At 41.1% G+C, this 57,671-nt stretch carries 55 protein-coding genes and 2 tRNA genes (1 of these 57 running past the window's edge); 38 read left to right on the plus strand and 19 right to left on the minus strand.

Annotated elements, in window-relative coordinates:
* Positions 1 to 211: 211 nt before the first annotated feature.
* Positions 212 to 433, minus strand: coding sequence for a YdeI/OmpD-associated family protein (locus Q0R88_RS12805; protein WP_295716645.1), 222 nt, complete (start codon positions 431 to 433; stop codon positions 212 to 214).
* 425 nt (positions 434 to 858) lie between these two features.
* Here Q0R88_RS12805 and Q0R88_RS12810 point away from each other — a divergent pair, with 425 nt between their 5' ends.
* Entirely contained in the window at positions 859 to 2,265 is a 1,407-nt protein-coding gene (locus Q0R88_RS12810) for a hypothetical protein (RefSeq protein ID WP_295716647.1), read from the plus strand.
* A gap of 199 nt (positions 2,266 to 2,464) precedes the next feature.
* On the opposite strand, the gene Q0R88_RS12815 is transcribed toward Q0R88_RS12810, so the two are convergent.
* From Q0R88_RS12815 to Q0R88_RS12825, 3 genes are all read right to left on the minus strand, one after another.
* Entirely contained in the window at positions 2,465 to 2,773 is a 309-nt protein-coding gene (locus tag Q0R88_RS12815) for a 2Fe-2S iron-sulfur cluster-binding protein (protein WP_295716648.1), read from the minus strand.
* 2 nt (positions 2,774 to 2,775) lie between these two features.
* On the minus strand, positions 2,776 to 3,807 hold the full coding sequence (locus Q0R88_RS12820; RefSeq protein WP_295716649.1) for an NAD(P)/FAD-dependent oxidoreductase: 1,032 nt from the start codon (positions 3,805 to 3,807) through the stop codon (positions 2,776 to 2,778).
* Between the two features lie 71 nt (positions 3,808 to 3,878).
* Complete coding sequence (locus tag Q0R88_RS12825; protein ID WP_295716651.1) at positions 3,879 to 4,778, minus strand: LysR substrate-binding domain-containing protein; 900 nt, start codon at positions 4,776 to 4,778, stop codon at positions 3,879 to 3,881.
* Positions 4,779 to 5,249: 471 nt separating this feature from the next.
* Here Q0R88_RS12825 and Q0R88_RS12830 point away from each other — a divergent pair, with 471 nt between their 5' ends.
* From Q0R88_RS12830 to Q0R88_RS12840, 3 genes are all read left to right on the plus strand, one after another.
* A complete protein-coding gene (locus tag Q0R88_RS12830) occupies positions 5,250 to 5,789 on the plus strand; it encodes an acyl-CoA thioesterase (protein WP_295716653.1) in 540 nt (179 codons plus the stop codon).
* 59 nt (positions 5,790 to 5,848) lie between these two features.
* Positions 5,849 to 6,049, plus strand: a complete 201-nt coding sequence (locus tag Q0R88_RS12835) for a YqaE/Pmp3 family membrane protein (RefSeq protein ID WP_295716654.1) — start codon at positions 5,849 to 5,851, stop codon at positions 6,047 to 6,049.
* A gap of 102 nt (positions 6,050 to 6,151) precedes the next feature.
* Positions 6,152 to 7,498: a sigma-54 dependent transcriptional regulator gene (locus Q0R88_RS12840; protein WP_295716655.1), complete on the plus strand. Its 1,347-nt coding sequence runs from the start codon at positions 6,152 to 6,154 to the stop codon at positions 7,496 to 7,498.
* A gap of 20 nt (positions 7,499 to 7,518) precedes the next feature.
* Here Q0R88_RS12840 and Q0R88_RS12845 read toward each other — a convergent pair whose 3' ends face one another.
* Together Q0R88_RS12845 and Q0R88_RS12850 are read right to left on the minus strand one after the other, a co-directional pair.
* Entirely contained in the window at positions 7,519 to 8,043 is a 525-nt protein-coding gene (locus tag Q0R88_RS12845) for a hypothetical protein (protein ID WP_295716657.1), read from the minus strand.
* A 103-nt stretch (positions 8,044 to 8,146) separates the two neighbouring features.
* Positions 8,147 to 8,617 carry a hypothetical protein gene (locus tag Q0R88_RS12850; RefSeq protein ID WP_295716659.1) on the minus strand — a complete coding sequence of 157 codons (471 nt, stop codon included), beginning with the start codon at positions 8,615 to 8,617 and terminating at the stop codon, positions 8,147 to 8,149.
* Between the two features lie 17 nt (positions 8,618 to 8,634).
* On the opposite strand from Q0R88_RS12850, the gene Q0R88_RS12855 reads away from it, so the two are divergent.
* The 14 genes from Q0R88_RS12855 (at position 8,635) to Q0R88_RS12915 (ending at position 21,833) form a co-directional block, all read left to right on the plus strand.
* Positions 8,635 to 9,714 (plus strand): DUF262 domain-containing protein, encoded by a 1,080-nt coding sequence (locus tag Q0R88_RS12855; protein WP_295716662.1) that lies wholly within the window; start codon positions 8,635 to 8,637, stop codon positions 9,712 to 9,714.
* A gap of 9 nt (positions 9,715 to 9,723) precedes the next feature.
* Positions 9,724 to 10,659 carry a HEPN domain-containing protein gene (locus Q0R88_RS12860; protein WP_295716664.1) on the plus strand — a complete coding sequence of 312 codons (936 nt, stop codon included), beginning with the start codon at positions 9,724 to 9,726 and terminating at the stop codon, positions 10,657 to 10,659.
* A gap of 224 nt (positions 10,660 to 10,883) precedes the next feature.
* Positions 10,884 to 11,117: a hypothetical protein gene (locus Q0R88_RS12865; protein WP_295716665.1), complete on the plus strand. Its 234-nt coding sequence runs from the start codon at positions 10,884 to 10,886 to the stop codon at positions 11,115 to 11,117.
* A 792-nt stretch (positions 11,118 to 11,909) separates the two neighbouring features.
* The gene (kdpF, locus tag Q0R88_RS27205; protein ID WP_169611101.1) at positions 11,910 to 11,987 is read left to right on the plus strand and encodes a K(+)-transporting ATPase subunit F; all 78 of its coding nucleotides are present in this window, start codon (positions 11,910 to 11,912) and stop codon (positions 11,985 to 11,987) included.
* Between the two features lie 12 nt (positions 11,988 to 11,999).
* A complete protein-coding gene (gene kdpA / locus Q0R88_RS12870) occupies positions 12,000 to 13,715 on the plus strand; it encodes a potassium-transporting ATPase subunit KdpA (protein ID WP_295716667.1) in 1,716 nt (571 codons plus the stop codon).
* 116 nt (positions 13,716 to 13,831) lie between these two features.
* A complete protein-coding gene (kdpB, locus tag Q0R88_RS12875) occupies positions 13,832 to 15,859 on the plus strand; it encodes a potassium-transporting ATPase subunit KdpB (RefSeq protein WP_295716669.1) in 2,028 nt (675 codons plus the stop codon).
* A 108-nt stretch (positions 15,860 to 15,967) separates the two neighbouring features.
* Complete coding sequence (locus Q0R88_RS12880; protein ID WP_295716671.1) at positions 15,968 to 16,534, plus strand: K(+)-transporting ATPase subunit C; 567 nt, start codon at positions 15,968 to 15,970, stop codon at positions 16,532 to 16,534.
* 170 nt (positions 16,535 to 16,704) lie between these two features.
* On the plus strand, positions 16,705 to 17,832 hold the full coding sequence (locus Q0R88_RS12885) for a sensor protein KdpD (RefSeq protein WP_295716672.1): 1,128 nt from the start codon (positions 16,705 to 16,707) through the stop codon (positions 17,830 to 17,832).
* Position 17,833: 1 nt separating this feature from the next.
* Positions 17,834 to 19,543, plus strand: coding sequence for an ATP-binding protein (locus Q0R88_RS12890; RefSeq protein WP_295716673.1), 1,710 nt, complete (start codon positions 17,834 to 17,836; stop codon positions 19,541 to 19,543).
* A 493-nt stretch (positions 19,544 to 20,036) separates the two neighbouring features.
* Positions 20,037 to 20,600: a DUF6428 family protein gene (locus tag Q0R88_RS12895; protein WP_295716674.1), complete on the plus strand. Its 564-nt coding sequence runs from the start codon at positions 20,037 to 20,039 to the stop codon at positions 20,598 to 20,600.
* An 11-nt stretch (positions 20,601 to 20,611) separates the two neighbouring features.
* Positions 20,612 to 20,830, plus strand: coding sequence for a hypothetical protein (locus tag Q0R88_RS12900; RefSeq protein ID WP_295716675.1), 219 nt, complete (start codon positions 20,612 to 20,614; stop codon positions 20,828 to 20,830).
* A complete protein-coding gene (locus Q0R88_RS12905) occupies positions 20,794 to 21,042 on the plus strand; it encodes a hypothetical protein (RefSeq protein ID WP_295716676.1) in 249 nt (82 codons plus the stop codon). Before Q0R88_RS12900 ends, Q0R88_RS12905 begins: the two co-directional genes overlap by 37 nt.
* Positions 21,043 to 21,044: 2 nt before the next feature.
* A complete protein-coding gene (locus tag Q0R88_RS12910) occupies positions 21,045 to 21,458 on the plus strand; it encodes an arsenate reductase ArsC (RefSeq protein ID WP_295716678.1) in 414 nt (137 codons plus the stop codon).
* A 45-nt stretch (positions 21,459 to 21,503) separates the two neighbouring features.
* Positions 21,504 to 21,833 (plus strand): metalloregulator ArsR/SmtB family transcription factor, encoded by a 330-nt coding sequence (locus Q0R88_RS12915; protein WP_295716680.1) that lies wholly within the window; start codon positions 21,504 to 21,506, stop codon positions 21,831 to 21,833.
* A 287-nt stretch (positions 21,834 to 22,120) separates the two neighbouring features.
* Here the strand turns inward: Q0R88_RS12915 and Q0R88_RS12920 are convergent, their stop codons facing one another.
* Entirely contained in the window at positions 22,121 to 24,205 is a 2,085-nt protein-coding gene (locus Q0R88_RS12920; RefSeq protein WP_295716681.1) for a beta-galactosidase, read from the minus strand.
* Between the two features lie 236 nt (positions 24,206 to 24,441).
* Here Q0R88_RS12920 and Q0R88_RS12925 point away from each other — a divergent pair, with 236 nt between their 5' ends.
* The 3 genes from Q0R88_RS12925 to Q0R88_RS12935 all read left to right on the plus strand — a co-directional run bounded on the left by Q0R88_RS12925 (position 24,442) and on the right by Q0R88_RS12935 (position 27,773).
* Positions 24,442 to 26,199, plus strand: a complete 1,758-nt coding sequence (locus Q0R88_RS12925; RefSeq protein WP_295716683.1) for a family 43 glycosylhydrolase — start codon at positions 24,442 to 24,444, stop codon at positions 26,197 to 26,199.
* Between the two features lie 68 nt (positions 26,200 to 26,267).
* Positions 26,268 to 26,768 carry a hypothetical protein gene (locus Q0R88_RS12930; RefSeq protein ID WP_295716684.1) on the plus strand — a complete coding sequence of 167 codons (501 nt, stop codon included), beginning with the start codon at positions 26,268 to 26,270 and terminating at the stop codon, positions 26,766 to 26,768.
* 48 nt (positions 26,769 to 26,816) lie between these two features.
* Positions 26,817 to 27,773 carry an acetyl-CoA carboxylase carboxyltransferase subunit alpha gene (locus tag Q0R88_RS12935; RefSeq protein WP_295716685.1) on the plus strand — a complete coding sequence of 319 codons (957 nt, stop codon included), beginning with the start codon at positions 26,817 to 26,819 and terminating at the stop codon, positions 27,771 to 27,773.
* A gap of 479 nt (positions 27,774 to 28,252) precedes the next feature.
* On the opposite strand, the gene Q0R88_RS12940 is transcribed toward Q0R88_RS12935, so the two are convergent.
* Positions 28,253 to 31,387 carry a DUF2723 domain-containing protein gene (locus Q0R88_RS12940; RefSeq protein WP_295716687.1) on the minus strand — a complete coding sequence of 1,045 codons (3,135 nt, stop codon included), beginning with the start codon at positions 31,385 to 31,387 and terminating at the stop codon, positions 28,253 to 28,255.
* 215 nt (positions 31,388 to 31,602) lie between these two features.
* Between Q0R88_RS12940 and Q0R88_RS12945 the strand changes: the two genes are divergently transcribed.
* The 8 genes from Q0R88_RS12945 (at position 31,603) to Q0R88_RS12980 (ending at position 39,773) form a co-directional block, all read left to right on the plus strand.
* Positions 31,603 to 31,673 (plus strand) — tRNA-Gln (locus tag Q0R88_RS12945).
* Positions 31,674 to 31,849: 176 nt separating this feature from the next.
* Complete coding sequence (locus tag Q0R88_RS12950; protein ID WP_295716689.1) at positions 31,850 to 32,794, plus strand: ribose-phosphate pyrophosphokinase; 945 nt, start codon at positions 31,850 to 31,852, stop codon at positions 32,792 to 32,794.
* A 116-nt stretch (positions 32,795 to 32,910) separates the two neighbouring features.
* The gene (locus tag Q0R88_RS12955) at positions 32,911 to 33,495 is read left to right on the plus strand and encodes a 50S ribosomal protein L25/general stress protein Ctc (protein ID WP_295716690.1); all 585 of its coding nucleotides are present in this window, start codon (positions 32,911 to 32,913) and stop codon (positions 33,493 to 33,495) included.
* 138 nt (positions 33,496 to 33,633) lie between these two features.
* On the plus strand, positions 33,634 to 33,987 hold the full coding sequence (locus tag Q0R88_RS12960) for a four helix bundle protein (protein ID WP_295716692.1): 354 nt from the start codon (positions 33,634 to 33,636) through the stop codon (positions 33,985 to 33,987).
* 118 nt (positions 33,988 to 34,105) lie between these two features.
* Positions 34,106 to 34,666, plus strand: a complete 561-nt coding sequence (gene pth / locus Q0R88_RS12965; protein ID WP_295716694.1) for an aminoacyl-tRNA hydrolase — start codon at positions 34,106 to 34,108, stop codon at positions 34,664 to 34,666.
* A 107-nt stretch (positions 34,667 to 34,773) separates the two neighbouring features.
* Positions 34,774 to 37,236: a TonB-dependent receptor gene (locus Q0R88_RS12970; protein WP_295716695.1), complete on the plus strand. Its 2,463-nt coding sequence runs from the start codon at positions 34,774 to 34,776 to the stop codon at positions 37,234 to 37,236.
* A 9-nt stretch (positions 37,237 to 37,245) separates the two neighbouring features.
* Entirely contained in the window at positions 37,246 to 37,596 is a 351-nt protein-coding gene (locus tag Q0R88_RS12975; protein ID WP_295716696.1) for a Spx/MgsR family RNA polymerase-binding regulatory protein, read from the plus strand.
* Between the two features lie 173 nt (positions 37,597 to 37,769).
* Positions 37,770 to 39,773: a M1 family metallopeptidase gene (locus Q0R88_RS12980; protein WP_295716698.1), complete on the plus strand. Its 2,004-nt coding sequence runs from the start codon at positions 37,770 to 37,772 to the stop codon at positions 39,771 to 39,773.
* 301 nt (positions 39,774 to 40,074) lie between these two features.
* On the opposite strand, the gene bshC is transcribed toward Q0R88_RS12980, so the two are convergent.
* From bshC to rpmB, 6 genes are all read right to left on the minus strand, one after another.
* Positions 40,075 to 41,667, minus strand: coding sequence for a bacillithiol biosynthesis cysteine-adding enzyme BshC (gene bshC, locus Q0R88_RS12985; RefSeq protein WP_295716699.1), 1,593 nt, complete (start codon positions 41,665 to 41,667; stop codon positions 40,075 to 40,077).
* 46 nt (positions 41,668 to 41,713) lie between these two features.
* Positions 41,714 to 43,051, minus strand: a complete 1,338-nt coding sequence (rimO, locus tag Q0R88_RS12990) for a 30S ribosomal protein S12 methylthiotransferase RimO (RefSeq protein ID WP_295716700.1) — start codon at positions 43,049 to 43,051, stop codon at positions 41,714 to 41,716.
* Positions 43,052 to 43,173: 122 nt separating this feature from the next.
* Positions 43,174 to 44,139, minus strand: coding sequence for a signal recognition particle-docking protein FtsY (gene ftsY / locus Q0R88_RS12995; protein ID WP_295716701.1), 966 nt, complete (start codon positions 44,137 to 44,139; stop codon positions 43,174 to 43,176).
* A gap of 213 nt (positions 44,140 to 44,352) precedes the next feature.
* Entirely contained in the window at positions 44,353 to 44,517 is a 165-nt protein-coding gene (locus tag Q0R88_RS13000; protein WP_295716702.1) for a DUF4295 domain-containing protein, read from the minus strand.
* Positions 44,518 to 44,610: 93 nt separating this feature from the next.
* Positions 44,611 to 44,793: a 50S ribosomal protein L33 gene (gene rpmG / locus Q0R88_RS13005; protein WP_067063463.1), complete on the minus strand. Its 183-nt coding sequence runs from the start codon at positions 44,791 to 44,793 to the stop codon at positions 44,611 to 44,613.
* 105 nt (positions 44,794 to 44,898) lie between these two features.
* On the minus strand, positions 44,899 to 45,132 hold the full coding sequence (rpmB, locus tag Q0R88_RS13010) for a 50S ribosomal protein L28 (RefSeq protein ID WP_022830076.1): 234 nt from the start codon (positions 45,130 to 45,132) through the stop codon (positions 44,899 to 44,901).
* A gap of 240 nt (positions 45,133 to 45,372) precedes the next feature.
* Here rpmB and acs point away from each other — a divergent pair, with 240 nt between their 5' ends.
* From acs to lpxB, 6 genes are all read left to right on the plus strand, one after another.
* Positions 45,373 to 47,274 carry an acetate--CoA ligase gene (gene acs, locus Q0R88_RS13015; RefSeq protein WP_295716704.1) on the plus strand — a complete coding sequence of 634 codons (1,902 nt, stop codon included), beginning with the start codon at positions 45,373 to 45,375 and terminating at the stop codon, positions 47,272 to 47,274.
* 287 nt (positions 47,275 to 47,561) lie between these two features.
* Positions 47,562 to 47,921 carry a hypothetical protein gene (locus Q0R88_RS13020; RefSeq protein WP_295716707.1) on the plus strand — a complete coding sequence of 120 codons (360 nt, stop codon included), beginning with the start codon at positions 47,562 to 47,564 and terminating at the stop codon, positions 47,919 to 47,921.
* A gap of 162 nt (positions 47,922 to 48,083) precedes the next feature.
* Complete coding sequence (locus tag Q0R88_RS13025; protein ID WP_090641334.1) at positions 48,084 to 48,269, plus strand: CsbD family protein; 186 nt, start codon at positions 48,084 to 48,086, stop codon at positions 48,267 to 48,269.
* A 135-nt stretch (positions 48,270 to 48,404) separates the two neighbouring features.
* On the plus strand, positions 48,405 to 49,178 hold the full coding sequence (surE, locus tag Q0R88_RS13030) for a 5'/3'-nucleotidase SurE (RefSeq protein ID WP_295716710.1): 774 nt from the start codon (positions 48,405 to 48,407) through the stop codon (positions 49,176 to 49,178).
* Between the two features lies 1 nt (position 49,179).
* On the plus strand, positions 49,180 to 49,464 hold the full coding sequence (locus Q0R88_RS13035; RefSeq protein ID WP_295716712.1) for a stationary phase survival protein SurE: 285 nt from the start codon (positions 49,180 to 49,182) through the stop codon (positions 49,462 to 49,464).
* Positions 49,461 to 50,573, plus strand: coding sequence for a lipid-A-disaccharide synthase (gene lpxB / locus Q0R88_RS13040; RefSeq protein ID WP_295716713.1), 1,113 nt, complete (start codon positions 49,461 to 49,463; stop codon positions 50,571 to 50,573). The genes Q0R88_RS13035 and lpxB overlap by 4 nt, the downstream gene beginning before the upstream one ends.
* An 81-nt stretch (positions 50,574 to 50,654) precedes the next feature.
* Here the strand turns inward: lpxB and Q0R88_RS13045 are convergent, their stop codons facing one another.
* The 5 genes from Q0R88_RS13045 to Q0R88_RS13065 form a co-directional block, all read right to left on the minus strand.
* Positions 50,655 to 50,822 carry a hypothetical protein gene (locus tag Q0R88_RS13045; protein ID WP_295716714.1) on the minus strand — a complete coding sequence of 56 codons (168 nt, stop codon included), beginning with the start codon at positions 50,820 to 50,822 and terminating at the stop codon, positions 50,655 to 50,657.
* 36 nt (positions 50,823 to 50,858) lie between these two features.
* The gene (locus tag Q0R88_RS13050; protein WP_295716716.1) at positions 50,859 to 50,990 is read right to left on the minus strand and encodes a hypothetical protein; all 132 of its coding nucleotides are present in this window, start codon (positions 50,988 to 50,990) and stop codon (positions 50,859 to 50,861) included.
* A 19-nt stretch (positions 50,991 to 51,009) separates the two neighbouring features.
* A complete protein-coding gene (locus Q0R88_RS13055) occupies positions 51,010 to 51,198 on the minus strand; it encodes a hypothetical protein (RefSeq protein ID WP_295716718.1) in 189 nt (62 codons plus the stop codon).
* 215 nt (positions 51,199 to 51,413) lie between these two features.
* On the minus strand, positions 51,414 to 52,610 hold the full coding sequence (locus Q0R88_RS13060) for an MFS transporter (RefSeq protein WP_295716720.1): 1,197 nt from the start codon (positions 52,608 to 52,610) through the stop codon (positions 51,414 to 51,416).
* Between the two features lie 749 nt (positions 52,611 to 53,359).
* A complete protein-coding gene (locus tag Q0R88_RS13065) occupies positions 53,360 to 53,899 on the minus strand; it encodes a TetR/AcrR family transcriptional regulator (RefSeq protein ID WP_295716723.1) in 540 nt (179 codons plus the stop codon).
* Between the two features lie 288 nt (positions 53,900 to 54,187).
* Here Q0R88_RS13065 and Q0R88_RS13070 point away from each other — a divergent pair.
* The 3 genes from Q0R88_RS13070 to Q0R88_RS13080 form a co-directional block, all read left to right on the plus strand.
* Positions 54,188 to 54,261 (plus strand) — tRNA-Ala (locus tag Q0R88_RS13070).
* 993 nt (positions 54,262 to 55,254) lie between these two features.
* On the plus strand, positions 55,255 to 56,835 hold the full coding sequence (locus tag Q0R88_RS13075) for a vitamin K epoxide reductase family protein (RefSeq protein WP_295716725.1): 1,581 nt from the start codon (positions 55,255 to 55,257) through the stop codon (positions 56,833 to 56,835).
* A 20-nt stretch (positions 56,836 to 56,855) separates the two neighbouring features.
* A protein-coding gene (locus tag Q0R88_RS13080) for a TonB-dependent receptor plug domain-containing protein (RefSeq protein ID WP_295716726.1) crosses the window boundary here: on the plus strand, positions 56,856 to 57,671 show its start. It continues 1,650 nt past the right edge of the window; only the first 816 of its 2,466 coding nucleotides appear in the window; the start codon lies at positions 56,856 to 56,858; the stop codon falls past the right edge of the window.

The following is a 57,671-nucleotide window of genomic DNA, read 5'->3' on the forward strand; positions in this document are numbered from 1 at the left end:
TTTGTAGCAAAAAAACAAAAATGAAACTCCGTGCCAGAGGTACGGAACCTTAGGTAGCGTACCTCTGGCACGCAAAAGACAATTTATTTATGTTTTTCTACAAAGCTTTTGCTCCTCTGGAGCAACCCATCACTCTCCTAAATTAATAACATTGGAGAGACCCTGAGGGGACGAACCGGCTAAGCACATCAAAGATTAGATAAATCTGTGCCTATGTTTTAAGCGTTTTTTGCTTATTGCGCAGCATGATCATGGCCTTATCAGCCCTTACTTTGCGGGTATCTTCCTGCTTTGCCGAACCTACCCAATCGCAATAGCCCTGTTTGTATGATTTTGACAGGCTTTCAAAAAATTCCATCGCCTCTGGTTCCTGGTCAAGTAATACCTGTAGTTCGGCTGGGGTGCCTTCAATGTGTTCGCCTTTTTTTAGCATCTGTTATTTTAGGTTTTTAGTTTAGTAATAAATGGTATTGATAGCCAGTGTTTTAGATTTATGCTTTTGACATTCGGCCTTTAGCTTAAATATGAGCCTATTTTTCTTCCTTTACAAATTCCTGCGGGGCAAGATCGGCAATTTGTTCATAGGCCATAAAACCTTGTTATTTGGGCGAGGGGGTATATATTAACTAAAAGGAAATTCTCTTCAATAATAAGCTAATTAAAAGTATTTTACGGGGGTGTTTATACTGCTGTTATACAGGTAAAAATACCTGTTTTTCATTCATGTGTAGGACGGTTATTTTTTTAACTATACATTTATCTATAATTGTAAAACATCTGCCTGATACTAAAACCAAACCCTGAATTTATCACGCATCTGAACTTAATAATACCATTTTACCTAAATTTTAAACACACATGAAAAAAGCATTAACTTTTTCTGCTACGCTAACTTTACTGGTTATAGTAGCTTTTATTGGCTACAGTTGCGCCGGCAACAACAAATCTAAAGACGGTGTGGCAACAACCGCTTTAACAGATACCACCAAGCAAAGCGGCGCGTTCTTAAACCACCGCGACTCGGTACCCTCGCCACAGCAATACAGCGATTCGCTTTTTACGCTTAGTCATGATTATCCTACAACGTTTAAACCGGTTGTTGATCCTTCGTGGCAAAAGGCATTGAACGGGCAACCCATATCCGATAAAAATTATATCGCTTACATGGATTCATTGAAAAGCTATGTGGCACCTAATGTATTGCCCTTTTTTAAGGATAATAAAAACTGGACATCGGCAAAGTATGGCTGGTTTAATGAACCTTGGGTTGGTTCACAACGGGAAGCTATTTTGGGCACTTACTTAGGTAACGGAAACCCGGCCAATATGTTTAAAACCCTTAAGGAGGACGAAGCCGGATATGCCCTGGTTTTATATGATTCTGTAGCGGCCTATACGGTAGGACAAATTTGGGGTAAAACCGGTCAAAAAGTTAACCTTGCCAATGATGCCGCTCAATTTAAAGAAGGCAGTGTTATTGTAAAGTTTGCTTTTTCTAACGTTAACTACCCGCAATGGCCGGTAATGAAGGGCGCGCAAACCTTTAGCGTTTATGATACCATACCCACCAAAGAAAACCCTAAAAGAGGCTACCAGGTAAGAAAAGTTAGCTTTTTTCAAATGGATGTTATTGTAAAGGATAGTAAAACATCGCCCAAAACAGGTTGGGTTTACTCTACCTTTGTATATGATATGGATGCCCCTGGATCTGGCTGGGATAAAATGGTACCGCTGGGTGCCATGTGGGGCGATGACCCGGGTGTAAATAGCCCGCTTACGCCACCTTACCCTAAACTATCCGAAACCGTAGTTAACCCTAAGGCACCGGCTTATAGCACAGAAACCTTAGGGTGGGGCGGCCGGTTGAGCGGCCCTAATGATGGTGCCGTTGCACAGGTGGCCTATAATATTAACACTGGCCAAAAGTATACCAACCTTGCACTGTCATCATGTATGAGTTGCCATAGCCCGGCGCAGGATTCATTTAACTCGTTCCTGTTGCCTGGTCCGTTCCCTACCTCAGATAGTTTGAAGGTTTATACACCCGGTAGCCCCGACTGGAATTTATGGTTTCAGGATAGGGCTGGCAATGTGCCTTTTGATAAAGGCCAGGTAGCCATGGATTACGATATGGTGATGGCATTTAAATCGGTATTGGCTTACCAGGCCGCGCACCCAACCGGAGCAACCAAGCTGCTGCTAACCAAAAAGGCAGCTGTTGACAGGTTTAGAAGACATAATACCAACAGCCGGTTCTGGCATTAATAAATTACCTGGTTACCATAACATAAAGCCGCCCCGATATCAATTGGAGGCGGCTTTTTTATTTGCCTGTTTACAAGAGATCCCGGTGGAGTATATAAGTCAACAGGAGTGCATCGCGCTCCCAGGGTAGTCTCGTCCTTGCTCCTTTATCTTCCCGTCCTTACTCCATCGAAGCTGTCTGAATACTAACTACTTGATACTATTTTAAACGTACTACCAAACCATCCATTTCTTCGGTAACCCGCATCTGGCAGGCTAAACGGCTGTGTTCATCTGCATTAGGCAGGGTATCCAGCATATCAAGTTCATTGTCGGTAGCGTGGAAATATTGTTCGGGACCTTCCAGTACTTGTATATGGCAGGTGGCACAAAGGGCCATGCCGCCGCAGGTAGCCAGTACATCATATTCGGATGCTTTTAAAACCTCCATCAGGCTCAGGTTTATACCTTCGGGAATTTCAACCGGCTGGCGAATGCCCTCGCGGTCTTCAATAATTAAGTTGATCATGATTAAAAGGCGGTTACGCCGTAAACGGTGGTGTATTTAAAACTCAGTTTTTGTTCGGGATAAACATATTTAAAGGCGCTTTGGGCCATCAGCGCGGCTTCATGAAAACCACACAGGATCAGCTTTAATTTGCCCGGATAGGTGTTGATATCACCTATGGCATAAATACGTTCAACGTTGGTGCTGTAGTCAACGGTGTTTACCACAATGGCAGATCGGTCTATATTTAAACCCCAGTCGGCAATTGGTCCAAGCTTTGGGCTGAGACCAAACAGCGGAATCAGGTGATCGGCAGCAATGTGACTTACCTCGTTGTGTCTATCTAACAAAGTAACCTCCTGCAAATGCCCTTCGCCGGTTAAGGCTACCACGTTTGATTTGAGGATGAGGTCTATCTTGCCTTCCTTAGCGAGTTCAAAAACCTTTTCGGCAGAGTCTGGAACTCCGCGGAAGGTATCGCCCCGGTGAACCAGTGTAACTCTTTCAGCAACATTAGCCAGGAAAATAGCCCAGTCTAAGGCAGAATCTCCGCCACCGGCCAAAACCACTTTACGGTTACGGAACAGTTCGGGATTTTTAACCATATAGGCAACGCCCCGGCCTTCAAAGTCGGTAAGGCGGTCAATCTCTGGTTTGCGCGGTTCAAAGCAGCCAAGCCCCCCGGCAATTACTACCACCTGGCAATGTACCGTAGTGTTATCGTTGGTTTGGATAATGTATGATCCATCGTTATTGCGGGTGAGGTTTTCTACCCTTTCGCCCAGGCTAAAAGTAGGGTGGAAGGGGGCAATCTGCTCCATCAGTCTATCCACCAGTTGCTGGGCGGTAACCTCGGGATATCCTGGAATATCATAGATGGGTTTATGCGGATAGATCTCAGAAAGCTGGCCGCCGACCTGGGACAGCACGTCAATAAGGTGGCAGCGCATTTTTAAAAGCCCTGCCTCAAAAACTGCAAATAAACCAACCGGGCCTGCACCAATAATGCAAATATCCGTGTTAATATCGTTCGTAATTGTACTTTTATCGCTCATGATTGTGTTTTATCGTACACAAATCTGTCGGTAAAAAAGGTGGGGAACAAATGATATAAAGTAATACTTGATTACTTTAAGTTATAATTGGCAAGGCAAAAGCGTTTAAAAAGCTCGATTAGTTTACTGTTTTTGCCATGCAATTGTATGAATTGAAACGTGCGGAAAATCTCCAGTCCTTTTATATCTATAATACAAAGTTCATTATATTTTAATTCGCTCACTACCGATTGGATGGATAGAAAAGTGGCTGTATCTGAGTATAAAAGGTACTGTTTTATGGCGATGCTGCTCTCCAGCTGAATCTCGATGTTGAGATCTTTCGGGCTGATCTGTACACCCGCCAGTGCATCATAAATCACATCAAGCGTACCTGAGCCGGCTTCGCGCAGCACCAATGGGATATCCAATAGCTGTTTCGGACTGATCTCTGCTTTTTTTGATAACTTATTGTTTGCCTTGGTCACCAGCACAATTTCGTCCTTTGCAAAGGGCGAATAGGCGAGTTGGGGCGAGTGAGATGAACCTTCGATGATGGCTATATCGAGTTTTTCATCAAGGATCATTTGCGAGATATGATCAGTATTAGCCTGGATAAAATTGAAGGTAACCTCGGGATATGTTTTCTTAAACAGGGCCAATATTTTGGGCAAAATGGTTTGCGCTACTGTGGTGCTTGCGCCAATATGCAGTGTGCCAGCCTCCAGGTTATTTAATTGGGCCAGTTCGGTTTCAAGGGCGGTATAGGTCTGGAAGATCTTATCAGCATATTGTAACAGTATCTTGCCTGCTGTAGTAAGGGCTATGTTGTTGCCATTGCGTTTAAATAGCTGTACATTAAGTTGTTGTTCCAGTTCCTTAATGTGTTTGGTAACGGCCGGCTGGGTGATAAACAACTCGTTAGCCGCCTTGGTAAAGCTTAGCCGTTGCGCAACCGTATAAAATACCTTTAACCTGAAATCGAATATCATCGGGTTAAATTTAAGGGTTTAAATTCATAGATTAATAAAATCCTCTACTTGGAGCTACTGTGTGTACACATCTTTTTCACTCGGTTGGTATAATAAATTAACAAGCATTTGTGGTAAAATGCTGATTATTTAAACTAAAGCCATGCTTGTATATGCTTTCCATCCCGTTGGTTGAAACCAACGGCAATGAAGAATTGAAGATAAACAATGCTTTAATTCATTGCCGTCCCATTTATGGGGCGGATAAATAAAGAGTACGGTAGGCTTTAGCCAAATCAGAGCCATGCTAACAAACTTGCGTACACACGGTAGCCCGTTGGGAGGGAACTGAAAAGTTTTCCGAACACTTATGTAGACAACTCCAACACAGCCCTGACCGGAAGTTTTGATAACCAACTTAAGTCTTAATTCCTGACTCTTGATTCTTGACTCTTCTCCCCCTAACTTGCTGATTCTTGCTATATTTGCAGTATGACAGGAAAATCGCCCAAAGAATCATATACCATCATGAATGAACTGGTATTGCCCAACGATACCAATACATTAAACAACCTGATGGGTGGGCGCCTGCTGCACTGGATGGATATTGCCGCCGCTATATCGGCACAAAAACATAGCAATCGTATTGTGGTTACAGCTTCTGTGGATAACGTATCATTTCAATCGCCTATAAAACTGGGCGATGTGATTAGCATTGAAGCAAAGGTTACCCGTGCGTTTACCACCTCGGTTGAGGTAAGGATGGATGTATGGGCGCAAAATATCCCATCGGGTACCAAAGTAAAAAGCAACGAGGCCTATTACACCTTTGTGGCATTGGATGGCGATGGACAAAAAACCCGGGTGCCTGAATTACTGCCCCAAACGGATGATGAGATAGCATTATATGAAGGTGCCCTGCGCCGCCGACAGCTACGTTTGATACTGGGCGGAAAAATGCACCCTAACGATGCTACTGAACTTAAAGCTCTTTTTTTTGGCGAGCAACTGCCCTTAAACCTCAAAGATTAATTTCGTAACAAAAGGTAATGGGTATGGTCTAAATAATAATTAGTTTAAAAATCATAGCCATGAGATACTTTTTATGTTTTTTTATGCCACCTCTGGCCATATTAACCACCGGCAGAATAGGGGCATTTATCCTCAATATATTTTTGACGTTATTTTTCTGGATCCCCGGAGTTATTCATTCCATATTGGTAACCAGCGATTATTATGAGGCCAGGAGGCACAGGCAACTGATACGTGCAACGCGCCGGGCAAGGTGGTAAAAGCTGATTTGAAAATTTGCCGATTAACTTCGTTGAGGGCTTTGCCGTTTGAAGATTTGAAAATGATATGTTTGCAAAAGCAAATCAACAAATACATCAACAGTGCAAAAAGGTAAGCTATTAATTATTGATGATGAAGAGCGGCTGCGTAATCTCATGGCCCGCATTCTACAATTGGAAGGACACGAGGTAATTACCGCGGCAACTGCTAAAGAAGGTTTGCGTAAACTGCAACAGGAACTGATACACGTTGTACTAAGCGATGTTAAGCTGCCCGATATTGATGGCATTACCCTCACCGAAACCATAAAAAAAACATATCCCGCAACAGAAATTATTGTGCTTACCGCCTATGGCACTATTAACGATGGTGTTAAGGCCATCAAAGCGGGGGCCTTTGATTACATAACCAAAGGTGATGATAACGAAAAAATCATCCCGCTGGTAAGCAAGGCCATGGATAAGGCCCTGTTGCAGCAAACTGTTATTGAGCTGCAAAGTAAGCTGAATGATAAATTTGGTTTCGACAGGCTGATAGGCAGATCCACCGCTATTGGCGATGTAATTAAACTGGCTCAAAAGGTAGCACTAACCGATACTACCGTTCTTTTACTAGGTGAAACAGGTACCGGTAAAGAAATATTTGCCGAAGCCATTCACCAGGCAAGTAACCGCAATACAAAATCATTTGTGGCGGTAAATTGCAGTGCTTTTACAAAAGAATTATTAGAGAGTGAACTTTTTGGCCATAAAGCCGGTTCATTTACAGGGGCATTAAAAGATAAAAAAGGTCTTTTTGAAGAGGCCAACGGCGGCACCATATTTTTAGATGAAATAGGTGAGCTGGACCACGACCTGCAGGCCAAACTGCTCCGTGTGCTGGAATCGCAGCAGTTTTTAAAAATAGGTGATACCAAACCAACCCAAGTTAACGTACGCATATTAGCAGCCACCAATCGTAACCTGCAAACAGAAATTACCGAAGGTAATTTCCGGTCGGATTTGTTTTACCGTTTATCTGTTTTTCAGATCACTTTACCTCCCTTGCGCGAGCGCAAAAAGGATATCAAGTTGCTGGCAGAATACTTTATGCAGTACTTTGGTCTTAAAGTAAAAAAACAGATTAACGTGTTAAGCGATGAGTTTGTAAGCAAACTGGAAGCCTACAACTGGCCCGGTAACATCCGCGAGCTGAAAAACATAATTGAAAGGGCGGTAATACTTACCGATAACAATACCCTTGATGAAAGCCTGCTGCCTTATGAAGTTCAACAAAACCAGGTAAAGGCAGGTAGTCCCATATCAGCGTTTGATCTTTCTTCCGTAGAGAAACTGCATATACAGCGGGTACTTAACCACACGCACGGTAACCGTGCCGAAGCGGCTAATCTGTTGAATATTGGGGTGGCTACTTTGTATAGGAAGTTGAAGGAATACGGGTTGGAGTAAAGGTACTACCCACTGTAATTTCATACCGGCTTAACATCCAAAAGTATCAATCTTTTATGGACGATGTACTCGCTATTGCTTATTAAAAATAATGGGCGAAGGAACGCAATCAGCATTAAACGCACAGGTGAAGTAAAGTAAAAGTTTATTTTTCTGCGCGTTGAGTGATATGGTATAACCAACTCTTTTGGAGCCATCAATGGGCAAAGTTCACTTGCCGGACCAAAAGTATGTTTTGAGTTTGAATAATTTGCAAGATCAAACATGATTAATGAATCCTTTTTTATACTGTATTTTCCTTTAGTTCTAAAGCGGTATCCTATTATTTTTTTGGTAACCGAATCTGTTGCAAGAGCATTGTATTCAACGGTATAGTCGTTTTTAAACTCATATTGGTCAATCCCCTGGAATCCTGTTTTCGCCCATTTTCCGGTAATATCAACGGTTCCGCTTGAAACATCCTTTTTACACGCAGAAAAAGCAAATACTAAAATAGTAGCTAAAAAGCTAAAAAAGATTCTGGTAAGGGTTAGTGTTGTTTTCATATTGATCATTACGCATAAATGAATGGTGCTGATACAATTGCGATGGTTTTTTTACTGTCTCGTCCTAAAAAAAGTTGACCGTACGGCAATCGCCAACTATGCTTTACGTTTGTTTAGTAAACGAAAATATGTTGTAACCGACAGCATCGGCCCGCTCAATCGCCGCGGGAGGGCTGTTACTTTTGAAGCCCCAAAAGTAACCAAAATGGCTGTCAGCAGAAATGCTTCTTTGCGCACAAGGCCTCTGCCCTGCAAAACGCGCAAAACCTGGGCTGGAATTATTTTGCCCCGACACGCTTAGCCCACCCCACCTGCAAAAACTTCCTATGCCCTGCAGCCGCACAATCCCTGCATTGTTTTGCCCGTTTTCGCCCGAAGCTGTTCTGCTGACGGGAAGGGAAGATATTCCGTAAAGCGAGACAAGCGCAAGTCTTCCCGGTTCTGAGCTCTTTACAAGACCTTGCGCCAAAAAGGGGGGAAGAGTATTTTGCTCATAGGAAAGATAGCTATCTCGGAAAGTCACTGATAATACAGTTATTACAATGGCTTTATTTATATTTACCAAAACAACCATAAACCAGTAGCTTATTCATGACAAATCCGACGTCTCAAATCATAGATAAATTTCTTGAATCGCAAAATAGATTAGTGACACAATCATCAGATTTATCTTTAGAATCGATTGCAAGTATGGTTGAAAATGAGGCTATTGACGTATCTCCAGGATACCAGAGAAGGGAACGTTGGAGCAATATTAAAGAATCTGCCTTAATTGAGTCATTCCTGTTGAATATACCTGTCCCTCCTATTTATTTGGCTGAAGATGAATATGGACGATACACGGTCATCGACGGGAAACAACGTGTAAGTGCAATTCATAAATTCTTAAAAAGAAACCTTAAGTTGAAAAACCTACAACGTTTTTTCGAGTTGGAGAATTATAGTTTTGATGAGCTTCCACCGCAACTTAAAAATGCAATATCAATTAGACCTTATTTGCGCGTTGTTACTCTTCTTAATCAATCAGATCCCAATTTGAAATACGAAGTCTTTACGAGATTAAATACTGGAGGAGATAATTTACTGCCCCAAGAGGTGAGAAATGTTGCATTTAGGGGGCCATTAAATGATTTAATATATCATTTATCAGAAAATGACTTTTTGAGAAGGCAACTTAAGATAATCAACAAAAGCGAGAAACCATATAAACAAATGGTGGATGCTGAATATGTATTGCGATTTTTTACTTTGAGAGACTTGTGGTATAATTTCCCAGGAAATATGAATGTTGCAATGAATCTATACATGGATCGAAATAGAATCATAGATGAAACTGAAATAACTAGATTAAATAATATATTTCTTACAACAATCAATTATTGCAAAGACATTTGGGGTGATAATGCATTTATGAGATTCGATGGAGATCAACACCGCAAATTAATCCTTCAAGGATTTTATGACGTGCAAATGGTACCAATATCATTAATTGTAGACAAAGGGATAATACTTACTAATGATCAAAAACAAGCTATTAGGAACGCATTTGTTTTAAAATATGAAACAGATGCAAGTTTTCAAGATTCAATTCGACAGTTTACATCGAATTCCGAAAGAGTAAAATATCGTATAGGTACGATGAATGCATTGATTTATAAAATTGTAAATTGAATCTCTAGTATGATCTCTGCTGCAAAAGATTCGTTTATCGAACGAATTAGGATTTATAATCATGCTTTACAACATTCAATTTTAATTGACAGTTTATTAACAAATATCGACCACAATGAAAGAGCCAGATTTCTAAGAAATGGTCTCGCTATAACGGGGTTTAATATTCTCGAAGATTTTATTAAAAATCGTATTGGAGAAGTTTTGGCTCTTATTTCTACATCAGGCATAGACTTTTCGAGGTTACCCGAACGCATTCAAGAAATAACTCTTTTTCATTCCTTAAAAGGAATTCATGTTTTAAGTCAGAGAAAAAAGGATAATAGCGAAGACTGGAAGCTTTTTATTCAACAGGAAACGGAAAAAATTTCAAGCACCCAAAATACAACTTACCAATTATCTCCATATTCCATTGGTTGGGATAAATCAAATTTAGGAAAATCAGATATTGAAAGTTTTTTAGGACATTTTAAAGTAGGCAATGTTTGGGTGAATATAAACGAAATATCAAGAGCAATCGGTCAAACCATCCCTTTTCCGGACCAGTTTTTTCAAAGTGCCGGGTCGCGTAGGCACTCTGCTGCTCACAATCCCAATGCTTTAGTGTCATATATTGATTTAGAGGCTTACGGGCTGTCAGTGAAGTCTTTTGCTTTTGCGTTGGATGCTTTATTATCGCAATCTGCGCGATTCATTATTGATAATGATGTTTCTTATTTGACGACGTCAAAAAAAATCGTTCACTCCGACATACAGATAAGATACATCAAAATGGTCAATACGTCATATAAGGAAATGTCAGCTAATAATACAACAGTTATTGGTAGTTTCCCAACATTAGCAGCGGCAGTTTCGTCTTTGCGCGGTAGACGAAATTATCAAAATGAGTTTATTGTAGTTTCAGATAGCGCTAACAACTTGTTATTTTGGCATACAGGCTTTTAATACAGCTGGTTTAATCTTCCGACTTCAAACTAATATATCAGGTATTCTCTAGACTACTTGTGCCGTTGCTATATATGCGGGTTTTGCAAACTGCAGCATAATTCGTTCGAAGTTAGAGACATTCGGACGGCGGTTAGACTTCAGGCAGGAGGGGGTACGCAATATAAATTAGGAAAATCGGTCTCAGATTTACTTAAAGAAGGATATATTAAAAAGGCTCAATAATGGATAGAAAACAGTTAGAAGCTCTTCTAAAAAGCAAAAACATCAGACCAGATGCTTATTCACTTTATGGTGGCTTGCCTAATGAAGCATATTGCATTGACGGAAAAAATGGTGTTTGGAAAGTTTACTATAGTGAGCGTGGTACGGCCGGATCAACGATGAGATTTGATACGGAGGCCGGAGCATGTGATTACTTTTACAATTGGATTATGTCTGATGGTAGTGGTAAATAGCTATAGTTATTATTCCCGCCGCTGCTGCACACGTGCCGCGTGTATCCCACATGCAAATCACGATACTATTGTAAATCAAAAAGCTCAAATTTACAGCATATCCTTGCGTTAACGATTGCAGCGGATACCTGCCATGCGCCTAAGGCCCGTGCAGTATGAGCGGAAAGCGTGGGCCGCAGGCAACGCCGAGATTAGTGTCAAGTATCAAGATTGTATTTTAGGCGGGGAAATAAAAAAGGGCTGGGAAGATGCCGGTTATTTTTAATTGCATCTTTTTGACCCGAAGGCGGAATTCGGCTCTATGATCTCTTGCTCTTTTTCGTCTGCTGTTGTGGTTTTGTTGCGTTTTCGATTTTATGACAATTATTAAAGTGTTGATTTTCATGTAAATAGTATTTTTTACTGTTTCACCTGTTGCGCAACAGAATACCCAAGAGCTCATGATGGCGAAGGTCTGAATTAACTTAAAAAGGGAGTTTCCCTGGAGTTAAAGGGTAAGACCAGAGTAATTAAATTCTCCATTCACTATTATCTCCCACATTGATAATCACCTATCAAAATGATAGCCGTTTTTTAAGCTATCAACCTGTCATAAAAACACTGGCTTCTATTAAATTGCTGTAATTCAATTGTTTGTACTGCTTTGGCATTTATTGGCATCCGCTTGGTAAAGGCTTCTGCAAAAACTAATAATATGGATGTTTTACAGATTGTTATTTACGTGGTGACTTTCATAGCCATCTTCTGGATCTTCTTCAAATCAGTTAATTACTTCGAAAAAATTTAATCACCATGATCGCATTATTCATTGTGGCCATTGCCGTGTTTATATACATGGTGTACGTGCTGCTTAAACCCGAAAAATTTTAATTATTTAAAACCATGAACACTGAAATTTCAGGTGTAGTATTTACCTACCTGCTCACGCTTGCCATCGCCATTCCACTGGGCCGTTACATCGCCCGTATTTTTAAAGGCGAAAAAACATGGCTTGATTTTATGGCCCCTGTTGAACGCTTCATTTTCCGTTTCAGCGGTATTGATACCAAAAGGGAAATGAACTGGAAACAGCATTTATTTGCCCTGCTTACTATCAACAGCGTTTGGCTTATTTATGCATTTGTTTGTTTAATGGCCCAGGGGCATCTTCCACTTAACCCCGACGGTAACCCCGGTCAATCGCCGGATACTGCTTTTAATACAGCCATCAGCTTCTTAGTGAACTGTAACCTGCAGCATTACTCGGGCGAAAGTGGCGCTACCTACTTTACACAACATTTTGTGTTTATGTTTCTGCACTTTGTATCAGCCGCCACAGGTATTGCCGCGCTGATTGTATTATTCAGGGCATTAAAAGATAAGGTGACAGATAAGCTGGGTAACTTTTGGGATTATTTTGTAAAATCCATTACCCGTATATTATTGCCTATATCATTTGTTATAGCTGTTATTTTTGCCTTTAACGGCATGACCACCAGCTATGCCGGTAAGGATACCTTTATAAGCATGCAAGGCGATACCGTACATGTATCGCGCGGACCAGTTGCTGCCCTGGTAGCTATAAAACACCTGGGTACAAATGGTGGCGGTTGGTTTGGTGCCAACTCTGCCCATCCTATTGAAAACCCTAACTATTTAACCAATACTACCGAGCTGGTAGCACAATGTATAATTCCCATCGCTTTGGTATTTGCCTTAGGTTTTTATCTCAATAAGAAAAAATTCTCGTACGTAATTTTTGGTGTGATGACCCTCGGGATGCTATTACTGCTTATCCCAACCATGAATGCAGAACTGAATGGTAACCCGGCTATTGCACATATGGGCGTTAGTCAGCCAACCGGTGCCATGGAGGGTAAAGAAGTAAGGTTTGGTCCGGCTAACTCTGCTTACTGGAGCATCATGACCACCATTATATCAACAGGTTCTGTAAACTCCATGCACGATAGTGCCATGCCGGTATCAGGTGTAATGATGATGATGGGCATGATGGTGAACTGTTTTTATGGTGGTTGTGGTGTAGGAATTTTAAACTTTTACATCTTCATCATCATCGCCGTATTTATTTCGGGCTTGATGGTGGGGCGAACACCGGAGTTTTTGGGCCGAAAGATAGAGGCCCGCGAAATGAAGATCGCTTCATTAATCGCGTTATTACACCCGTTCATTATACTTGTTGGCCTGGCCATATCATCCTACGTAATTGTTCACATGCCCGGCGCAGATTGGGCTGTAAAACCATCCGCCTGGTTAAACAACCCGGGTAACCATGGTTTTTCTGAAATGTTGTACGAGTACACATCTTCGGCAGCCAACAATGGTTCTGGCTTTGAGGGTTTGGGCGACGGTAACATTTTTTGGAACGTTACCACTGGTATAGTAATGGTGCTGGGCAGGTTTTTGCCAATCATCGGTCCGCTGGCCATTGCAGGGTTGTTAGCCAACAAGAAATTCATACCGGAATCTGCCGGAACGCTTAAGAGTGATACTTCAACTTTTGGTGTGATGATCTTCGCGGTAATTATAATTATCGCTGCACTATCATTCTTCCCTTCACTTGCTTTAGGCCCAATTGCCGAACACTTTTCACTAAAATAGAAACAACAACCACCCCACCTAAATCCTCCCTGAAGGGGAGGGCTTTAAAAAAAGATGCAAATCAAAAGCCTAACCCTTTAGGGGGAGATTTAGAGGGGGCTACAATTTAAATAATCATGAAAACCTCAAATACATTATTCCAGGGCGATCAAATGAAAGAAGCTTTTAAGCAATCTTTCATCAAACTGGATCCACGCATCCTGTTCCGCAACCCGGTGATGTTCACCGTGGAGATAGGTACAATGGTGATGCTCATCGTTACTATATTTTCCTTTGCTAATAAAGGTCAGGGTAGTTTTGCCTATAACTTTACTGTATTTATAGTACTGTTATTAACTGTATTGTTTGCCAACTTTGCCGAGGCTATTGCCGAAGCACGCGGCAAGGCTCAGGCCGAAAGCCTGCGCAAAACCCGCGAAGAAACACCTGCCCGCCTACTTGTTAATGGTAAGGAAGAACGGGTAATGTCAAGCCAGTTAAAAAAAGGCGATGTGTTTATCTGCGAAACAGGCGATAACATCCCTACCGATGGCGAGATCATTGAAGGTATTGCTACCATTGATGAATCGGCTATTACCGGTGAATCGGCCCCGGTGATTCGCGAATCGGGCGGAGATAAATCCTCTGTAACAGGTGGTACCAAAGTATTATCCGACAGGATTAAGGTAATGGTAACTACTCAGCCCGGAGAAAGCTTTTTAGATAAGATGATCGCTTTGGTTGAAGGTGCATCACGCCAGAAAACGCCAAACGAAATCGCCTTAACCATATTATTGGCCGGTTTTACGCTCATCTTCGTTATAGTGTGCGTTACACTGAAACCTTTTGGCGATTATTCAAATACCCCTATAACCATTGCTGCTTTTATTTCGCTTTTTGTTTGTTTAATCCCTACTACTATCGGGGGGCTGTTATCGGCCATCGGTATTGCCGGGATGGACAGGGCTCTGCGTGCCAATGTGATCACCAAATCGGGTAAGGCTGTTGAAACTGCCGGCGATTTGGATACCTTACTGTTAGATAAAACAGGTACCATCACCATTGGTAACCGTAAGGCCACCAACTTTTACCCTGCCAATGGCATAAAACCTGCAGATTTTGTTACAGCCTGTGTGCTTAGTTCGCTCGCTGATGAAACTCCCGAAGGTAAATCAATTGTTGAACTGGCCAGCCAGGATAAAACAGTACCATCGGTAAATGCGCCTAAAAACTCGGTGTTCATCAAATTTACTGCCGAAACCCGCTCAAGCGGATTGGATACGCCAGAGGGCTTACGCATCCGTAAAGGCGCCTTTGATTCTATCCGTAACATAGCGCTTAAAGCCGGTCATCAATTCCCGGTTGAGGTGGAGGATAATGTTAAAAAGATCTCCTCAAACGGTGGTACCCCGCTGGTAGTATCACAAAACGAGCAGATAATGGGTGTAATTGAATTGCAGGACATTATAAAACCAGGCATTGCCGAACGTTTTGACCGCTTACGTAAGATGGGTGTTAAAACGGTGATGGTTACAGGTGATAACCCACTTACAGCCAAATTTATTGCCGAAAAAGCTGGTGTAGATGATTTTATTGCTGAGGCTAAGCCTGAGGATAAAATGAACTATATCAAGAAAGAGCAGCAAGGCGGTAAGCTGGTAGCCATGATGGGCGATGGTACAAATGATGCCCCTGCTTTGGCCCAGGCCGATGTTGGTGTGGCCATGAACAGCGGTACCCAGGCAGCTAAAGAAGCCGGTAATATGGTTGATTTAGATAACGACCCAACCAAGCTGATTGAAATTGTGGAGATAGGCAAGCAATTGCTGATGACCCGCGGTACGCTTACCACCTTCTCTATCGCTAATGATGTGGCTAAGTACTTTGCTATTGTTCCCGCTTTGTTTATGGTATCTATACCGGCATTAAAAGCATTGAACATCATGGATCTGCATAGCCCGGAATCAGCTATCTTGTCGGCGGTGATCTTTAACGCCATCATCATCCCCTTGCTGATACCATTGGCTTTAAGAGGCGTTGAGTATAAACCGATAGGCGCCAGCGCTTTATTGCGCCGTAACTTATTAATCTACGGGCTTGGTGGTGTACTGATACCTTTTATCGGTATAAAACTGATTGACCTTGCAGTAGGAATTTTTATTTAGATGTAAGATTTGAGATATGGGATTTTGAGACAAAGAGAAGGTCGGCAATTTCATATTTCCAATTAACAATCTCATATCTAAAATCTCATATCAAAAAAAGAAAATAAAATGAAAACATATTTGTTGCCATCCATCAAGTTAACTATCATACTGATAGTAATTACAGCCGGAATATATCCATTAGCGATAGCAGGCATAGGCAAATTTACTCCCGGTCATGGCGATGGGGAGACCATAACATATAAAGGCCGTGTAGTTGGTTATGCTGGCATCGGCCAAAAATTTACTAAGGACGAATATTTCTGGAGTCGCCCATCGGCAGTTGATTATAACGCAGCTGGTTCTGGTGGTTCAAACAAAGGTCCTTCAAATCCTGATTATCTGAAACAGGTAGAGGGCAGGATTGCCGATTTCCTGAAACATAACCCGGGCGTAACCCGCGCCCAAATTCCTGCCGAGCTGGTTACCGCATCAGGTAGTGGGTTAGATCCTGATCTTTCACCTGCAGGTGCACAGGTACAGGTAGCACGTATAGCAAAAATACGTGGTTTATCTGCCGATGCATTAACCAAATTGGTTGATGCCCATACAGAAAAACCAATGTGGGGCGTGTTTGGTCCGGCTAAAGTAAATGTGCTTAAACTAAATGTTGCTCTTGACGAGCTGAAGAAATAGTATGGATTGTTTATAATTAATTTTGGTTGTTAATTATAAGTTTGGTTTGATGAACATTCATACGCTAAAAGGGGATTCTTCGGAATTTCCTTTTATTAGGTTGAAAAGAAATGGAAAAACTACTTCATGTATAGTTTGTAAACAGCAAGATGAGTTAGTTAAGAATCACAATGGAAGAAAGTAAAGAACAATCGGTTGAGCATTTCCTGGAGCTTATTAAACGATCCCGTCGTGGTAAGTTCAAGGTTTATATAGGCATGAGTGCGGGCGTGGGTAAAACTTACCGCATGCTACAGGAAGCCCAGGCTTTGTTGCGCAACGGCATTGATGTTAAAATAGGTTATGTTGAAACTCATAATCGGAAGGAAACGGTAGCCCTGCTGGAGGGTTTGCCGATAATTCCGCGTCGTAAGCTTTTTTACAAAGGCAAGGAATTGGAAGAGATGGACTTGAAAGCCATTATCAGTCTTAGGCCAGAAGTGGTTTTGGTTGATGAACTGGCGCATACCAATATTGAAGGCAGCAGCAACGAAAAACGCTGGCAGGATGTGATGGAGATATTGAACGCCGGTATCAACGTTATCAGCGCGGTAAATATCCAACATATGGAAAGCCTTAATGAAGAGGTAGAGCGAATAACCGGCACGGCCATTAATGAGCGCATCCCTGATAAAGTTTTGCAGATGGCCGATGAAGTGGTGAACATTGACCTTACAGCCGACGAACTCATAGATAGATTAAAAGACGGTAAAATATACGATGAAAAAAAGGTGCCAACAGCGCTTAATAACTTTTTCCAGGCCGATAGGATTCTTCAGCTGCGTGAACTGGCGCTACGTGAAGTAGCCCACCAGGTTGAGCGGAAAATTGATATTGAAATACCTAAAACCATAAAATTGCGGTCCGAGCTTTTTTTGGCCTGCATCAGTACAAATGACGCATCTGCAAAAATAATAATACGTAAAACCGCAAGGCTATCATCTTACTATCGTTCCAAATGGTTTGTTTTGTATGTGCAGACTTCAAAAGAAAGTAGTGATAAGATAAACCTGGCCTCGCAAAGGCATCTTATTAATAATATGAAGCTGGCTACCCAGTTGGGTGCAGAAGTGCTTAAAGTAAAAAGCGACCGCATAGCCCAAACCATTTGGGAAACAGCCGAAAAATATGACATTACTACCATTTGTATAGGTAAACCACGGTTTAAGTTTTACCAGCTGATCATGAAAACAGCGGTATTTACCCAGCTATTGAATAAAATGTCAAAAACTGATATTGACCTTGTAATACTTTCATAACATGACTATTAAAAATAAACTCCGTACCGGCATTGGCTTTTTGTTTATACTGGCTCTTATCTGCTGCGGATTATCGGTATATTTCCTTAACCGCCTCTCGGCCGATGCCGGGCTAATCCTGAAGGATAATTATAAAACGCTGCAATACACTCAAAATATACTGGATGAGATAGATGCCAATGATGGCCCCCTCTCGGCTAAGCAAATTGCAGTGATGGATGATAACCTTAACAATCAAATGCATAATGTTACTGAGAAAGGCGAACGTGAATTAACCGATTCTTTAAGTGTTGCTTATCAGGATATTAAACTACACCAAAATACAGCCACACAAGCCCAGGTGCGTGCGCAGATTCGGCGACTCATATATGGCATCATGCATTTAAATATGGATGCCATTGCCCATAAAAATGATGTGGCGGCCGGTACTGCTAAAAGAGCAAATATACTGGTTGCCTTTTGCGCGGTGCTTTTATTCACCATCGCATTTACTTTTGCGGTCAATTTCCCCGGGTATATAGCTAACCCATTAAAAGAATTAACGGAGAAAATAAAAGAGATATCGAATCGAAATTATCATCAGCAGATAGATTTTCGGTCGGATGATGAATTTGGTGAGCTGGGGCAGGCCTTTAACAATATGACCAAAAAGCTGGATGAGTATGAGAATAGCAACCTGGCCAGTATTTTATTCGAGAAGAAGCGGATCGAGACCATCATCAATACCATGCAGGATGCCATTGTGGGTTTGGATGAAAAGATGATCATCATATTTGCCAATGAGATAGCGTGCTCATTAATAGGCATGAGTGCGGAACAACTTACCGGTCGTTATGCGCCCGATGTAGCTTTGGAAAATGACCTGTTAAGAAATCTTTTGGTTAACGAACAGCCCAAACTAAAAATATTTGCCGATAACCGGGAAAGCTTTTACTCGCGCGAATCACTGTCAGTAAGTAGTAAAGGCAAGGTAATTGGTAAGGTGATCATCCTTAAAAATATTACCGAGTACCAGCAACTGGATGAAGCTAAAACTAACTTTATAGCTACCATATCGCATGAGTTAAAAACGCCGATATCATCCATAAAAATGAGCTTAAAATTGCTGGAGGATGATCGTATTGGTAATGTGAATACCGAACAAAGGCAGCTGTTGGAAAACATTGACGATGACGCCCGTCGCCTGCTGCAAATAACCGGCGAACTATTGGATATGGCACAGGTAGAAACAGGTAAATTGCAGCTTAATTTTGGTAGTACCCATCCTAAAAATATTGTGGATTATGCGGTTAAGGCTATCAAATTCACAGCCGATCAAAGGCAGGTAACCATAAAAGTTAAATGCGATGACTCCCTTCCCGAAGTACATGCCGATTTGGATAAAACTACCTGGGTACTTATCAACCTGTTATCAAACGCTATAAAATACAGCCATGAAAAATCGGTAGTAGAGCTGGTTGTTAAAAAACATAAGAACGATGAGATAGAATTTTCTGTAACGGATCATGGTAAAGGCATAGAGGCTCAATATTTATCGCGCCTTTTTGAACGCTATTTTAAGGTGCCAAATGCCACCGCCGATCAAACCGGAACCGGCCTCGGGCTTGCCATAGCTAAGGATTTTATAGAAGCACAATCTGGCCACATCGGGGTTGATAGCGAGATAGGAGCAGGCAGCAGGTTCGCGTTTACGTTGAAAAGGGCGGTGTAGCTCGTGGAAAAAACAGTAATGACATAAAAAAACCGCGTCATTGCGAGTTTTAAAATCCGTTTGGCCTCTGAAGGAGAAAATGACGTGACAAAAATGGCTATCATCCTGAGCCTGTCAAAGGATAGTGGGCAAAGGCCTTTCCGCGCGAGTCTTCGACAGGCTCAGACTGACAGGCCCACACGCCTCAAAATCCAATAAGTCATTGCTGTAAGGTACGAAGCAATCCCAAACCATACAGAGTGTATTTGTATAGCTACTCTGTAGGTCGGGGATTGCTTTGTACCTTATAATGACGATTTATAGGACTACGTGAAAAAAACAACACTGATAATCAATGGCTTAAAGCCGTGTTATCGGCGTGACAATCTTTTGTAACGTAATTTTCCCTCCCCAGGATCCCCGGATTTTCCAATTTACAATTAAATTTTTTTAATTGATTCGTCTTTTAAACTATTAATCGTAATATTGCAATATATAATTCAATGCTTGTATTATGAAAAATCAGGAAGCTATAAATTGGATGGAATTTAAGGAGCAATTGCTTGCTCATCCGCAACTGGATCTGCAATTTCAGTATGCAGAAAATAAATGGGTAGATGCTTCATACCACATCACCGAAATTAAACAGGCACCCATCACATCGGTTGATTGTGGAGGCAAAATGAACAGCTGGACAGAGATCATCGTTCAACTGTGGGAGCCTGTTGGGCAACAACAGGAAAGGGCAATGCAGGTTGAAAAGGCTTTATCTATCATCGGGCTTGTTGAAAAAACATTACCTTTAAATCCATTGGCAACGGTTAAAATTGAGTTTGGTAATTCGGACTTTGATACCCGCCAAATGTATCCTAACCAGGTAATAGCCGAAGGGAATAATCTGATTGTTGATCTTAGGCCAGATACCGTGCAATGCAAAGCCATTGAACGTGGCGGCAGTTGTGGTACTACTGATACCGGCGAAGAGTGCTGCGCACCGGCTACAGTAAAGCCCAAAATTGAATTAAAGAATCTTGCTGTTGCTACTGAATGCTGTACCCCAGGTGGGGGATGCTGTTAAAATAAAAAAGTATGTTAATAGAAAAAGCTGAAAACTACAGGGATAGCATTGTTCAACTGCTGAAGGCTGCAAAGCTACCGGTTGAAGATCTGCCATTATCGCTGGATGAATTTTCTATTGCATTAAATGATAACAACGATGTAATAGGCGTAGTTGGGCTGGAAATTTATGGCGATTATGCTTTGCTCCTTCATTGGCTGTTGAGCCCGGGTATCGCGGCCAGGGGATAGCAAACAAATTGCTTGGCATTGCCGAGGGATCTGCATTGTTAAAAAGCGTAAAGGCAATTTACCTTATCACAGAAACAGCATCGGTGTATTTTGGCCGAAAAGGATATATGACTGTTCCACGTATTGAGGTGCCTGATGAAATAAAGGTTTCTTCGGAGTTTAGTTATGTGTGCCCTGCGTCGGCCATTGTAATGAAAAAAGAACTGAATTAATAATGAAAAAAATATTAGTGTTATGTACCGGCAATAGTTGCCGCAGCCAGATAGCCCACGGCTATTTACAACATTTTGCCGGTGATAAAGCCGAAATTTATAGTGCCGGCGTCGAGATTCATGGCGTAAACCCTAAGGCGATTAAAATAATGGCCGAAGATCATATCGATATCTCGCATCATACATCAAATAATGTTGATGAGTATATGGAGATCCCTTTTGACTACATTATTACAGTTTGTGATAATGCTAAAGAAAACTGCCCATACTTTCCATCCAAAGCTGAGCGTTTTCACCAAAACTTTCCCGACCCAGCTAAAGCTACCGGAACAGAAGATGAGGTGATTAATGAGTTTAGGCGGGTGAGGGAAATGATCAAAATATTCTCGGCCAGTTTTATACAGCAGCACGTTTAAAACCGTAGTTTGATTATTAATCACTTTATTGTAATATTGCTTGTAATGGGTTTAACTAAAACAGAAAACTTTACCGAGGCTCAAAACGAGCTGGCCAAAATGCTTAAGGCATTGGCGCATCCCGCGCGCATTGCTATTATTGAGCATTTGATAAAGGCCAATGCCTGCATCGGGAACGATTTGGTTGATATATTGGGTTTGGCCCAGCCCACCACCTCGCAGCACCTGCGCGAACTTAAAGACGCCGGAATAATTAAAGGCACCATCGAAGGCACATCCATGAACTATTGTATTGACCAGGTGAAATGGAAACAATACGCTGATAAGTTGAACGCCTTTTTTGTTACAGTGAATGTTTCTGACGGTTGCTGTTGATCTTTTTTGATCGAATTGTTTTATCGCAATAAAATTTTACGGCCTGCATCCAAAAAAAATCTCTTTGTCATCCTTGAGCGTAGCGAAGGATTTATTATTCGCCATGCTTTTTCGCTCTGTAAGTCTGCGAATAGAACCTTCACTACGCTTCTTATGACGTGGTTGGTATTTATTAACGTATCTACGGCCTAAAAAGGCCTGTCACCCTGAGCTTGTCGAAGGGTCGCGCGCAGAGGCCTTTGCCCACATGCTTCGACAGGCTCAGCAGGACAGCCCTTTTTAAAACGTCAATTCACCTCCACAATCTTAATCCCCCAGGGTTCCAGCTGCATAGCCGAATTGGCGTTTACGCCTGCACCCGATAACAACTCTTTTCCATTGCTGTAAGGATAAGTAAAACTGCTTTCCTTGTCCGAATAGTTGAAATAATAATGCACTGTTTTACCTTTTTGATTAGTGCCATACTTGGTAATTATTGGGAAGGCCAACTGTTGATCAGCACCCCATAAGCCAACTTTTTTCACCGCATCGGCCAGTATTTTATCGGTTACAGCATTACTGGTTAGGCAACCTATATAGGTTGCCAGGCCTTTACCGTAAGCGTTTTCGGTGATGGCTGCATATTTACCCCAAACCGGGTGATCATAATAGGCCAGCACTTTAGCTGTTGTTGGAGTGATAAGCTCCATCCAGGTATTGAGTTTTTTATCTTCGGGCTTAAGGTTGAAATCATCGCCTTTTAAACCAACATTTTCGGGTACTGTAAATTGGCTGTAGTAAATTCCACAGGCCTCGTTGATTATTCCTGGCTGATGGGTTGTTCTCACTTTTACATTTTCATCACTAAATCCACTTTTTACTGTGTAAATAATATGGCCGCCATTTTTTACGTAACGGTTTAAACGCTGCAATAAACTATCAGGTGCTGCATACAAAACGGGTACTATCAGCAGTTTATAATTTTCGATGTTCTGGCTGGTAGGGTCAACAAAATCGCAGCCTACATTCATGTGGTATAAACCATCATACAGTTGGCGTAATATATCATTGTAGCTGGTTCGTACACCCCACCCAAATCCAAAAGCCTTAAATCCGGTAAGGGCCTCATTGCTGAACAATATGGCTACATCGTTTTTCTTTTTCAGGTTTATGAGATTAGCGCTAAGCCTGTCAAAATCTTTACCTATGGTTTTTGCTTCGTTGTAAACCGGGTTTGGCTCAAAATCATGACTTAACAAGCCTTTCCAATAAGTTTCTGCAGAGTTATGGATAGAATGCCAGGGCCAGTAACCCACCATGTTGGCGCCCGATGCCAGGTGACTAAAGGCCTGTAACCTTAACTGCCCCGGATAAGGTGTCCATTGCGCGAAACCCTGAGCTTCGGTTTCTATTGTCAAATAATTTTTACCGCCCTTCATTGATCGGGTTACATCGCCGCCAAATGAAATTTCGGAGCCTGTGAGGTTATCCTGGCTGGGGTGGTAAATATCAATGCCCGCAATATCCATTGATTTGGCTGCCGCAAAGTGGTCAACATCCGGTTGGATCCCGAATGAATAGCCTCGCCATTCCAAATCGAAATTTTGAGTAATGAACTGGTCTGGTCGTTTGTATTCGCGCACAATAGCGGCCTGCCAGCCTAAATACTGGGTAACCTGCTGCCTTTGAAATTTGGCAAATTCAGAGGATAAACTGGCGTTGATGGTGCCATTCATCGAAGGAAAATCATCCCAGTTATTGATGCGGTTGCTCCAGTAATCCAGGCCAAAAATGTGGTTAATATTATCAAGCGTGTGGTATTTTGCCTGCATGTATTTTACAAACAAGGCCTGTACATTTGGTCCGGATGTGCCGTAAGCTTTGGTCTCATTATCTACCTGGTAGCCAATTACAGCAGGATTATCCTTCACATGTTCCATTATTTTCCTGATCACCCGCTCGGCATAAGTCCTGAAATCCGTATTGGTAATATCCATATTTTGCCTTGCCCCATATTGGTTTTGGCCCGATGGAGTTATAGCTAATATTTCGGGATGTTTTTTAGCCATCCAGGTAGGTATAGCGTAAGTAGGGGTACCAACAATCACTTTTATTCCACCTTTTTGCATGGCGGCTAATACCCGGTCGATATGGGTAAAATCAAATACGCCATCTTGCGGCTCAACGGTGCTCCAGGTTGATTCGGCAATGCGTACCACGTTAATGCCACAATCTTTCATCATCTGCACATCCTTATACAGCCTTTCATAAGGCATGTATTCATCGTAATAAGCAACACCGTAAAGCAGTTTATCCATTTTAGGATATTGTGCAAAAACAGATAAACTCAACAACAATTGCAGGGCTAAAAGCAGCAGGTATTTCTTCTTCATAAAAATGAAATTTAGGATGATTGGGTTATGAGGATGAAAGTACAAATTAATTGTGTCTTTAACACACATTAATAAAATATTGGAGAGTAAAATTGAATGAGGTAACCGGTTTTTGGTATGCACAAAGCTTAGGTGAATGCTTTTGAGCAGTAAATGTAGTAGTATATGTGGTTTTTGTTAATGTTTTAAAACAGATATTAGCTTTCTGTTATTTACTACATAAGCCTATATAATTTATGAAATTAACTGCCCGTATTTTACCAATACTGCTGTTTTGTTTTTGTTTACAAGAGTTAAGCGCACAAACCAAAAAGCTTACTTACTGTAACCCGCTTAACCTTGATTATGGTTACACGCCCTTTGCCGATTTTTCCAGCTGGGGCAGGCACCGTGCCACCGCCGACCCTACCATGACTCTTTTTAAGGGGAAATATTACCTTTTTAGCACCAACCAGTTTGGCTATTGGTGGAGCAATGATATGCTTAACTGGAACTTTGTTTACCGCAAATTTGTACGGCCTTACAACCAAAATCCCGGCGATGAACTTTGCGCCCCTGCTACCCTGGTTTTGGGCGATACGCTGTTGGTAATAGGTTCAACCTATAATAAAGACTTTACACTGTGGATGAGCACCAATCCCACCAAAGATGACTGGAAGGCGGCCAAAGATTATTTTAAGGTAGGCGCCTGGGATCCGGGTATGTTTGCCGACGATGACGGGAGAGTATACATCTACCATGGTTCCAGCAATACGCTGCCGCTTTACGGGCAGGAGATAGACCGGAAAACATTTGAACCCATAGGCCCCAAGAAAGAAATGGTAAAACTCGACCCGGAAAAGCATGGATGGGAGCGTTTTGGCGAGCATAATGATAATGTGTTCCTGCTGCCATTTATTGAAGGCTCATGGATGAATAAGCATAACGGGAAATACTACCTGCAATTTGGTGCACCCGGCACCAAGCAAAGCGGCTACGGCGATGGCGTTTTTGTAGGCGATAAGCCATTGGGGCCTTTTACTTATCAAAAGCATAATCCATTCTCCTACAAACCCGGAGGCTTTGCAAAAGGGGCGGGGCATGGCGCTACCTGGGCAGATAAGTATGGCAATTTTTGGCATATCAGCACCATGGGCATTGCGGTAAAAAACAACTTTGAGCGTCGTATCGGCTTCTGGCCTGCCGGCTTTGATCAGGACGGTACGTTGTACTGTAATACAGCATATGGCGATTATCCGCAATATTTAGCTGCCGGGCCCGAAGATCACCTGAAGAGTAATTTTACAGGCTGGATGATCCTGAATTATAACAAACCGGTTGAGGTATCATCAACCCTGGGGGCCTATGGCGCAAACAATGCCGTTGATGAGGATATTAAAACCTATTGGAGCGCCAAAACGGCCAGCAAAGGGGAGTGGTTTAAAACAGATCTGGGCGAGATAAGCATTATAAACGCAATTCAGATCAACTATGCCGATCAGGATGCGGAGTTACTGGGCAAATCGTTGGGGGTTTTTCATCAGTACATGGTTTATTCATCGTTGGATGGAAAGGCGTGGAAGCCTTTGATTGACAAAAGCAAAAACAAAACCGATGTTCCGCATGACTATATCGAACTAAAAAGCCCTGCAAAGGCTCGTTATCTTAAAATGGTTAACCTGCATATGCCAACCGGTAAGTTCGCATTATCTGGCTTCAGGGTGTTTGGTAAAGGTGCAGGCGCCCGGCCCGATACTGTGCAAAATCTGATTGCGTTACGTGGTGATAGTGAGCGCCGTAATTCCTGGCTTAAATGGAAACCAAATGATCAGGCTACCGGTTACACTATTTACTTTGGCATAGCGCCCGATAAACTGTACAATAACATGATGGTGTATGGCAAAAATGAATTTTATTTTAGTGGAATGGACAGGGACTTGCCGTATTATTTCCAGATAGAGGCCTTTAATGAAAATGGGATTTCGCAACGCACAAAAATAATTAAGGTTGATTGAGGTATCGGGGACAGTATTTATTAATGCAAATGGCCCAATAGTTGCGGTTTTTTTGTAAACTGCAATCTATGCTGAAAACAATACCCTTATTTATGATGCTTCTGTTTTTTTATGGTGAAACTAAAGCACAAACTATTGATAGCACTTTAAAAAAATCGCCGGTTAAAACCTTAAGTGATGCGCAGTATAATGCATTATTAAAGGGCGATGATATTTTTAACATGCCCCCTGTTGCTGTTGTAAATCATTACCCGATGCCCGATAAGGCCATTGCATTTAAAAAAGAGGAGGGGCTTAGTCCGGTACAAATAACCCAAATTACAGTAATTGCCAACGAGCTGAAGCGTAAAAAGATGGAGATGGGTAAGTTCATCATCACCAATGAACAGGCATTGGATAATTTATTGCGGAGGGGCACCGATGAAGGGAGTATTATTTTTTATGGTAACAGATCGGGATTATACTACGGTGAGCTCAGAAATGCCATATTATTGGCATGTTATAACACCTGGAAATTACTGGCGCCGGCTCAAATTAAAAAGCTGGAAACTTTGCAAAATCATAATTGATAAATTTGCCGTTTGATTTGCTTAATTTAGCGGCCCCAAATAAAGTGTATGAAAATAACTTTTGATTTTGAAAAACCACTGGCTGAGCTGATGCAGCAGATTGAAAAGGTGAAGCAGGTTGAGGATAAAAATAAGCTCGACATGTCTGCAACAGTGGCAGAACTTGAAGCTAAGCTTGAAACTACCAAAAAAGAAATATATGCCAACCTTAACGGCTGGCAAAAAGTGCAGATCTCCCGGCACCCCGAGCGGCCGTACACCCTGCAATATATTGAGCTGATGTGCGATGATTTTATTGAGTTGCACGGCGACCGTACAGTTGGCGATGATAAAGCTATCATAGGCGGTTTCGGGACCTTAAACGGTCAAACTGTAATGTTTATTGGTCAGCAAAAAGGGCGTAATACAAAAGAGCGTCAGTACCGTAATTTTGGTATGGCTAATCCGGAGGGTTATCGTAAGGCGCTGCGATTGATGAAAATGGCCGAAAAATTCAATAAACCGGTTGTTACTTTGATTGATACCCCGGGGGCATTTCCTGGCTTAGAAGCAGAAGAACGCGGACAAGGCGAAGCTATAGCCCGTAACCTACTCGAAATGTCGATACTTAAAGTTCCTATCATCTGCGTTATTATTGGCGAAGGTGCATCAGGAGGTGCCTTAGGTATAGGTATAGGTGATAGGGTGTTGATGCTTGATAATTCATGGTATTCGGTAATATCACCAGAGAATTGTTCAACCATTCTTTGGAAAACCTGGGAAAATAAAGAACGTGCAGCCGAAGTACTAAAATTGACTTCGACAGAAATGTTAAAGAACAGGTTGATAGATGGGGTGATTAAAGAACCACTTGGTGGCGCTCACCAGGATCCGGTTGCTATGGCAGCCACCCTAAAAAAACAATTGCTTAAGGATCTTAAGATGCTTAAAGAAAAAGATGTTACTGAACTGGTTAACGAACGCATCGAAAAATTCTGTTCGATGGGAGTGGTTAATGAAGGGTAATCTTTGGAGTAAGGAGCAAGGACTTTTGGACAAAGGATTTTCAGACGAAGGACAAGAACTTATAATCAACAAAAAAGCGGCATTTGCCGCTTTTTTGTTTTCATCCCTTTTGTTATGCTGAGTGATTAAATTTGGCGAAACTCTGAAGGTGAAATGACGGAAACTAACCAAGGTTAAGACTCACCCCGTCGAGGCTACGCCCGACACCCCTCTCTTCAACTTCGTTGGAAAGAGGGAGTTGAAACTTAGAATTAACTTTTTTGACACTTTCCGGCGAAGCCGAAGAGAGGGTCGCCGTCCGCGAAGGGCGGACCGGCGGGGTGAGTCATTGCCAGCATACAGAGCCGATTGCCTGGTATGAAACAAACACGTCATGGGTAGTTGAAAAATTTAGTGAAACTCTAAAGGTGGGGATTTGTCACAAAAAAGGCAAGAGTCTTAATTCATGACTCTTGCCTCTTGATTCTCAACGGCCATTACTATTTCGAGCCCATTCCCAGCTTTTTCTCATAATCTCTAAGCTGTGCGCTGAATTTGGTATTAAGATCTGTTTGTTTATAGTTTTTGGTATACTCGGTTAAACCATTTAACATAGACATGGAGTATTGAATATCGCGGCTGTCAATACTTACTTCGCCACTTTGCAAAAGCGTGTAATTATAAGCTAACAGGTTGGTTACGTAATCATCAACCAGGTTTGCCAGTTTATTTCCCAGCTGTACTTCGCCAACGCGGTAAGCTGTCTCTATCAAATAATACTTACGTATGGCTATCTCAGTATTTGGAATGTTATCAGGCATAACCTCATCATATTTTTTGAAGACATTTCTTGCCATATCAGGATGTCCCTCTTTAAGCAGGTTATCGGCAAGGGTTGAATAAAGCCTTGAAATTAAAGGATAAAACATGGTGTTTGACTCATGATCAAGATAACTGGCATTTTTCATGTTACCCCATTTATATTGCGTCATCATGTTGTGATACATTACCGGTGTATTGGTAACTTCGGCCTGGCCCGCGGTGGTATCCGGCTTTAATGGAAGCAAACGATTTGCAAAGCCTTCACTGTATAAATATTTACCAAGTCCAATCAGGTTTTCATCGGGTACGGTTGTGGCAAAATAAATTGGTCTTTTCCAGTTATTGTGAGCCAGGATATCCATCATAGCTAAAACATCCTTAGTAACATATTTACCATTAAAAGTCCAGTCCATTTCTGGCGTAATTTTGTCCTTTTGGCTGGCAGATACGGTTTGAGTTTTTACCACGTCATCAGCATTAACCGTTAACTTAAAGTTCTTGGTTGGCAGGTAATTACCCATATCGCCATTGCCATACTCTGTCATCGCAGCTTTATTATCCGATGTGATGAAATCAAATACTTCTTTCAGTTCTACAGAGCCGGGTAATTTTTGGTCGTTAAAATAAATTACATCACGTACGCCCGGTTTAAATTTATCATAAGGCATGCTGATAGGCAATGGCTCAGACTGGTTCATTTTGTTTTTCATCCCGCGGATGTACCAATCGGTACCCAGCAGGCTTAAGTTTACAATACGTACATCGGGCCTTACATTTTCAACCTCTTGAATGTACCATAGGGGGTAGGTATCATTATCGGCATAGGTAAACAAAATGGCATTAGGCGCACATGAGTTAAGGTAATTATAAGCCATATCATGCGGAGTAAGCTTGGTTGAGCGGTTATGATCATCCCATTCCTGGTTGGCCATTAACACAGGGGCTCCTAATAAACATACCACGGTGGCAATAATGCCGCTGGTTTTGGCATTTAGTTTTTTACTAAGCAAGTCGGCAATTCCCATAACACCAAGTCCAATCCAAATGGCAAACGCGTAAAACGAGCCCGCATAGGCATAGTCACGCTCGCGTGGCTGCAACGGATCCTGGTTTAGGTATAAGACAATGGCTAAGCCGGTAAAAAAGAATAGTACACCTACAACGCCCGCATTCTTCTGGTCGCGTTTAAAATGAAAGAACAAGCCTGCCAGGCCTATGATAAGGGGCAGAAAGAATAAGCGGTTATAACTTTTGCTTTTGGTAACCGCATCGGGCAATTGTTTGTTAAAGTTCCAGCCGCTTATCCAGTTACCATCGGCGGCACTGTTGCTGGTTTGGCCATCCAGGTCATTGGTACGACCAACAAAGTTCCAAAGGAAATAACGGGTATACATTTGGTTAACCTGCCAGGTGCCAAAAAAGCCCAGGTTGGTTGCAAAAGTGGGCTTTTCGCCATCGGCTAATTTACTCCAGGCACGGTAAAACTGTGGATGACCAGCCTTATCGCTAAACATCCGCGGAAATATGGTGTTGCGATCATAAATGGTGGTTAGCTTTTTACCGGCAATTTCATATTTGGTTTTACCCCTGCGGTAAATTGTTGCGCCCTCGGTTTGGTCTGTTGGTGTTGAGTCAAAAAACTGGCCGTAAAGCAATGGCGTATCGCCATACTGATCGCGGTTTAAATAGCCGTTAAGTGCAAACGCATCCTGTGGATCGCTGTTATTTAAGTTGGGATCGGCTTTTGCCCTTACCACAATCATTACAAATGAGCTATAACCAAACAGGATAAAGAGCAGGCAAACAAAAAAGCTATTAAGGGCGAAACGTTTTTCGCGTATTTTAACCACATACTCCAGCAGTAGTAAAACTAAGATGCCCACTATAGCGCCCAAATAACTGGCGCTAATTCCAAGTGCCAGGATAAAGCAAATGGCACAGGCGATGATTGCTGTATTTGATTGCTTAATGGTATAATATATTCCCGATACAATGGTTGCTACAAGCAAAACAAAAAACAGAACAGCACCGCTGCCGAAGCTCATTCCCAGGGTATTTACAAAAAACAGATCGGAGAAGGCTGCTCCCTTTACAGTAAACTGTATAACTCCCCATAACACAAAAGCTACCGATACAATACCTGCAAAAAACGATAGTAAAGTGCCTTGTGTGGTAATGTTTTTTGCCTTACGGAAATAAATTACCAATGCTATAGCCGGTATTACCAACAGGTTTAAAAGGTGAATACCTATTGATAGGCCCATGATATAAGCAATAAATACAATCCATCTGTTAGCATGGGGTTCATCGGCGTGGGCTTCCCATTTTAATATGGCCCAAAAAACAATGGCTGTACACAAGGATGATTGTGCGTAAACTTCAGACTCAACTGCCGAAAACCAGAAGGTATCAGACCAGGCATAAGCTAAAGCGCCAACCAGTCCCGAGCCTATTATAATGATCAAATGGGTGGGGTTAATATCTTCGGCTTTTTTAACCAGCATCTTTTTGGCAAGGGAGGTTACCGTCCAAAACAAGAACATAATAGTTGCCCCGCTGGCAATTGCCGATGCCATATTAGCCCAGTAGGCTACTTTGGTATTATCGCCCATAGATAGCAGCGTAAACACTTTGCCTATCATGGTGAACAATGGTGCTCCGGGCTGGTGGGCTACCTGCAAACGAAAGATACAGGCAATAAATTCGCCGCAATCCCAAAAGCTGGATGATGGTTCAAGCGTTAAAATGTAGGTTAAAGTAGCGATAACAAAGGCTATCCAGCCAAAAATATTGTTGATCTTATTGTAGTTCATGTCAGGATATTTTCGATAGAAAAAGGTTTTATATAGCCGAAAGTAAGAAAAACTATCACGATGCTGAAACCAAAACCGCCTTATTAACACTTTTTAACGCATTTTGCGCTGTAAAACAGCGATATACATACTTTTTTAAAATTCTATTTTGAGAGTTAAAAAATCGTCTTATATTTGCATTCCTTTTCGGAGAGTAAAAACAAACCAAAGGAGATTGCCTGATAGTATAATGGTAGTACGACGGTTTTTGGTACCGTTTGTCTAGGTTCGAATCCTGGTCGGGCAACATTAAGATTTCGGATTTCGATTTTTTAATTTCGGATTTACTCCGGTTTAGAAAATTGAAATCCGAATTGTGTTTTAGGAGGTTACTAACGAAGTAGTTAAAGCTTACCATAATGGTAAAGAATTGAAATTAACTTAATCCGAAATCAAACATCCGAAATTCAAAATCAAGAAGAAATGCCCTTACAATTTAATCCGGTTAAATTATTTGCAGGTTCAGGCTCAAAAGAGTTGGCGCAAAAAATTGCTGAAGCTTACGGCCGCGATCTTGGCGATGTAGTGCTCTCGCGTTTTAGTGATGGTGAATTTCAACCACATTTTAATGAATCTGTTAGGGGATGCGATGTGTTCCTTATCCAATCTACCCACCAACCTACTGATAACCTGATGGAGTTACTGATGATGATTGATGCCGCCCGTCGTGCATCGGCTCATTATGTAAACGCGGTTATCCCTTACTTTGGTTTGGCAAGACAGGATAGGAAAGATAAACCCCGTGTTGCCATAAGTGCAAAGCTGGTTGCCAATTTATTGGTTGCAGCAGGCATTGACCGTATTATGACTATGGATTTGCACGCGGCACAGATACAGGGTTTTTTTGATATCCCTGTTGATCACCTTGATGCATCAATCATTTTTGTGCCGTATATAAAAAGCCTGGGCTTAGGTAATTTAACCATTGCTTCGCCGGATATGGGTGGCTCATACAGGGCGCGCAGTTTCGCTAAGTTTTTTAATGCCGAAGTGGTTATTTGCGATAAACGCCGTAAACGTGCTAATGAAATTGAGTCCATGACACTGATAGGTGATGTAACCGATCAGGATATTGTGCTTATAGATGATATTTGCGATACTGCCGGTACATTGGCTAAAGCAGCAGGCCTGATCATGGAGCGTGGTGCACGTAGTGTACGCGCGGTTTGTACACACCCGGTATTATCAGGTAAAGCATATGAAACTATTGAAAATTCGGCTTTAACCGAATTGATAGTGACCGATACCATACCATTGAAACACCAAAGCCCTAAAATAAGGGTATTATCAACTGCCGAGCTTTTTGCGAAGGCAATAATCAACGTAAACGAGCATGGCTCAATAAGCCAGTTGTTTAAGGTAGATTAATTAGAATGTCCATAGTCTATGGTCGATAGTCCAGGGCAATGAACGTACATTGAAAGAATAAAAGCAAATCCATGGTGATAAACCGTGGACTTAATTAATAAATAAAATAAAAAACAATGAAATCAATTGCTATTAGCGGTTCTCCAAGAGAGAACGTAGGGAAAAGAGACGCTAAAGAACTGCGTTACCAGGGCTTAGTGCCTGCAGTACTTTACGGTGGGCCAACTCAAACCCACTTTTCAGTGTCCGCAGCTGATTTGAGAGCCGTAGTTTACACTCCGGTTGTTCATTTCATCGATCTTGATGTTGCTGGTGTTAAATCACAGGCTATTATTAAAGATATGCAGTTTCACCCTTTAACTGAACAACTTATCCACATAGACTTTTTGTTGCTTGACGAGAAAAAGCCTATCACTATCGAGATCCCTGTTAAATTAACCGGAACTTCTCCAGGTGTTAAAGTGGGTGGTAAATTAGTTCAAAAACTAAGGAAACTGCGCATCAAAGCATTACCTAAAGATCATTTAGATGCTATTGAAGTAAGCATCGAAAGCCTTGAAGTTGGTAAATCAGTTAAGGTTTCAGATTTGAAACTGGAAACATTGATTATCACCAATGCTGTAGAAGATACTATCGTATCAGTTACTACTTCACGTGCATTACGTCAGGCTGAGCAGGAAGCTGCTTCAGGTAAAAAATAATTTACCCTGATAAAAAAAAACGCGATAGGCTTACGCCCATCGCGTTTTTTTTTGACAAAAGATTTTTGGATCAAGGAGCAAGGATTTTTGATTGGTTAACAAGAGATATCCTATGAAATTTATTAATCAGGTACGTAGATGCATAACTTTAGGCAGTTAAGGATTTGGATTGATTCTGTTGAATTGACAAAGGATATTTATGTGCTAACGCAGAAATTTTCAAGTGAGCATAGATTTGGTATTTCGAGTCAATTATATAGAGCAGCAGTTTCCATTCCATCAAATATCGCAGAGGGTTCGGCAAGAAAGTCAACTAAGGATTTTAGTCATTTTTTATCAATGAGCCTTGGTTCGGCATTTGAATTGGAAACCCAATTAATCATTGCCGAACAATGTAACTTAACTACAGATGCCGAGTATCAAAATTTGATTAATCGGGTTCAATCCCTGCAAAAGCAAATCAAAGCATTTTCAAATACTATTGCTTCATAATTGTCTTCTTACACTGTAATGCAGTTACTTTGATCTATAAATCTTTTATCCTTAATCTAAAAAGTCCTAAATCCATAAATCCTTTATCTTTGCTCCCAAAATCTTTGCTCCGCAAAAAATGAAATATCTAATTGTTGGTTTAGGAAATATAGGGCCGGAGTATGCTGATACCCGGCATAACATAGGGTTTATGGTGTTGGATGAATTAGCTAAGCAGGAAGGGGCTAAGTTTTACCACATGCGCCTGGCGTATTATAGTGAGGTATCATTTAAAGGTCGTACGCTGCATTTAATAAAACCAACAACCTATATGAACCTGAGCGGCAAGGCAATGAACCACTGGATGCAGGATTTGAAGATTCCGTTGGAGAATGTTTTGGTGATCGTGGATGATATTGCTTTACCATTAGGTACTTTGCGTTTAAAACCCAAAGGCAGTGCCGCCGGTCACAATGGGTTGAAGCACATTGAAGCTACCGTTGGGCACAATAATTATGCGCGCTTACGCTTTGGCGTTGGCGATAATTTCCCCAAAGGCCGCCAGGTTGATTACGTATTAAGTGGCTTTGATGATGATGAAAAGCCAGAACTACCCGCTTTAATAGACCGTTCTATTGAAATGATTAAAAGTTTCGCCACTATTGGTACCGAATTAACCATGACCAGGTTCAATAAGTAATTCTTTTCTACTGTAAACTAAGTGATTAGTTAAAAAATGTTAAATACTTTCCGGTTTTTGCAACGACGGCGTATCTTGTAGCGTCTTATTACCTAAATGCCTTATGAATGAAACATTTTTTACTAACCTTAATTTGCTGTTATATCTCTATACTGGCAATAGCACAAGCACCAAATACAGCCAACGTAACTATTAAAGGCGTAGTTATCGACTCTGCCGTTAATAAGCCATTAGGTTATGTTACCGTTATGTTGCAGGATGCCGGTACAAAGGCATCAGTAAAAAGCACACTTACCAAAAATGATGGCAGCTTTGAGCTGAATGCGCCTGATGGCAAAACCTACCAGTTAGCTGTTGCTTCCATAGGTCTTGCTTCTAAAGTCTTACCTGTAAAACATGGAGGAACCGTATTTGATGCAGGTAAAATTTACATGTCGGCTTCCAGCAAGCAACTGAACGAAGTAAGCATTACTGCCGTAAGGCCCGTGATGAAACAGGAGGTTGATCGTCTGAGCTATGACGTACAGGCCGACCCGGAGAGTAAAGCGATATCAGCTTTGGATATGATGCGTAAGGTTCCTTTGCTCTCTGTTGATGGTGATGATAAAATCAAACTAAAGGGAAGCGGGAATTATAAAATATTGATCAACGGAAAGGAATCGGCTTTGATGGCCAAAAATCCTTCGGATGTGTTAAAATCTATGCCGGCCACCAATATCGAAAAGATAGAGGTGATCACCACACCACCGGCTAAATATGATGCGGAAGGCTTATCAGGTATCATCAATATCATCACCAAAAAAAATGCCGACCAGGGTTATAACGGCAGCATCAATTCGCGCTATAACAGCATCTGGGGACCCGGGTTTAATCTAAACGGAACAGTAAAACAGGGTAAGTTTGGCCTGGCAGGTTATGCCGGTTTTGGGCATCAAAACTTAAATAATAATTACTTTACCAACACACAGAATCAGTTTGCTCAAAATACCACCATATTACAAAAAGGCACAGGTACATTTGGTGGCAATTATCGTTACGGCGATTTTGAGCTAAGCTACGAGATAGATTCCCTTAACCTGCTCACCGGCTCTGTTGAAATTTTCCAGGGAGAGTTTGTACAGGACAATGACCTCATATCGGCCCAAACTAACCGGAACGCGGCTTTAACACAAGGCTACCACCAGTTAACCGATGGCTATAATCATGACCGGGGATTTGATGCGGCCCTTAATTACCAGATAGGTTTTAAAAAGCATAAAGACGAATTGCTTACCCTGTCTTATAAATATAGTTATTCACCAGGCACCCAGTTTGCCGATAACGTATTTACAGACAGGGTTAATTATGGTCAGCAGATACAGCCCGATTTCAGGCAGTATAACAAGGCCGGTAATAAAGAGCATACCCTTCAGTTAGATTATGCTTACCCGCTTAAAACTATCAGCATTGAAACCGGTGCAAAAGCCATCCTCCGCAAAAACTTCAGCGATTTCAGGCGCGAAGACCGCGACTCGGTTACTAATGATTATTTAGTTAATACGGGTCAGACTAACGTGTTTGATTATCAGCAAAATGTTTACAGCGTATATAACTCATACCAATTAAAATTCAGCAAGTGGACTGGTAAAGGTGGTTTAAGATTGGAGCATACACAGGTGAGCGCCGATTTTTCGGGAACACTCCTTGATAAAGGATACAATAACCTGATCCCTTCAGTTTCAATTCAAAGAAGCTTAAAAAGCAGTAGCATCAGTTTGGGCTTTACACAACGTATTCAACGCCCTGGAATATACCAGCTGAATCCGTTTATTGATAGATCGAACCCTAAATTTCTTAATACCGGTAATCCCGACCTAAGTCCTGAGCTTAATAATACGTTTGAGCTTACGTATAGTAATTTTTCAAAAGGTTCCATTAATGCGAGTTTAAGCTATGCGTTTTCAAACAATGCCATACAAAATGTAACCAGCATAAGTATTGATAGTACGGCAAATGGCAAGCGCGACACGGTTACTACCACTACTTATCAAAACCTGGGCAGTAACCGTAGCCTGGGTTTAAATATCAACACCAATTATTCTATTACCAAAAGGTTCACTATCAATTTAAATGCCCGTTTAACACATGTTTGGTTAAAGGGAACTTATAATGGGCAATTTTACAAAAATGATGGATATACGGGTAATGCCTTTGCCAACCTCGCTTATAAGTTTGATAGCGGCTACCGTTTTGGTATTGATGCCGGGTATTTTAGCGGCGATGTAACCCTGCAGGGTAAAAACGGGCATGGCATATTTTCATCATATGTAGTAGGCAAAGAGTTTCTTAAAAAAACACTTACCATATCATTGGTAGCAAACAATCCCTACAGTAAATACCGCATATATAAATCATACACCAATACGCCCGCTTTTTCACAATCATCGGTTTACCAAAACCCTTATCGCAATTTTGCTATCAGGGTTAACTACAAATTTGGTAAGCTTAGCAGCGATATTAAAAAGAACCAGCGCGGCATAAATAACGATGACACCAAAGGTGGGGGTAAAAGTAGTTCCACAAATCAGTAGATTTGCGGCATGAAAGTTTACGGAATTACCAATTGCAATACAGTAAAAAAGGCGCTCGACTGGCTGAAGGCTAATCATGTTGATTACGATTTCCAGGATTTTAAAAAGCTGGGCGTAAGCACAGAAAAGTTGCAGGAATGGGATGGCAAAGCAGGCTACGAGAAATTTATAAATAAACAGGGCCTCACCTGGAAACAGCTTGATCCTGAAGTAAAAGAAAGCGTGAAAACCAATGCGGATGCTTTAAAATTACTGCAACAAAAAACCAGCATGATCAAAAGACCGGTTATTGAAGACAATGGCTTCCTGTTTTTCGGCTTTGATGAAAAGGTGTATGAAGAGCACTTTTTGAAGAAATGATAAATTATTCAAAATCAATTAAATCTACCTGATTAATAGTGTTTTATAACTTTACTCGTTAAAGCGGCGAATCATTAACTCAATCCTTAATATTCGCGTAACAATCATTTTACTAGGGTAGTAAAAACGGTTTTTTTAGTATACTTGCTTTGTATTCTAAAAAATTGACTGAAATGAATTTAAAACTGATGGCCGGTTTAAGCATGGCCTGTGTGCTTGCATTTACGGCAGGTAACGCGCAGCAAACCGCAACTCCAGCACCAACAACCTCCCCGGCTTCTGATTACAATTATCACGAAACTTTCGGCCCCCCTTTCTACACTAAAAATGGAACAGAGTTCCGCGCGGCCGACGGTCAGCCGGGCCCTAAATACTGGCAAAACCGTGCTGATTATACTTTAGCCGCTACCTTGAATGATCAAAGTAATGAAATTACCGGATCGGAAGTTTTAACTTATACCAATAACAGTCCGCAAAACCTGGGCTTTTTATGGATGCAGCTTGATCAAAACCTGTTTAAGTTAGATTCACGCGGTACCGCGATAGTACCACCTACAGGTAGTCGTAACTGGGGCCGTGGTGAAGCGTTTGAGGCAGGTTATAAAATTAAATCTGTAAAATACGTAGATGCCAAAGGCATTTCGACCGATATTAAATTTTTGATTAGCGATACCCGAATGCAGGTTTTTTTACCTAAACAGGTAACTGCTAACGGAGGCGTTGCAAAACTAAAAATTGAGTACTCATTTGTATCTCCAAATTACGGATCAGACCGTATGGGTTACCTTGATGATAAAGCATCTAAAAATGGAAAGATCTATACCGTTGCACAATGGTACCCACGCATGTGTGTGTATGACGAGATATTAGGATGGAACACGCAGCCATATACCGGTCCGGGTGAATTTTACCTGGAATATGGTGATTTTGACTTAAGCATCACTGCACCGTCAAACCATATTGTAGTGGCATCTGGCGAGTTACTGAACCCAACAGAAGTATATACCCCAGCACAGCAAAAACGTTGGGCACAGGCCGCGCAAAGCGAAAAAACGGTAGTGATCCGCTCTGCAGCTGAGGTTACCGAAGCTTCATCGCGCCCGGCAGGTAAATCAACCCTTACCTGGCACTTTAAAATTAAAAATGCAAGGGACGCTTCCTGGGCTTCATCTGCGGCATTTATTGTTGATGCAGCTAAGATGGATTTGCCAAGCGGTAAAAAATCAATCGCTATTTCTGCTTACCCTATTGAAAGTGACGGTACTGATGCCTGGGCACGTTCAACTGAGTATGTTAAAAAATCAATTGAATACAATTCATCAAAATGGTTTGAGTTTCCTTACCCTGCTGCTACAGCCGTTGCCGGTATAGTTGGTGGTATGGAATACCCTGGTATTGTTTTTTGCGGATATAAAGCAAAAAAAGGTGGTTTGTGGGGCGTTAACGACCATGAGTTTGGCCATACCTGGTTCCCGATGATCGTAGGATCAAATGAGCGTCTATATGGCTGGATGGATGAAGGTTTTAACACTTTTATCAATACACTTTCAACAGCTGATTTTAACAACGGAGAGTACAACCGCAAACCTGGTGATATGCACAAAATTGGCGCTAATTTTACAAGACCTGATCTTGAGCCAATGATGAGCCAGCCAGCCAATCTTAAAGAAAAAAATACAGGTACTTTATTATATTCAAAACCAAGTGCTGGTCTTGTTTTGCTTCGCGAGCAGATCTTAGGCCCTGAGCGTTTTGATTTTGCTTTTAAAACTTACATCAACCGTTGGGCATTTAAACATCCAACACCAGATGATTTCTTCCGCACTATTGAAAATGCCTCAGGCGAAAGTTTACAATGGTTTTGGAGGGGATGGTTCCAGAATGACTGGCGTTTGGATGTTGCCGTAAGTGATGTTAAATATGTTGATAACGACGCTACAAAAGGCGCTATGATCACTATTGATAACCTTGGAAAAATGGCAATGCCGGTTATATTGGAAATAAAAACCAAAAGCGGTAAAACAGATAGGATGAAATTGCCTGTTGAAGTTTGGGAACGTAATGCTACCTGGACATTCAAATATCCATCAACAGAAGAAATTGAATCTGTTACCTATGACCCGGACAAAGTATTACCGGATTACAACCCGGACAATAACGTTTGGACAAAGAAATAATGAAATACAAAAACCCGGTGAACGCCGGGTTTTTTGTTGAAAGCAAAGAGGTTGATTTTCCTTAAAGAACAGCACATTTGAATAGTGACCTGTGGGATGCCGAAATAAGTTGGCGTGTTTTGAAAAAAAACTTTTTGTCATCCTGAACGATAGTGAAGGATCTATTATTCGCCATGCTTCTTCGCCCTGTAAAGTCTGCGAATAGATCCTTCACTATCGTTCAGGATGACAAACTTTTAAAACGTCATTTTTCTTTCAGCGTTTCCCGAAATTTCATCGCTCAGCACGACTTTAAGTAATATTATTTTTCTGTGAGCACTGTAAACTCAAAATCAAGTGGCTCGAAGTGACGGATCAGTTCATCGATGAATGATTGCCCCCATTTTACATACATCAATCCAAAATTTTCTGTACGTTCCTGCAGACTATCTTTGGGGAATAGCTCGGCTTTTACGGCTGATAATTGCTCCAGCCTAACCTCGTAATTACGTTTTTCGGCTTTTATTAATTTCTTTTCCAGGTTATCAACAGCGTGCTTTAACCTTGCCTGTACGGCTGATGCAGATGGCGATAGGGTAGGGTCTATTTTATATGACCTAAGTTTAATCTTTTCAAAAATTGAAGCCATTTCACGCCATTCACCTTCCAAACTCAGGTTGTGGTTGCTATGTTTTTTTATCCAGTCGGTTTTAAGCTCATCATCTTGTTTAAACAGGGCTGCTGTATCCAGATCCATGCGTTCAATTTTGGCAGCTTGTTCTTTACGCACCACCAATGCAGAATTACGCAGGATCAGTATAGGGAAATCTACCTTATAAAAATCAAAGTTTGATTTTAATTCCAGCCAGTAAACCACTTCGGCACCGCCACCTATGTAAGCAATGTTTGGTAAAATGCATTCCTGGTAAAGAGGGCGCATCACTACATTGGGGCTAAAGCGCTCCGGGTAATTGGCAATTTCTTCTTTCAGTTCTGCTTCGGTAAAGCTAATTTCGGTATTCATTACCTGGTAGCTTTCCTGTTCAAAAACTACACGTTCGCGCAGGTTATCTTTCAGGTAAAAAAAGTTAATCTCGCGCGGATTAACTTGGATATGTACCCCCAGCTTTTGCAATTGCTCGTTGGTGGCAGTTATATTTTTAAAGCTGTTTTGATTAATGATATCCTGCTCCATAATAGGGGCAAACTGCTTCTTAAACTCGTGGTCGTCGGCATCAATAATAACCAATCCGTATTGGCCAAAAAGAGCATTTACCAAATAACGGGTGGCATCGGCCAGTTTATCAAATTTTGTATATGCGGTTTCTACAATTTCTGCAACTTCTGTGGCATGGCCCTCCATGCCCAATACTCCTTTGTACTGGTTAAGAGCCTGGCGCATGGTATCGGGGTTTATCCGCCCGGTAGCGCCCGAGGCCTCGTACCACCAATGTACTTTTTTACCGCCAATGTTGGTGTAGTTGATCTCGGCAAAGTCATGGTCTTCACTGGCCATCCAGTAAACGGGTACAAAATTTTTATCAGGATGGGCGGCTTTTAACTGCTGTGCCAGTTTAATAGCGGTAGCAATTTTGTAAAGGAAATATAGCGGACCTGCAAAAATATTAAGCTGGTGACCGGTGGTGATAGTATAAGTACTATCTTCTTTAAGCAGATCAAGGTTGTGTTTTACTACCGATGGATACGGTTCATTATGTGCGTACTGTTTTGATAGCACGCGAAACAATATCTCACGATCGGCAATAGCTTTTTTGTTTTTCAACAGTTCGGCAAAGCCGGCCATATCGGGCCGGTAGCCATAAAACGGTTGAAGATCGGCCCGGTTCCCGATATAATCAATAACTGTGGGCGAAAAAAATCCGGTTTCTTTATAACTTATACAGGAGGCTTCCATTAATCCAAATGTAAAATCATTACTGGTAATGCGCCGCAAATTAACATTATTTTACAATTTGTCCATAAAGGTCAAAGTCTTCGGCGCTGTCAATCTTCACGTTAACAAAGCCACCTACTGTAGCATAGTCAATGCTGGCATCAATTAAAACCTCGTTATCAACTTCTGGCGAATCAAATTCTGTACGGCCAACAAAATAATCCCCATCTTTTTTATCGATCAATACTTTAAATGTTTGGCCAATTTTTTCCTGGTTCTTATCAAATGAAATGCCTTGCTGAATTTCCATGATGGCATCTGCACGTTCCTGTTTTACTTCATCAGGTACATCGTCAACCAAAGAGTGGGCATGCGTTTTTTCTTCGTGCGAGTAAGTGAAACAGCCTAAACGATCAAACTTAGTGTCTTCAACCCATTGAGCCATTTCTTCAAAATGCTCTTGAGTTTCGCCGGGGTAACCGGTGATTAAGGTGGTACGCATAGCAATGCCCGGTACCTTATCGCGAATCTGGTTCACCAGATCAATAGTTTTTTGTTTGGTGATACCACGGCGCATTGATTTCAGCATATCATCACTGATGTGCTGTAACGGCATATCCATGTACTTGCAAATATTATCACGTTCATTCATCACATCCAGTACTTCCATCGGGAAACCGGAAGGGTAGGCGTATTGCAACCTGATCCATTCAACACCATTAACATCACTCAGGCGGCGAAGTAATTCGTCCAGGTTACGTTTGCCATACAGGTCAAGCCCATAATAGGTTAAGTCCTGTGCAATAAGTATCAGTTCTTTTGTGCCATTTTTAACCAGGTTCTGCGCATCCTTAACCAATTGGTCAATAGGAGTGCTCAGGTGTTTTCCACGCATCAATGGGATAGCACAAAAAGAGCATGGGCGGTTACAGCCCTCGGCAATTTTAAAATAGGCAAAGTGAGATGGTGTGGTAAGCAGGCGCTCGCCAATAAGCTCATGTTTATAGTCGGCGCCTACAGATGCTAATAAATTCTGCAGGTCATTGGTACCGAAGTAAGCATCAACGTTGGTGATCTCGGCTTCCAGCTCTGGTTTGTAACGTTCGCTAAGACAGCCGGTAACTATCACTTTGCCAACCTTGCCTTGTTGTTTTAGTTCGCTGTATTGTAATATGGTATCTATTGATTCCTGCTTGGCATTATCAATAAAGCCGCAGGTATTAATAACGATGATATCATTTTTGCCCACTTTCTCGGCCTCATGCACCACATCAAATTGATTGCCTTTTAACTGACCCATCAGGATCTCGGAATCATATATATTTTTTGAGCAGCCCAAAGTAACCACGTTAACGCGTTGTTTAACTGGTTTTGCTATCGGGCGGGAAATTTCTTTTGTCTTCATAACACACTAATCATTGCAATGAGAAAATTGTCATTGCGAGGAACGAAGCAATCGCGAACTATATAGGATTGAATTACAAGAGAGGAGATTGCTTCGTCGTTCCTCCCCGCAATGAAATAATTTTATTGCTTAAACAAGCTATCTACAAACGCCTGGCGATCAAATAACTGCAGATGTTCAACACCTTCGCCAACGCCGATATATTTTACAGGGATCTTAAACTGATCCGAGATACCTATTACTACACCACCTTTTGCCGTACCATCAAGCTTGGTTAGGGCCAGGGCGTTAACATTGGTAGCCTCGGTAAACTGTTTGCATTGTTCAATGGCATTTTGCCCGGTTGATGCATCCAGTACCAATAATATTTCATGTGGTGCGCCAGGGATCACCTTTTGCATCACATTTTTAATTTTAGTAAGCTCATTCATCAGGCCTACTTTATTATGTAATCTGCCGGCAGTATCAATAATAGCTACGTCATCGCCATTGGCAACTGCCGAGCGTAAGGTATCATAGGCAACCGAAGCAGGATCTGATCCCATTGGCTGGGCTACAACTTTTACATCAACACGTTTACCCCAAAGCTGCAACTGATCAACCGCTGCTGCACGGAAGGTATCGGCAGCACCAAGTACTACCTTGTTACCAGCTTGCTTAAGCTTATGGGCCAGTTTACCAATAGTGGTAGTTTTACCCACGCCATTAACGCCCACAACCATGATTACATAGGGCTTATGATCGCCATACTCAAAATTGCGAAAATCGTTGCTGTTATTTTCGGCCAGTAATTTTTGGATCTCATCTTTCAACAGCACATTAAGTTCGCTGGTGCCAACGTATTTATCGCGGGCAACACGTTCCTGGATACGGCCGATGATCTTGAGGGTGGTGCTAACACCAACATCAGAGGTAACCAATACTTCTTCCAGCTCATCCAGCACATCATCATCAACGGTTGATTTACCGGCAATAACCTTGGTGATCTTTGAAAAAAAGTTATCCTTGGTTTTTTCTAAACTGGTATCAAGGGCTTGTTGCTCCTGCTGTGTATTTTCCTTTTTCTTAAAAAAATCAAATAATCCCATAGTTAGATGTGCAGATTTTAGATGTTCAGAAGTGCAGATTTATAATGTGCGTATTTTTTGATGTTAAATTTAGCAATGCAAATATGCCTAAATGATAGTTAACAGATGTCAGATCAATATAATTACTTTAATCTGCGTATCTGATGCATACACATCAACAAAAAAAGCCCTCTCGTAAAAACAAGACGGCTTCAATATTTTAATCAAAAGGTATTATATAGTTTTACCTGCAATTGCATCCTTAACAAAATCGTTAGGGACAATTTGGGTTCTGAATGAATAAGCACCAGTTTTTGGTGATTTGTTCATTGTAATAACTTTTGAATATTCTTTGCCTTTACCTGCTACTTTTAGCGTTGCAACTACTTTCTTTGCCATTTCTTTTAATTATTGAATTAGTGAATCATTGAATTAGTGAGTTAACCGTTGGGGGAGATCTAAACCTATTCAACCATTAACTTAATCAACCAATTACTTAATTTCTTTATGAACTGTTACTTTCCTTAAAACCGGGTTGAATTTTTTCATTTCCAGTCTTTCAGTTGTATTTTTTTTGTTCTTAGTGGTAATATAGCGAGACATGCCTGGCATACCGCTTGTTTTGTGTTCAGTACACTCTAGAATTACCTGAACCCTGTTGCCTTTTTTTGCCATTTTCTTTTTATGTTGTACGCATCACCATCCCGGCTTACGTAATTTTTTAAATTATATATTGCGTTTAATACCTATGTTAAACATGAGGCGTTAACGTAATACCTACTAAATGTATCCCTTTTTAACAAATTTATTGATACAGGCAGTAATGCCGTTTTTGCTGATAGTTTTAACAGCAGATGTAGATACCTTTAAGGTAATCCATTTATCTTCTTCAGGGATATAAAACTTCTTAAGTTTTAAGTTTGGATGAAATCTACGTTTTGTTTTAACGTTTGAGTTTGAAACGTTATTACCTACAATAGATCCTTTTCCTGTTAGATCACAAATTCTTGACATGACAAATATTTTTAATTATCAACCCTTTATTCAAAAGAGTTTGCAAATATCAGACTTTTTAATCGAATATTCAATAGCGTTTTCAAAAATTGTTAAATAATTTTTTAAAGCCAACATTTGCCTTTATTTCAGGCTGTTTGTTATTGGATATTGGTTCTTTTTAAAATTATTTAATAAGTAGTGTTTTTAATATGTACATAACACAGAAATTGCTAATTTACGCCCACCATTATAAATGCTATGAAGATTACATCATTTGAAGAGTATAAGCAGGTTTACCAACAAAGTGTTGAACAGCCTGAACAGTTCTGGGCCGGTATTGCCGAAAATTTTTTATGGCAAAAGAAATGGGATAAAGTGCTTGACTGGAACTTTAAAGACCCAAAGATTAAATGGTTCCAGGGGGCAAAACTCAATATTACCGAAAATTGCCTGGATCGTCACCTGGACACTATTGGAGATAAGACTGCCATTATATGGGAGCCAAATGACCCGCAGGAAGATCACCGCATATTAACTTATCGCCAGCTGCATGATAAGGTTTGCCAGTTTGCCACTGTGTTAAAAAATAACGGGGCAAAAAAGGGTGATCGTATTTGTATATATATGCCGATGATACCTGAACTGGCCATCGCTGTTTTAGCGTGTGCCCGTATAGGCGCAATTCATTCGGTTGTATTTGGCGGCTTTTCGGCGCAGTCAATTGCCGATAGGATAAATGATGCCGAATGTAATATTGTAATAACTGCCGATGGCGGCTTTAGGGCTAATAAACCTATTCCTTTAAAAACGGTAATAGATGATGCACTGGTTCAGTGTAAATCTGTTAAGCGGGTAATTGTTTTAACCAGGAGCCGTACACCGGTTTCTATGATAAAGGGGCGCGATGTTTGGTGGGAAGATGAAGTTAAAAAAGTTGAAACACAAGGTAATCCCGAATGCCCTGCCGAGCAAATGGACGCCGAGGACATGTTGTTCATATTGTATACATCCGGCTCAACAGGTAAGCCTAAAGGCGTAGTGCATACCACCGGTGGCTACATGGTTTATACCGGCTATACTTTTGCTAATGTTTTTCAGTACAACCAGGGCGAGGTGTATTTTTGTACTGCCGATATTGGATGGATCACCGGGCATTCATATATTGTATATGGTCCGCTATCGCAGGGAGCAACTACATTAATGTTTGAAGGAGTACCCACCTATCCGGATGCAGGCAGATTTTGGGATATTGTAGATAAGTACAAGGTAAATATATTATATACGGCGCCAACAGCTATTCGCTCATTGATGAGCTTTGGGGATGAGCCATTAAAAGGTAAGGACCTTAGTTCGCTTACCAAGCTGGGTTCTGTAGGGGAGCCTATTAATGAAGAGGCCTGGCATTGGTACGATGAAAAAATAGGCCATGGCAAATGCCCTATTGCTGATACCTGGTGGCAAACGGAAAATGGCGGTTTAATGATATCGCCTATTTGTAATGTTACACCAACTAAACCCGGTTATGCCACTTTGCCTTTACCGGGTGTACAACCTGTATTGGTTGATGAAAATGGAAAGATAATTGAGGGTAATGGCGTAAGCGGTAACCTTTGTATCAAGTTTCCGTGGCCGGGTATGCTGCGCACCACCTATGGTGATCATGAACGCTGTCGCACTACCTATTTTGCTACCTATGAAAATTTATATTTCACCGGTGATGGCTGTTTGCGTGATGAAGATGGTTATTACCGCATCACCGGTCGGGTTGATGATGTGCTTAATGTATCTGGTCACCGTATTGGAACCGCAGAGGTGGAGAACGCTATCAACATGCACAGCAGTGTGGTTGAATCGGCAGTTGTTGGTTATCCGCATGATATAAAAGGGCAGGGTGTTTATGCCTTTGTGGTTTGCCCAAATCAGCACGGCGACGCAGAGCTTGCCCGTAAAGATATTATCATGACAGTTGCCAGGATAATAGGTGCAATTGCCAAACCGGATAAGATTCAGTTTGTAAGCGGACTGCCCAAAACACGATCAGGCAAAATTATGCGCCGCATTTTACGTAAGATAGCCGAGGGTGAAACCAGTAACCTTGGTGATACCAGTACACTGCTTGATCCGGCTGTTGTTGAAGAGATCAAGGCAGGAGCTTTGTAGGAATAAGGATATTTGGATAAAGGAGCAAAGATCAATTATTGAATAATAAAACAGATGCAGAAAATGAGGAGCAAGGACATCGTAAAAATAGGTTCCTTGCCTTTTTTCTCTGTTTTTTTTATCCTTGTTCTTTGCTCCAGCTTTCTTTTTTCCTTTAAAAATCGGCCATCAGCGAGATACAAGCTCGATTTTTTTACTTCAGAAAATCAATTTTACCTCTGCGATTCTGCCTTTACCGGCGAAACGGGCGATGCCAGTTTTGGACTCCCGCAGCTTATGCCGACAGATTGGCAACAGCGAAGGATAAAGATATTGTTGGAATTAGTATTGAAAGCTTTGGCCACGTAAAGGCCGAGCTTAATGTATTGGATGCTGCAAGCGGGGAAAAGGATTTTAAAAAATATGATCATGTAGTGGAGGCCGGAGTTAGAATTAGTTCAGGAATATTGGAGGTGCTTGATTTTCCAGATCATAAAATTCAGTTAAAAGCCATCGTTACACCAGGATATTATCGTGTAAGGATCTATTCCTATGATCTCAAAAACATTAATTCCGAAGCAGATGAAGGGACAGATCACTATAAAATAGAGCTTTGGCCGTCAAGTAATTTTGAGCGTAAGGTATTGAAGCAATTTGTGAAGGACTAATTTAGGAGAGCCGGGAATTAAGAGCCGGGAATCAAGACCGGATTCTATTTATTGCCCAGTTCCAATTAATAAGTCTTAACTCTTGATTCTAATCTCTTGACTCTTTCCCCAAACCATATCATTTCCCGGATGTTATAACAATACATCTAAATAAAAAACATTATGGATAAGCTACAAATAAAAGGCGGCTGGAATGAGTTAAAGGGCAAGATAAAACAGGCTTACGGCGACCTTACCGATGATGATCTCACCTACGAAGAGGGTAAAGACGATGAAACATTAGGAAAACTTCAGCAAAAAACGGGTAAAACCCGGGATGAACTGGTGAAGTGGATTAACAGTTTATAAGATTTAGAAAAGGCTCCTGCAACGGGGCCTTTTTTATTTGAAAAGCTTTGAAAGTTCAAGGCCGAATCCCGGTAACGGTGTATTTCTTTTTCTTATCAGCAGTCAGCATAAATCAAATATAACTAATTTCGCACAATGAAAACAGCGAAACCCAATATTCTTGTTGTAAATGACGACGGCATAACTGCTCCTGGTATTAAGGTATTGATAGAAGCGATGAGCGAGATTGGCAGGGTAGTAGTGGTAGCGCCGGATAGTCCGCAATCGGGCATGGGGCATGCCATTACTATTGGCAAACCACTGCGCCTGGATAAGGTTGATATTTATGAGGGTATTGAAATGTACCGTTGCTCGGGTACGCCTGTTGATTGTGTGAAGCTGGCCGTTAATAAGATATTTAAGGGGCAAAAGCCCGATCTGTGCGTATCGGGCATTAATCATGGTTTAAATAATTCCATCAATGTTTTGTATTCAGGCACCATGTCGGCCGCAGTGGAGGGTGCAATTGAGAGTATTCCGTCAATAGGTTTTTCTTTGGATGATTATAACCTTGATGCAGACTTTAGCCACTGCGTTAAATACATTAAAGAACTTGCGCTGCAGGTTTTAGCCAATAGCCTGCCGGCCAATACCCTGCTTAATGTAAATTTCCCCAATACATCCGATATTAAAGGCATCAGGATTTGCAGGCAGGCCAACGCAAAATGGGCCGAGGAGTTTGATGAGAGAGTTGATCCGCATAAACGGCCATATTACTGGCTTACCGGCGTTTTTCAGCTTAATGATGGTGGCGAGGATACCGATGTTTGGGCCCTTGATCATAATTATGTATCTGTTGTGCCTGTACAGTTTGATATGACGGCTCATCACGCTATACCATTTTTAAATAACTGGAAGTTTAATATATAAAATGGAGTTCAAAAAAGTACTTAAAACCGACAGTATAACGGCAGGTATAATTGGTGGTTTAATACTGCCGGGCATTAGCCTGTTCATTTTTTTGTATCTGTTAAAAGGTAACTTTTTAATATTTAATAAACCGGGTATCCCATACTTGGTAGCTATTGCGTTGAATTTATTTATGATCAGGTATTGTTTTAAACAGGGGCAGGATAAAACCGGAACAGGTATGATACTGGTGACGTTTATATTTACGGCGGCAGTTTTTTTACTTAAATTACAACCCATCAGATGAAGTATTACCTGGTAGCCGGCGAAGCTTCGGGCGATTTACATGGCGCTAATTTGATGAAAGCGCTAAAAGAGTTAGACCCCGTGGCGGAATTTCGGTTTTTTGGTGGCGACCTCATGCAAGCCGAAGGCGGTACGCTGGTAAAGCATTATGCCGATATGGCTTTTATGGGCTTTGTGGAGGTGGCAGTTAACCTGCGCGCCATTATGAAAAATTTAAAAGCCTGTAAACAAGATATTGCTGCTTATCAGCCGGAGGTGTTGGTGCTGATAGATTTCCCTGGTTTCAATTTGAAGATTGCGGGTTTTGCAAAATCTATTGGACTTCCTGTTTACTATTACATATCCCCTAAAGTATGGGCCTGGAACCAGAAACGGGTTTTAAAGATCAAGAAAATTGTTGACCACCTGTTTTGTATCCTCCCTTTTGAGGTTGACTTTTACAAAACATGGGGCATGGATGTCGACTATGTGGGTAACCCCTTGCTGGATGCTAAAACAGCATTTAAACCCGAATCGGAGTTTCTGCAGAAATATCATTTAACCGGGAAAAAGATCATCGCATTATTGCCAGGCAGCCGCAAGCAGGAGATTACCTATTTACTGCCCGAAATGATCGCGGTAGCAGAACAGTTTCCGGGTTATCAATTTGTTATAGCCGGCGCGCCATCCTTTAAGCTTGATTTTTATAGTGATTTTGTAAAGGGTAAAAACATGCCCGTAATATTTAATGCTACTTATGATCTGTTAAGCCATGCGTATGCCGCTGTTGTAGCATCAGGTACGGCAACGCTGGAAACCGCTTTGTTTAATGTACCGCAGGTGGTGGTTTATAAGGGAAATGCTTTAACCATCGCCATAGCCCGCATGCTGGTGAAAATCAAATTTATATCATTGGTTAATCTTATTGTAAATAAGGGGATAGTAAAGGAACTTATTCAGGAAGAGTGCAACGAATTGCAAATAGCTGCCGAGCTTGAAGCAATCACGGGCGATAGCGCGTACCGTGAAAACATGCTGCTCAGTTATGATGAGCTTGATAACAGAATGGGCCAGCCAGGAGCCTCCGCCAAAACCGCGGCCTTGATTATCAAATACGCATCAAAAAAATAAAACCCTGTTTTTGGCAGGGTTTTATCGTTTTCATAGGTGTTGTGCTATTTTTAGATAGGTAGATGTAGGTATATATGATGATCAGGCAGCTTTGCTTATTTGTTGCGCGGCAACCTGCTTGTTGTTATTGTTTATAAATTGATGTCTCAATTTGAAGTTTCTCAGATCCTCTAATAAAATGTTTAATAATTCATCGTCAAATCTGGCAACTAATTTACTTGTTGATGGTGTAATTTTAAAGGCTTTCATAGGTAGATGTTTTATAGGTAAGTAAGTTGGGTTTTATTACGCTGCGCTTGGTATCAACTGTGGTGATTTAGCTTTAATAGCTTTCAAATCATTCATCAGTATTATTTTCAATTCGTTATCAAAACGTGCTACTAATTTGCTGGTTGATGGTTTTATATTAGTTTTCATAGTTTAGTTTTTTATGCTTTTAATTTCTTTTATCTAAATCTTTCTTTTCAGTTTCCTGGTTCTCGGTAAGGTTGTTTTTGCGGCGCTTTGCTTCGTTGTATTGCCTCAAAATTTGCTCCTCATCGCGTGGGTCTGTTGTTTTTGCGGGCTCTACCGGGTTTTCCCATTCTTTCTCTTCTTCCTTAACCGTTTTCTTAGTAGTTTCCATAACAGTTGCATTTGATAGGTTGTATTCCAATCCTGTGCCAAAAAAATAACCTGGATCAAAAAAAGTCATTGCAGCCTCAGTATTTTTTTACAATACCGTGTAAATGGTTGTTTTTAAGCGGTTTTTATCACCAAAAAAATTTAATTTTTTTGGTGAAATGATATTTGTGGGGGCCTAAATGTGTTTATCTGGTATTCAATAACCGAACACTTGTTTTAATTTCGTACGTTTTTTTGATAGCTGAACAGGTGTGCTGCCAGGGCAACAATGGCCAAAGCTGCGCCAATTGCACATACGCCACTCCATTGGTAGCTTTTCCATACCTGGCTGGCCAAAAATGTACCCGACGCTCCGCCTATAAAATAAGACACCATGTACACCGTGTTCAATCTGTTGCGTGCCTCTGGTATCAAAGAAAAAATTATTGATTGATTGGATATATGCGTAGCCTGCACACCCATATCCAACACAATAACCCCGATAATTAAACCAATTATGCTATGACTGGAAAAATAGAAAATGATGAAAGAAATCAAAACCAGTGACAAAGTATAGCCGGATAATTTATAGGAGTTCATTTTGTCGCTCAATCTGCCCATTAAGCCTGCGGCTAATGCGCCAAAGGCCCCTACCAGGCCAAAAGCACCAGCTACTGAGCTGCCTTCGTTAAATTGTGGTTGTTTTAGTAAAAAAACAAGCGTGGTCCAAAAAGCGCTGAAGCCTGCAAAGCACAAGGCACCGCGGAAGGCTGCCATCCTTAACTTTGGCTGAGTTTTAACTAAATGAACAAGCGATTTCATGAGGTTTTTATAATTTCCTTTATAATCGGGCTCAACCTCGGGTAAAAAGAAAAATATCATGAGCCACATAGCCAGCATAAGTCCTGTAGCAATATAATACATGGCCCTCCATCCAAAATGTTCGCCTACAAAACCGCTTAAGGTACGCGAGAGTAATATGCCTATCAACAGGCCACCCATTATAACCCCTAATTTTTTACCGCGCTCATGTGGTTTGGCCAGATGGGCTGCCATGGGTATCAATAATTGTGGTATTACAGATGATACACCAACCAGGAACCCGGCTATAGTTAATATGGTTACAGTAGGCGCCAGTGCGCTTATTAATAATGATATTATTACCAATATAAAATCAATCAATATTAATCGCTTCCGCTTAAGCATATCTGCAAGCGGGATTATGAATAGTAAACCGGTTGCATAACCTATTTGCGTAAAGAAGGACACCTGCTGCGCTTTTTTATCGGTGATGTTAAAAGTGTGTGCTATATCGGCCAGTAGTGGCTGATTGTAGTAAATATTAGCCACCACCAACCCCGTAGCGATGGTCATGATCCATAAAGTGAACGGAGTTAAATGAGGATGCGTTTTGAGCTGCTGGGTAGCTGTCATTGTATAAAAAAATATAAAATTCGCTGCAAAAATGCGCAAGCGTTTTTTAAACTATGCTTATTTAAAGTAATTTTTATACGTGATGATACAATATCTTAAAACGTTATGAGTTTTAAATATTGATAAAAAGAGATTTTTTTTGGCGGATATTTCTTAAAAAAAAGTATTTTATCTCTGTTTTTTATCAATGTTGTTTGATTTTGGAATAAAATTTGATTTTAAATCATTGAAAATATTTTTTTTAATGATTTTTTCAAGGTTTGTGTCTTGTAAAATGATCTATTTTTGATTTTTATTGAAAATAATTTAATAAAGTGAAATAATTTGACGCTTATTTTGTTCTTTAAATGAATCGATATTAAAAAGATAAAAAATTAACACTTTAATAATGATTTATTTGTATTTTTGAGAATCAAACAGGGTAATAGAGTGGTTGTGATAAATGTTACAATAAAATTACAAAGTATTTTAAAATAATATAAAAACTTAGTGTTACTTTTACACAGTAATACAAACACAAAAAAGTCTTCTCATAATTTAGGTTTATAATTGGTTAGTAAAGGCCCCTGCCCATCAGGGGCTTTACTTGTTTTAAAGGGTTTGGTATTTAGACGGCAAACAAGAAGCTCCCCATTGTTTTAATGGCTTAATTATAATAATCGCATACGCCTTTCCAACACGTATATTTATTGCTTCCTATTAAAATTCGACAGGAATGGCTTGTAGCCAACATCTAAATTCGTAATGATTCAGATTATTTTTTCTGCAATATCCCTGGCAGTTTTTATAGGCCAGGCATTGCCGTGTACTTTATTGGTTATTAACGCGCCATCAAAAAGCATATAAAGTTCATCTGCCAATCTCTCTTTTTTAACAGGTTTTAAAATGTCGGCAAAAATTGCTCTTACATCGTTTTTTTGTTTCTTGATTATTTCCCTGATCCTGGCGTTATCTACTGGTAATTCAGAAACTATGTTTAAAAAATTACATCCGTAATAATCAGGTTTAGATGATAATTCTACCAGGAAATCAAATAATGCCAGCGCTTTCTCTTTAGGAGTGGTGAATTTTTCCACTTCGTTTTTTAAAGCATTATTTGTTTCAATACTTCTCGCCGTTAAATACTCTGCCAACAGATCCTCTTTGGAATGAAAATGCTGATAGAGTGAAGCCTTTGCCACGGCAGCCTCCTGAATTATCTGGTTGATGCCCGTTGCATTATAACCCTGCTTGTAAAACAATCTCGAAGCGGTTTCAATTATTTGATTGCGGACAAAACTTGTTTTCATACCTCAAAGGTAAAAATGTTTTTTATATACAGACAGGTCGGTATATATATATTTGATTGCCGGCTAAACCTTTTACTACGTTAAAAAGGCAATTTCACAAGCGATAACTCTTTGATAGGAGTGTGAGAAAAACGAGGCAACACCCTCAAACGCTATAATTTTTTTATGCGGGACACTCGCGTTATCCGCGACTTTATAGGTAAAATGCGGCTTAAAAAGCTACTTTTAAACGAATTTGAAATACTTTGGGAATTTTCACCGAAAGATATATATTTGCACTCCCGCAATGGGGGATTAGCTCAGCTGGCTAGAGCGCTTGCATGGCATGCAAGAGGTCATCGGTTCGACTCCGATATTCTCCACATACTGATTATCAGGCTTTTAGATTGAGTTCTAAAAGCCTGATTTTTTTACAGGTACAACATAGGTACAACACTTTCTCCCCTAATTATTAAGTTTAAGTACTTCGAAAAATGCGCGAAATCATTTTATATAAGATTTTTTAGTCAAATTAGATTACTTCCAGCGCATGCCGAAAATTAATTTACCCGATATCCGCTTTTTTTTCGACTCTTCATAACAGATCATTAACTCCCTTAATGGTAATTTTTAATACTGATTACAAGATGAGTGATTTGCACCATATAATGAAAGGCAATTCGCAAGAGTCATGGGGTGCTGGAGGTCAGAAGTTCGAATCTTCTCATCTCGACTTACAAATCAAGGACTTATGAGTTCAAAATCTAAGTCCTTTTTAATTGGGTCTAACATAGGTCTAACACTTTCTATCATATTTTGTAAGGTTAATTGGTTTAAACCAATAACCTTATATTTTCAATTAACGAAAATATCGGATACAACTTTCTATCTCTTATTTATTGAGTTGTTACTTCGTTTATAATTTGGGTGAGATTTATTACGAGTCAGATAAATACAATCGGGAAGCCAGGACCATACCGCACTCCTCCACTTCTTTCACGCAATATGTATCTTGTCAAAGCACACATCCTTAAAAGTTTTTTATAATCCTAAAAATATCGGGGTGGTCTTAAATTAACGCGGTAAGACTGTTTGTAACTTTCGGAAAGCATTCGCCAATAGTCAATACACCTTAATCAGTGTGGCTGGTCCTAAAGCGCAAAACGGTCTCGCTATTTTAAAGCAAAAAAAGATACAAAAAGACTAAATAATGATATAAATTAACTAATAGATAACCGGATATTTAATTCACCTTTATAACGCTTTAATAAGCAACCATTATAAAAACCAAATATTAAATAAGTTACTTTTTTAAGCTGGCATAAGCTCTGGTGTAGATGCTGATTCCATGCTAAACCTCAACCTATGCTACCTTTATGAAAAAAGAGGCTGTTATTGATGCTGTCTTGTATTTGCTTCTTGAGTTAGGTATTCCTGTTACACGCGGGGGGATTTATGACGAGTTTTTAAAACATCCCGGGCATCCGAGTTTACTTTCCATCAGTGATGTTTTGAACAGATGGAGCATTCCCAATGGTGCCTACCGGATAAAACCAGCACAATTGGTCGACATACCGCGTCCTTTTCTTGCTCATTTTCAAGATGACGGCGGATCCTTTGTTGCTGTGAACCAGATTGATGATGATTTTATTACCATAAGAACAGAACACGGGAAATTAAAGAAATTACCCAGAGCGCTGTTTATCAGATCGTGGAGCGGGACAGTGCTTGCGCTCGAAGCCGGACCTGACTCAGGCGACCCTGGCTTTTCAAAAAAACGCCAGGCAAGACTGTCTGAAATGGCAGGTCGGTTTTCAGGTGTAATTTTAATCTTTATATTTTTTGCGATTTTGTTATGGCAGCGGCAACGTGGCTTTCCCGGAGAATTTAATATCAACCTGATATTCCTCCTATTATGTAAAACGGCCGGAATAGCAGTGTGCATGTTATTGCTCGCGCAATCATTTGGACAATCTATCCCCTTTGCCGAGCGCCTGTGCAGCAGTGGAAAGAGCACCAACTGCGATGATGTGCTGAAGAGCCGCGGAGCTGCGGCCGTCTTCGGCATCAGCTGGTCGGAAATAGGGTTTGTTTATTTCGGGGGATCCTGTATTGCATTGATCGTGAGCGATGAGCCCGCCCGAATCGCCGGGATTTCAGGAGTTTTGAATTTATTATGCCTGCCATATACGCTGTACGCTTTATACTATCAGGCCAGAATTGTGCATAAATGGTGCGTGCTGTGTTGTATTGTGCATTTATTGCTCTGGCTGGAAGCTTTGGCCTTTTATCCATATGTGTCCAATGTGCTGCATATCCCCGTTATTAAAAGCCTGATTATCCTAATGGCCGGGTTGTTTTTAGCGGTTGGGATCTGGCTTTTTTTACGAGCGTATATGAACAGATCCAACACATTTACCGCTGTAGAAAGTCATCTGAAAAAAATCAAATATGACACGGTTGTTTTCCAGTCCCTGCTCCATGCGCAACCACGGTGTGCCGCTCTGGACGAAAGCTTCGTTCTTGCAGTGGGTAACAGCGAAGCGGATCACGTGATCACAATGGTATCCAATCCGTATTGCCAGCCCTGCGCCGGGGCGCACAAGGTAATGGAGGGTTGGCTGAAAATTAAAGATATCCGGTTACAGGTGATATTTTCCGCTGCAGGGCGCACTGTGCCAGAATCAATTGTAGCGCATCATTTAATGACTTTGTACAAGGCGGGGGATGAGGAATTACTGCTGAAGGCAATGCATACCTGGTACCAGGGCGATGTATTAAGCGAAGAACGCTGGCTGGCTCTATACCCTGGTGCAGGTTATGACACTGGAAAAGAGCTGCAATATCAGGCAAACTGGTGCAAAGAAACAGGAATTGAATTTACGCCCACCATTTTCATCGACGGCTTCCGGCTTCCGCCGCAATACAGCCTTGAGGATATACATTACCTGATCTGATGCCTGTGATAAAACTAACTATGAGATCTAATAAAATACTTTTACCCGTTGCCGTGTTAATCCTTTCACTATCCTGTGCCTTCGCCTGGATTCATGATCCAGGCGATCAGATAGCAGCATTATTAACCCGTTATGCAACCAGGTATCCTCAGGAAAAAGTCCACCTTCACCTGGACAGGAATTATTATGCAGCCGGTGACACGCTGAATTTTAAAGCCTATGTGGTAACCGCTGCAAATAACGAACTTTCTGATACAAGCAAAATCCTTTATGTCGACCTCGCCGATGCGAATCAGGGGTATTTCACTACTTTAAGTTACCGGCTTGATGCAGGAACGGCTTCGGGAACTATAGAAATTCCGGATACTTTAAAAGCAGGAAATTATACCATCAGCGCTTATACCAACTGGATGAAAAATTTCGGACAGGAATATTTTTATCATGCAGGCCTGAAGATAGGCCGGACAGGTGATAGCGGAACGACTGCTCCAAAAGGCATAGCTGCCAGGGAAGATCAGATTTACTTTTTCCCGGAAGGAGGCAATCTGGTAGATCAGCTTGTTTCCGTTATAGGTTTTAAGGCGGTTGACAACCAAGGAAAAGGAACAGGGGTATCAGGAACTGTGGTGGACGAAAGCGGAAAAAATATTGTTTCCTTTCGTCCTGCATACGCCGGAATGGGGCGTTTTAACCTGAAACCGGAGTCGGGCCATCATTATACGGCAGTTGTTAAGTTCAGTGATGGGACAACGCAAAACGTTCCCCTGCCTCAAATAGCCGGATCAGGCTATGTTTTAACGGTCGACAATCAGGATAGAAATGAGATCAGGGTAACC

The sequence above is a fragment of the Mucilaginibacter sp. genome (genome assembly GCF_025362475.1).
Taxonomy (GTDB): Bacteria; Bacteroidota; Bacteroidia; order Sphingobacteriales; family Sphingobacteriaceae; genus Mucilaginibacter.

Excerpts from the sequence above, each read along its gene's own strand:
- Q0R88_RS12980 (WP_295716698.1), top strand. The coding sequence starts at position 37,770 with ATGAATTTAAAACTGATGGCCGGTTTAAGCATGGCCTGTGTGCTTGCA.
- Q0R88_RS12815 (WP_295716648.1), bottom strand. The coding sequence starts at position 2,773 with ATGATCAACTTAATTATTGAAGACCGCGAGGGCATTCGCCAGCCGGTT.
- Q0R88_RS13060 (WP_295716720.1), bottom strand. The coding sequence starts at position 52,610 with ATGACAGCTACCCAGCAGCTCAAAACGCATCCTCATTTAACTCCGTTC.
- Q0R88_RS13035 (WP_295716712.1), top strand. The coding sequence starts at position 49,180 with ATGGAGTTCAAAAAAGTACTTAAAACCGACAGTATAACGGCAGGTATA.
- Q0R88_RS12950 (WP_295716689.1), top strand. The coding sequence starts at position 31,850 with ATGCCCTTACAATTTAATCCGGTTAAATTATTTGCAGGTTCAGGCTCA.
- Q0R88_RS13055 (WP_295716718.1), bottom strand. The coding sequence starts at position 51,198 with ATGGAAACTACTAAGAAAACGGTTAAGGAAGAAGAGAAAGAATGGGAA.
- rpmB (WP_022830076.1), bottom strand. The coding sequence starts at position 45,132 with ATGTCAAGAATTTGTGATCTAACAGGAAAAGGATCTATTGTAGGTAAT.
- Q0R88_RS12805 (WP_295716645.1), bottom strand. The coding sequence starts at position 433 with ATGCTAAAAAAAGGCGAACACATTGAAGGCACCCCAGCCGAACTACAG.
- Q0R88_RS13050 (WP_295716716.1), bottom strand. The coding sequence starts at position 50,990 with ATGAAAACTAATATAAAACCATCAACCAGCAAATTAGTAGCACGTTTT.
- rpmG (WP_067063463.1), bottom strand. The coding sequence starts at position 44,793 with ATGGCAAAAAAAGGCAACAGGGTTCAGGTAATTCTAGAGTGTACTGAA.
- surE (WP_295716710.1), top strand. The coding sequence starts at position 48,405 with ATGAAAACAGCGAAACCCAATATTCTTGTTGTAAATGACGACGGCATA.
- Q0R88_RS12820 (WP_295716649.1), bottom strand. The coding sequence starts at position 3,807 with ATGAGCGATAAAAGTACAATTACGAACGATATTAACACGGATATTTGC.
- Q0R88_RS12885 (WP_295716672.1), top strand. The coding sequence starts at position 16,705 with ATGGAAGAAAGTAAAGAACAATCGGTTGAGCATTTCCTGGAGCTTATT.
- kdpB (WP_295716669.1), top strand. The coding sequence starts at position 13,832 with ATGAAAACCTCAAATACATTATTCCAGGGCGATCAAATGAAAGAAGCT.
- Q0R88_RS12925 (WP_295716683.1), top strand. The coding sequence starts at position 24,442 with ATGAAATTAACTGCCCGTATTTTACCAATACTGCTGTTTTGTTTTTGT.
- kdpA (WP_295716667.1), top strand. The coding sequence starts at position 12,000 with ATGAACACTGAAATTTCAGGTGTAGTATTTACCTACCTGCTCACGCTT.
- Q0R88_RS12910 (WP_295716678.1), top strand. The coding sequence starts at position 21,045 with ATGAAAAAAATATTAGTGTTATGTACCGGCAATAGTTGCCGCAGCCAG.
- Q0R88_RS12890 (WP_295716673.1), top strand. The coding sequence starts at position 17,834 with ATGACTATTAAAAATAAACTCCGTACCGGCATTGGCTTTTTGTTTATA.
- Q0R88_RS13025 (WP_090641334.1), top strand. The coding sequence starts at position 48,084 with ATGGATAAGCTACAAATAAAAGGCGGCTGGAATGAGTTAAAGGGCAAG.
- Q0R88_RS12975 (WP_295716696.1), top strand. The coding sequence starts at position 37,246 with ATGAAAGTTTACGGAATTACCAATTGCAATACAGTAAAAAAGGCGCTC.
- Q0R88_RS12915 (WP_295716680.1), top strand. The coding sequence starts at position 21,504 with ATGGGTTTAACTAAAACAGAAAACTTTACCGAGGCTCAAAACGAGCTG.
- bshC (WP_295716699.1), bottom strand. The coding sequence starts at position 41,667 with ATGGAAGCCTCCTGTATAAGTTATAAAGAAACCGGATTTTTTTCGCCC.
- rimO (WP_295716700.1), bottom strand. The coding sequence starts at position 43,051 with ATGAAGACAAAAGAAATTTCCCGCCCGATAGCAAAACCAGTTAAACAA.
- Q0R88_RS12930 (WP_295716684.1), top strand. The coding sequence starts at position 26,268 with ATGCTGAAAACAATACCCTTATTTATGATGCTTCTGTTTTTTTATGGT.
- Q0R88_RS12955 (WP_295716690.1), top strand. The coding sequence starts at position 32,911 with ATGAAATCAATTGCTATTAGCGGTTCTCCAAGAGAGAACGTAGGGAAA.
- Q0R88_RS12960 (WP_295716692.1), top strand. The coding sequence starts at position 33,634 with ATGCATAACTTTAGGCAGTTAAGGATTTGGATTGATTCTGTTGAATTG.
- Q0R88_RS12970 (WP_295716695.1), top strand. The coding sequence starts at position 34,774 with ATGAAACATTTTTTACTAACCTTAATTTGCTGTTATATCTCTATACTG.
- Q0R88_RS12810 (WP_295716647.1), top strand. The coding sequence starts at position 859 with ATGAAAAAAGCATTAACTTTTTCTGCTACGCTAACTTTACTGGTTATA.
- Q0R88_RS12940 (WP_295716687.1), bottom strand. The coding sequence starts at position 31,387 with ATGAACTACAATAAGATCAACAATATTTTTGGCTGGATAGCCTTTGTT.
- Q0R88_RS12845 (WP_295716657.1), bottom strand. The coding sequence starts at position 8,043 with ATGAAAACAACACTAACCCTTACCAGAATCTTTTTTAGCTTTTTAGCT.
- Q0R88_RS12895 (WP_295716674.1), top strand. The coding sequence starts at position 20,037 with ATGAAAAATCAGGAAGCTATAAATTGGATGGAATTTAAGGAGCAATTG.
- pth (WP_295716694.1), top strand. The coding sequence starts at position 34,106 with ATGAAATATCTAATTGTTGGTTTAGGAAATATAGGGCCGGAGTATGCT.
- Q0R88_RS13000 (WP_295716702.1), bottom strand. The coding sequence starts at position 44,517 with ATGGCAAAGAAAGTAGTTGCAACGCTAAAAGTAGCAGGTAAAGGCAAA.
- Q0R88_RS12920 (WP_295716681.1), bottom strand. The coding sequence starts at position 24,205 with ATGAAGAAGAAATACCTGCTGCTTTTAGCCCTGCAATTGTTGTTGAGT.
- Q0R88_RS12855 (WP_295716662.1), top strand. The coding sequence starts at position 8,635 with ATGACAAATCCGACGTCTCAAATCATAGATAAATTTCTTGAATCGCAA.
- Q0R88_RS12860 (WP_295716664.1), top strand. The coding sequence starts at position 9,724 with ATGATCTCTGCTGCAAAAGATTCGTTTATCGAACGAATTAGGATTTAT.
- Q0R88_RS12900 (WP_295716675.1), top strand. The coding sequence starts at position 20,612 with ATGTTAATAGAAAAAGCTGAAAACTACAGGGATAGCATTGTTCAACTG.
- Q0R88_RS13075 (WP_295716725.1), top strand. The coding sequence starts at position 55,255 with ATGAAAAAAGAGGCTGTTATTGATGCTGTCTTGTATTTGCTTCTTGAG.
- acs (WP_295716704.1), top strand. The coding sequence starts at position 45,373 with ATGAAGATTACATCATTTGAAGAGTATAAGCAGGTTTACCAACAAAGT.
- Q0R88_RS13045 (WP_295716714.1), bottom strand. The coding sequence starts at position 50,822 with ATGAAAGCCTTTAAAATTACACCATCAACAAGTAAATTAGTTGCCAGA.
- Q0R88_RS12825 (WP_295716651.1), bottom strand. The coding sequence starts at position 4,778 with ATGATATTCGATTTCAGGTTAAAGGTATTTTATACGGTTGCGCAACGG.
- Q0R88_RS13065 (WP_295716723.1), bottom strand. The coding sequence starts at position 53,899 with ATGAAAACAAGTTTTGTCCGCAATCAAATAATTGAAACCGCTTCGAGA.
- Q0R88_RS12830 (WP_295716653.1), top strand. The coding sequence starts at position 5,250 with ATGACAGGAAAATCGCCCAAAGAATCATATACCATCATGAATGAACTG.
- lpxB (WP_295716713.1), top strand. The coding sequence starts at position 49,461 with ATGAAGTATTACCTGGTAGCCGGCGAAGCTTCGGGCGATTTACATGGC.
- ftsY (WP_295716701.1), bottom strand. The coding sequence starts at position 44,139 with ATGGGATTATTTGATTTTTTTAAGAAAAAGGAAAATACACAGCAGGAG.
- Q0R88_RS12880 (WP_295716671.1), top strand. The coding sequence starts at position 15,968 with ATGAAAACATATTTGTTGCCATCCATCAAGTTAACTATCATACTGATA.
- Q0R88_RS12935 (WP_295716685.1), top strand. The coding sequence starts at position 26,817 with ATGAAAATAACTTTTGATTTTGAAAAACCACTGGCTGAGCTGATGCAG.
- Q0R88_RS12850 (WP_295716659.1), bottom strand. The coding sequence starts at position 8,617 with ATGGTTGTTTTGGTAAATATAAATAAAGCCATTGTAATAACTGTATTA.
- kdpF (WP_169611101.1), top strand. The coding sequence starts at position 11,910 with ATGATCGCATTATTCATTGTGGCCATTGCCGTGTTTATATACATGGTG.
- Q0R88_RS12835 (WP_295716654.1), top strand. The coding sequence starts at position 5,849 with ATGAGATACTTTTTATGTTTTTTTATGCCACCTCTGGCCATATTAACC.
- Q0R88_RS12865 (WP_295716665.1), top strand. The coding sequence starts at position 10,884 with ATGGATAGAAAACAGTTAGAAGCTCTTCTAAAAAGCAAAAACATCAGA.